Annotated in this window: 46 protein-coding genes, 2 tRNA genes and 1 pseudogene (2 of these 49 cut by a window edge); 17 read left to right on the top strand and 32 right to left on the bottom strand. The window is 64.7% G+C overall.

Going from position 1 to position 57,411, the window contains the following annotated elements; translation table 11 throughout:
* On the top strand, positions 1-2,853 hold the 3' portion of the coding sequence (locus AC07S4_RS13995; protein WP_494987235.1) for a sensor histidine kinase. The gene continues 87 nt to the left of window position 1, outside the view; 2,853 of the gene's 2,940 nt are visible here — the last part of the coding sequence; the start codon falls outside the window, past its left edge; its stop codon occupies positions 2,851-2,853.
* 82 nt (positions 2,854-2,935) lie between these two features.
* Positions 2,936-3,265: a DUF2322 family protein gene (locus AC07S4_RS13990; RefSeq protein ID WP_494987234.1), complete on the top strand. Its 330-nt coding sequence runs from the start codon at positions 2,936-2,938 to the stop codon at positions 3,263-3,265.
* Between the two features lie 156 nt (positions 3,266-3,421).
* Here AC07S4_RS13990 and AC07S4_RS13985 read toward each other — a convergent pair whose 3' ends face one another.
* Entirely contained in the window at positions 3,422-4,429 is a 1,008-nt protein-coding gene (locus AC07S4_RS13985; RefSeq protein ID WP_494987233.1) for a hypothetical protein, read from the bottom strand.
* Positions 4,430-4,839: 410 nt separating this feature from the next.
* Here AC07S4_RS13985 and AC07S4_RS13980 point away from each other — a divergent pair, with 410 nt between their 5' ends.
* Positions 4,840-5,160, top strand: a complete 321-nt coding sequence (locus AC07S4_RS13980) for a DUF6678 family protein (RefSeq protein WP_494987232.1) — start codon at positions 4,840-4,842, stop codon at positions 5,158-5,160.
* Positions 5,161-5,524: 364 nt separating this feature from the next.
* The gene (locus AC07S4_RS13975; RefSeq protein WP_494987231.1) at positions 5,525-5,863 is read left to right on the top strand and encodes a DUF6572 domain-containing protein; all 339 of its coding nucleotides are present in this window, start codon (positions 5,525-5,527) and stop codon (positions 5,861-5,863) included.
* Between the two features lie 46 nt (positions 5,864-5,909).
* On the opposite strand, the gene AC07S4_RS13970 is transcribed toward AC07S4_RS13975, so the two are convergent.
* Entirely contained in the window at positions 5,910-6,536 is a 627-nt protein-coding gene (locus AC07S4_RS13970) for a tyrosine-type recombinase/integrase (protein WP_494987230.1), read from the bottom strand.
* 107 nt (positions 6,537-6,643) lie between these two features.
* Here AC07S4_RS13970 and AC07S4_RS13965 point away from each other — a divergent pair, with 107 nt between their 5' ends.
* Positions 6,644-7,198: a hypothetical protein gene (locus AC07S4_RS13965; protein WP_494987229.1), complete on the top strand. Its 555-nt coding sequence runs from the start codon at positions 6,644-6,646 to the stop codon at positions 7,196-7,198.
* A gap of 22 nt (positions 7,199-7,220) precedes the next feature.
* Here the strand turns inward: AC07S4_RS13965 and AC07S4_RS13960 are convergent.
* The 3 genes and pseudogenes from AC07S4_RS13960 to AC07S4_RS13950 all read right to left on the bottom strand — a co-directional run.
* Positions 7,221-7,796 (bottom strand): annotated as a pseudogene (locus AC07S4_RS13960) (IS30 family transposase); the annotation flags it as partial.
* Between the two features lie 417 nt (positions 7,797-8,213).
* Positions 8,214-8,289, bottom strand: a tRNA-Asn gene (locus AC07S4_RS13955).
* A 63-nt stretch (positions 8,290-8,352) separates the two neighbouring features.
* Positions 8,353-9,084, bottom strand: coding sequence for a hypothetical protein (locus tag AC07S4_RS13950; protein WP_494987228.1), 732 nt, complete (start codon positions 9,082-9,084; stop codon positions 8,353-8,355).
* Between the two features lie 158 nt (positions 9,085-9,242).
* Between AC07S4_RS13950 and AC07S4_RS13945 the strand changes: the two genes are divergently transcribed.
* The 3 genes from AC07S4_RS13945 to AC07S4_RS13935 are packed head-to-tail and all read left to right on the top strand — an operon-like array spanning position 9,243 to position 11,921.
* Positions 9,243-10,568 (top strand): sensor histidine kinase, encoded by a 1,326-nt coding sequence (locus AC07S4_RS13945; protein ID WP_494987227.1) that lies wholly within the window; start codon positions 9,243-9,245, stop codon positions 10,566-10,568.
* Entirely contained in the window at positions 10,565-11,194 is a 630-nt protein-coding gene (locus AC07S4_RS13940) for a response regulator (protein WP_494987226.1), read from the top strand. The genes AC07S4_RS13945 and AC07S4_RS13940 overlap by 4 nt, the downstream gene beginning before the upstream one ends.
* Before the next feature lies 1 nt (position 11,195).
* Positions 11,196-11,921, top strand: a complete 726-nt coding sequence (locus AC07S4_RS13935) for a MipA/OmpV family protein (protein ID WP_494987225.1) — start codon at positions 11,196-11,198, stop codon at positions 11,919-11,921.
* Positions 11,922-11,924: 3 nt separating this feature from the next.
* Here AC07S4_RS13935 and AC07S4_RS13930 read toward each other — a convergent pair whose 3' ends face one another.
* Positions 11,925-12,494, bottom strand: a complete 570-nt coding sequence (locus AC07S4_RS13930) for an outer membrane beta-barrel protein (protein WP_494987224.1) — start codon at positions 12,492-12,494, stop codon at positions 11,925-11,927.
* A 289-nt stretch (positions 12,495-12,783) separates the two neighbouring features.
* Here AC07S4_RS13930 and AC07S4_RS13925 point away from each other — a divergent pair, with 289 nt between their 5' ends.
* Entirely contained in the window at positions 12,784-13,938 is a 1,155-nt protein-coding gene (locus tag AC07S4_RS13925) for a diguanylate cyclase domain-containing protein (RefSeq protein ID WP_494987223.1), read from the top strand.
* A 17-nt stretch (positions 13,939-13,955) separates the two neighbouring features.
* On the opposite strand, the gene AC07S4_RS13920 is transcribed toward AC07S4_RS13925, so the two are convergent.
* Positions 13,956-14,852 carry a LysR family transcriptional regulator gene (locus AC07S4_RS13920; protein ID WP_494987222.1) on the bottom strand — a complete coding sequence of 299 codons (897 nt, stop codon included), beginning with the start codon at positions 14,850-14,852 and terminating at the stop codon, positions 13,956-13,958.
* Positions 14,853-14,963: 111 nt separating this feature from the next.
* On the opposite strand from AC07S4_RS13920, the gene AC07S4_RS13915 reads away from it, so the two are divergent.
* The gene (locus AC07S4_RS13915; protein WP_494987221.1) at positions 14,964-16,187 is read left to right on the top strand and encodes an MFS transporter; all 1,224 of its coding nucleotides are present in this window, start codon (positions 14,964-14,966) and stop codon (positions 16,185-16,187) included.
* 46 nt (positions 16,188-16,233) lie between these two features.
* On the opposite strand, the gene AC07S4_RS13910 is transcribed toward AC07S4_RS13915, so the two are convergent.
* Both AC07S4_RS13910 and AC07S4_RS13905 read right to left on the bottom strand, forming a co-directional pair.
* Positions 16,234-16,309, bottom strand: a tRNA-Asn gene (locus AC07S4_RS13910).
* 42 nt (positions 16,310-16,351) lie between these two features.
* The gene (locus AC07S4_RS13905) at positions 16,352-17,554 is read right to left on the bottom strand and encodes an amino acid aminotransferase (protein WP_494987220.1); all 1,203 of its coding nucleotides are present in this window, start codon (positions 17,552-17,554) and stop codon (positions 16,352-16,354) included.
* 110 nt (positions 17,555-17,664) lie between these two features.
* On the opposite strand from AC07S4_RS13905, the gene uvrB reads away from it, so the two are divergent.
* Complete coding sequence (gene uvrB, locus AC07S4_RS13900) at positions 17,665-19,737, top strand: excinuclease ABC subunit UvrB (protein WP_494987219.1); 2,073 nt, start codon at positions 17,665-17,667, stop codon at positions 19,735-19,737.
* Positions 19,738-19,748: 11 nt separating this feature from the next.
* On the opposite strand, the gene AC07S4_RS13895 is transcribed toward uvrB, so the two are convergent.
* Positions 19,749-21,440 (bottom strand): rhamnogalacturonan lyase B N-terminal domain-containing protein, encoded by a 1,692-nt coding sequence (locus tag AC07S4_RS13895; RefSeq protein ID WP_494987218.1) that lies wholly within the window; start codon positions 21,438-21,440, stop codon positions 19,749-19,751.
* A gap of 128 nt (positions 21,441-21,568) precedes the next feature.
* A complete protein-coding gene (locus tag AC07S4_RS13890; RefSeq protein WP_494987217.1) occupies positions 21,569-22,504 on the bottom strand; it encodes a LysR family transcriptional regulator in 936 nt (311 codons plus the stop codon).
* Positions 22,505-22,621: 117 nt separating this feature from the next.
* On the opposite strand from AC07S4_RS13890, the gene AC07S4_RS13885 reads away from it, so the two are divergent.
* Complete coding sequence (locus tag AC07S4_RS13885; RefSeq protein ID WP_494987216.1) at positions 22,622-23,377, top strand: SDR family NAD(P)-dependent oxidoreductase; 756 nt, start codon at positions 22,622-22,624, stop codon at positions 23,375-23,377.
* Positions 23,378-23,383: 6 nt separating this feature from the next.
* On the opposite strand, the gene AC07S4_RS13880 is transcribed toward AC07S4_RS13885, so the two are convergent.
* Positions 23,384-23,980: a MarC family protein gene (locus AC07S4_RS13880; protein ID WP_161075157.1), complete on the bottom strand. Its 597-nt coding sequence runs from the start codon at positions 23,978-23,980 to the stop codon at positions 23,384-23,386.
* Between the two features lie 78 nt (positions 23,981-24,058).
* Between AC07S4_RS13880 and czcI the strand changes: the two genes are divergently transcribed.
* From czcI to AC07S4_RS13860, 4 genes are all read left to right on the top strand, one after another.
* Positions 24,059-24,448, top strand: a complete 390-nt coding sequence (czcI, locus tag AC07S4_RS13875) for a cation efflux protein, CzcI family (protein WP_494987215.1) — start codon at positions 24,059-24,061, stop codon at positions 24,446-24,448.
* A gap of 93 nt (positions 24,449-24,541) precedes the next feature.
* Positions 24,542-25,774, top strand: a complete 1,233-nt coding sequence (locus tag AC07S4_RS13870; protein ID WP_494987214.1) for a TolC family protein — start codon at positions 24,542-24,544, stop codon at positions 25,772-25,774.
* 6 nt (positions 25,775-25,780) lie between these two features.
* Positions 25,781-27,007, top strand: a complete 1,227-nt coding sequence (locus tag AC07S4_RS13865; protein ID WP_494987213.1) for an efflux RND transporter periplasmic adaptor subunit — start codon at positions 25,781-25,783, stop codon at positions 27,005-27,007.
* An 18-nt stretch (positions 27,008-27,025) separates the two neighbouring features.
* The gene (locus AC07S4_RS13860; RefSeq protein ID WP_494987212.1) at positions 27,026-30,193 is read left to right on the top strand and encodes an efflux RND transporter permease subunit; all 3,168 of its coding nucleotides are present in this window, start codon (positions 27,026-27,028) and stop codon (positions 30,191-30,193) included.
* Positions 30,194-30,258: 65 nt separating this feature from the next.
* On the opposite strand, the gene AC07S4_RS13855 is transcribed toward AC07S4_RS13860, so the two are convergent.
* The 16 genes from AC07S4_RS13855 to ndk form a co-directional block, all read right to left on the bottom strand.
* A complete protein-coding gene (locus AC07S4_RS13855; protein ID WP_494987211.1) occupies positions 30,259-30,804 on the bottom strand; it encodes a phosphoribosyltransferase in 546 nt (181 codons plus the stop codon).
* 14 nt (positions 30,805-30,818) lie between these two features.
* A complete protein-coding gene (locus AC07S4_RS13850) occupies positions 30,819-32,132 on the bottom strand; it encodes an adenylosuccinate synthase (RefSeq protein WP_494987210.1) in 1,314 nt (437 codons plus the stop codon).
* Between the two features lie 4 nt (positions 32,133-32,136).
* A complete protein-coding gene (locus AC07S4_RS13845) occupies positions 32,137-33,306 on the bottom strand; it encodes an ATP phosphoribosyltransferase regulatory subunit (protein ID WP_494987209.1) in 1,170 nt (389 codons plus the stop codon).
* A gap of 203 nt (positions 33,307-33,509) precedes the next feature.
* Positions 33,510-34,391: a protease modulator HflC gene (gene hflC, locus AC07S4_RS13840; protein WP_494987208.1), complete on the bottom strand. Its 882-nt coding sequence runs from the start codon at positions 34,389-34,391 to the stop codon at positions 33,510-33,512.
* A complete protein-coding gene (hflK, locus tag AC07S4_RS13835) occupies positions 34,391-35,686 on the bottom strand; it encodes an FtsH protease activity modulator HflK (protein WP_494987207.1) in 1,296 nt (431 codons plus the stop codon). Before hflK ends, hflC begins: the two co-directional genes overlap by 1 nt.
* 1 nt (position 35,687) lies before the next feature.
* Complete coding sequence (gene hflX / locus AC07S4_RS13830) at positions 35,688-36,869, bottom strand: GTPase HflX (RefSeq protein ID WP_494987206.1); 1,182 nt, start codon at positions 36,867-36,869, stop codon at positions 35,688-35,690.
* Between the two features lie 44 nt (positions 36,870-36,913).
* Positions 36,914-37,150: an RNA chaperone Hfq gene (hfq, locus tag AC07S4_RS13825; RefSeq protein WP_008450615.1), complete on the bottom strand. Its 237-nt coding sequence runs from the start codon at positions 37,148-37,150 to the stop codon at positions 36,914-36,916.
* A 187-nt stretch (positions 37,151-37,337) separates the two neighbouring features.
* A complete protein-coding gene (gene der / locus AC07S4_RS13820; protein WP_494987205.1) occupies positions 37,338-38,681 on the bottom strand; it encodes a ribosome biogenesis GTPase Der in 1,344 nt (447 codons plus the stop codon).
* A gap of 4 nt (positions 38,682-38,685) precedes the next feature.
* Positions 38,686-39,843 (bottom strand): outer membrane protein assembly factor BamB, encoded by a 1,158-nt coding sequence (gene bamB / locus AC07S4_RS13815; protein WP_494987204.1) that lies wholly within the window; start codon positions 39,841-39,843, stop codon positions 38,686-38,688.
* A gap of 84 nt (positions 39,844-39,927) precedes the next feature.
* Positions 39,928-40,584: a YfgM family protein gene (locus AC07S4_RS13810; RefSeq protein ID WP_494987203.1), complete on the bottom strand. Its 657-nt coding sequence runs from the start codon at positions 40,582-40,584 to the stop codon at positions 39,928-39,930.
* A 33-nt stretch (positions 40,585-40,617) separates the two neighbouring features.
* The gene (gene hisS, locus AC07S4_RS13805; RefSeq protein ID WP_494987202.1) at positions 40,618-41,976 is read right to left on the bottom strand and encodes a histidine--tRNA ligase; all 1,359 of its coding nucleotides are present in this window, start codon (positions 41,974-41,976) and stop codon (positions 40,618-40,620) included.
* Positions 41,969-43,228 carry a flavodoxin-dependent (E)-4-hydroxy-3-methylbut-2-enyl-diphosphate synthase gene (ispG, locus tag AC07S4_RS13800; protein WP_494987201.1) on the bottom strand — a complete coding sequence of 420 codons (1,260 nt, stop codon included), beginning with the start codon at positions 43,226-43,228 and terminating at the stop codon, positions 41,969-41,971. Before ispG ends, hisS begins: the two co-directional genes overlap by 8 nt.
* Before the next feature lie 28 nt (positions 43,229-43,256).
* A complete protein-coding gene (locus AC07S4_RS13795; RefSeq protein ID WP_494987200.1) occupies positions 43,257-44,300 on the bottom strand; it encodes a helix-turn-helix domain-containing protein in 1,044 nt (347 codons plus the stop codon).
* 13 nt (positions 44,301-44,313) lie between these two features.
* Positions 44,314-45,138, bottom strand: coding sequence for a type IV pilus biogenesis/stability protein PilW (gene pilW, locus AC07S4_RS13790; RefSeq protein ID WP_494987199.1), 825 nt, complete (start codon positions 45,136-45,138; stop codon positions 44,314-44,316).
* The gene (rlmN, locus tag AC07S4_RS13785; RefSeq protein WP_494987198.1) at positions 45,138-46,325 is read right to left on the bottom strand and encodes a dual-specificity RNA methyltransferase RlmN; all 1,188 of its coding nucleotides are present in this window, start codon (positions 46,323-46,325) and stop codon (positions 45,138-45,140) included. The genes pilW and rlmN overlap by 1 nt, the downstream gene beginning before the upstream one ends.
* A 75-nt stretch (positions 46,326-46,400) precedes the next feature.
* The gene (gene ndk / locus AC07S4_RS13780) at positions 46,401-46,808 is read right to left on the bottom strand and encodes a nucleoside-diphosphate kinase (RefSeq protein ID WP_090314593.1); all 408 of its coding nucleotides are present in this window, start codon (positions 46,806-46,808) and stop codon (positions 46,401-46,403) included.
* A 206-nt stretch (positions 46,809-47,014) separates the two neighbouring features.
* Here ndk and AC07S4_RS13775 point away from each other — a divergent pair, with 206 nt between their 5' ends.
* Complete coding sequence (locus AC07S4_RS13775; RefSeq protein WP_494987197.1) at positions 47,015-47,704, top strand: Bax inhibitor-1/YccA family protein; 690 nt, start codon at positions 47,015-47,017, stop codon at positions 47,702-47,704.
* A 69-nt stretch (positions 47,705-47,773) separates the two neighbouring features.
* On the opposite strand, the gene pbpC is transcribed toward AC07S4_RS13775, so the two are convergent.
* The 4 genes from pbpC to rpoS form a co-directional block, all read right to left on the bottom strand.
* Positions 47,774-49,870, bottom strand: a complete 2,097-nt coding sequence (gene pbpC / locus AC07S4_RS13770) for a penicillin-binding protein 1C (RefSeq protein WP_494987196.1) — start codon at positions 49,868-49,870, stop codon at positions 47,774-47,776.
* Positions 49,871-49,899: 29 nt separating this feature from the next.
* Positions 49,900-55,545, bottom strand: a complete 5,646-nt coding sequence (locus AC07S4_RS13765) for an alpha-2-macroglobulin family protein (protein WP_494987195.1) — start codon at positions 55,543-55,545, stop codon at positions 49,900-49,902.
* Between the two features lie 96 nt (positions 55,546-55,641).
* A complete protein-coding gene (rlmD, locus tag AC07S4_RS13760; protein WP_494987194.1) occupies positions 55,642-57,075 on the bottom strand; it encodes a 23S rRNA (uracil(1939)-C(5))-methyltransferase RlmD in 1,434 nt (477 codons plus the stop codon).
* A gap of 133 nt (positions 57,076-57,208) precedes the next feature.
* On the bottom strand, positions 57,209-57,411 hold the final stretch of the coding sequence (rpoS, locus tag AC07S4_RS13755) for an RNA polymerase sigma factor RpoS (protein WP_161075549.1). 826 nt of this gene lie beyond the right edge of the window; only the last 203 of its 1,029 coding nucleotides appear in the window; the start codon falls outside the window, past its right edge — the gene reads right to left on this strand; the stop codon is at positions 57,209-57,211.

Here is a 57,411-nt window from a genome sequence, read left to right as displayed (position 1 = left end):
GCGAGCTACCGTCATGACAAATGGCCGGCCGCCGACGGCGGCGTGCGCCACGCCGGCGCGCTGGCGCAAACGCCGGACGGCTGGCTGTGGCAGGGCTCGTCCTTCGGCCTGTACCGCTACGACGGCGTGCACTTTCAGCCCTTCCAGCCGCGCAATGGCGGACGCCTGCTCAAAACCAATGTCAGCGCGCTGCAGCCCGCTCCCAATGGCGACCTGTGGATAGGCTACGGCGGCGGCGGCATCAGCCTGCTGCGCAACGGCGAGCTGACCCATATCCTGTCCAGCCCGGAGGCGCGGGCCGTGTTCTGCATGGAACTCGATAGCGAAGGCACGCTGTGGGCGGCCACCGGCCAAGGCGGCCTGCTGCGCTACCGGAACGGCAAGCTGGAACGCATGGACGCCAGCATGGGTTATCCGGACCGCACCGCCTACTACGCGCTGCACGACAGCTCGGGACGCCTGTGGGTGGCGTCCGGCACCGGTCTGTATTTGCTCAACCGCAGCAAGCAGCTGTTCGAACGCATCCGCGATGTGGGCTTTGACACCATGATGCTGGAGTCGGCCGACGCCCGCGTTTGGCTGGTGCAGGCCAAGCAAGTCATCCTGCTGGCCGGCCCCCAAGGCGTCACCGCTCGCGTGCAGCGCACCTACGCCAAGAGCTCCTACCAGAGCGTATTCGACGACGACGGCAATTTCTGGACCGGCAACTGCCCCGCCGGCCTGTGCCGCCTGCGTCCGCGCGACTGGCAAGCCAGCGCCGAGTTCAGCGGACTCTCGGCCACGGAGCGCTTCAGCGAGCAGTGGGAAATGACCAGCTTGCAGGTCTACGCCACCATGGTGGACCGGGAAGGCAGCCTGTGGATCAGCACCACCGGCGGCATGGAGCGGCTGCGCCTGAACAAGGTCAACACGCTGGACGGCATCAAGGACGGCTTCTCCAGCATGGCCGAGGACAGCGACGGCTCGGTCTGGCTGGCGACCAGTGCGCTCGACCATTCCGCCAAACTGTGGCGCGTCGTCGACGGCAAGGCCGTGCAGCAGCCCAATCCCTATGCGCATACACGGGTCGCCACCGGCATGGACGGCTCCCTGCTGCTGGCGGGACGCCAGGCGCTGGAGCGGCGCGGGCGCAACGGCGTAAGCGCCCATCCGCTGCCGCCGAATACCGTCGTTGAAAACGCCTGGGTGTCCAGGCTGGGCGAAGACAGGCACGGCGTCTGGCTCGGCACCACCACCCAGGTCGCGCTGAAATATGCCGGCGGTCAGTGGCATACCGAGCCGCTGGGGCCGGGCGGCTTCCCGGTCACGATGAGCCGGGCGCCGGATGGCGAGATGTGGTTTACGACGAAGAGCGCCACCTTGCAGGTCGGCAGCGGCCCGCAGGCCAGGATCTACGGCGCGCAGCACGGCCTGGATACGGGGCGCATGCAATTCATCAACACCAATGAGGAAGTCCTGCTTAGCACCGACCGCGTGCTGCAACTGCTGCAGGGCGCGAAATTCCATACCCTGTCATTCGCCGACGCCGGCGCAATCAGCGTTTCCGGCCTGCTCGCCGACGAGCGCGGCGACCGCTGGTTCAATACCCAGCAAGGCCTGCGCCGCGTACGCGCCGCCGACTGGCGCAAGACCATGGCCGCGCCCACGGCGCCGCTGCCCGCCACGCTGTTCGACCGGCTGGACGGTTACGTCGGCGACGCCGTCAGCGGCGCCCGCCGTCCCGACGCGCTGCGCACCCGCGACGGCCGGCTGTGGTTCTCCACCGGCGAGGGCGTGGCGTGGCTGGACCCACTCAAGCTGCCGGTCAACCGCGTGCCGCCGCCATCGGAAATCACTATGCTGTCGAGCGGCGGCTACGACTACCAGCCCGCCGACGTCCGCAGCTTTCCGGCGGGCACTGAAGCGCTGGCCATCCACTACGCGGCGATGAGTTACGTGATACCGGAACGCGTCACCTTCCGCTACCGCCTTTCGGGCGTGGACCGGGACTGGCAGCAAGCCGGCCCCCGCCGCACCGCGTACTACAACAACCTGCCCCCCGGCAGCTACCGCTTCGAAGTGCAGGCCACCAATGAAGACGGCGTACAAGGCCCGCCCGCCCCGCCGCTGGTGTTCGACATCGCCTACCGCTTCGACCAGACCTGGTGGTTCAAGGCTGCAGCGGGCGCGCTGGCGGCGGGCGCGCTGTACCTGATGTACCGCTGGCACTTGCAGCGCGCCACGGCCCGCATCGAAGAGCGGGTGCACGCGCAACTGGAGGAGCGCGAACGTATCGCGCGCACGCTGCACGACACCTTCTTGCAGGGCGTGTATGGCCTGGTGCTGCGCATCCAGGCGGTGGCGGCGCAGCTGCCGGAGGGCATGGCGCGCAGCGCGCTGGAAAACGCCATGCAGCGCGCGGACCAGCTGCTGGTCGAAGGCCGCGAGCAGGTGCGCGGCCTGCGCAACGCCACCCCGCCCAGCCGCTCCCTGGACGCCGCGCTGCGGATGGAGGCGCAAGCCATCGAGTCCGAGTACGGCATCAGAGTGACGGCTTCGCTGGAGCTGCCGCCGGTCAGCGCCGAGGTGGCGGACGAACTCTACGCCATCTGCCGGCAGGCGCTGGCCAACGCGGCCCGGCATTCGGAAGGCAGCCTGGTCGAACTGACGGCGCAGCACACCGGCGGCAAGCTAAGGCTATCCGTGAAGGACAACGGCAAAGGCATGCCGGACCACGTCGGCCAGGGCCTGGCGCCGGGGCACTACGGCATCGTGGGCATGCGCGAACGTGCCGCCGCCATCGGCGCCGAACTGGCGATTGCAAGCGGGCCGGAAGGCACGGAGATTACGCTGTCGCTGCCTGTGCCGGAATAGTGGGAGCTGCGGACTAACCCCAGCCAAACGCCACATGTGACAAAATAACGCTTTAATCACATGAGCACTTGCAAGAGCCCCTATGCAACTACCAAACTTCAGCGATAAATTTTCCGACAACCTCGCCCTGCTTCCGTCGAAGGATACGGTTGCAGCAATCGAACTTGCCGACCAGTCCGGCGCTCCAGTGGCAACGATCGAAAATAAACCAGGCCAAGCGGGATCGCTCCGGGTTTATGGCTGGCTGAGCGACACACTCGGCGCAATTACCCCCGAAGCAGCGGAACTCGGCCTGAAGATTTATGCCGAGCACACTCAGGATGCCCGCGCCAACCCTGGGAAACATCCCAACATTGACCGCCTGTTCAACATTAAAACGGCAGATCAAACCCTGCAGGTGAAAAGCCTGTAAGCTTGCCCCCCAAATGCAAAAAAGCCCAACCACCAAGGCTGGGCTTTTTTGTATCCTGGATTCTCGACTTGGGCTCGAACCAAATCCTGCGGACTCACAGAAGAAATAAAACAGCATCCTGGACACCCGCTGCGTCTCAGCCGCTTTCCATGAAGATTATTTGTGAGTCATGCCCCAGGTCCCACCACTTCCATCGGGCAGCAGCCAGCTCCCGCTCATCGCACCAGGCGAGACTGCCCCACCCTTGAAAGTTTGAACCGAGTTACCGTCCGCACTCAAGACGAAACTCACGTTGCCATTTGCATCGACGGCCCCGGATACCGTCTGGCCTCCACAGGACCCTTGCAATTGCCCCGGTAGCGTTACATAAAAAAGGCAAACTCCTCCTTGGCTGTTACCAACGTAAGTACCTTTCCACTGGCCGGCAAAACGCTCGACGCCCAGTTTCCTACGATTGGAGGTGGCATGGGAATAGGCGATCAATTCAGTGCTAACTGTGGCGGTGGAACTGTTCTTCGGCGCGACAAGAGCTGTCTCTACATCAGCGCTATCGCATTTGACGTCAACGCCAGAATTGGGGTCGGCCCAACAGGTTTCTTCAATAACCAGAATCCTGGTGGGGCTTGTGACAGTCTTCTTGATGGCGTATTTGATGGTTGAGAAAGTGCCGGCAGCGGTGGTCACTGTTTCTTGCCCCAACACTTTGCCCGTCAATGAGACCTGTTCCGAAGCCTGCGACAGTGTGCAAACGGAGGTACTTACGTACTTGGTCTCCCACGTGGCATCAAGACGCACTGTGGAGGGAAGACCGGGGGCGACAGCGGGCACAAAGCTAGTAGGGCAGCTAGCAGCAGAGGAGGAGTGCGTTAACTTACCGTTGGCATCGTATATGCGTGCGACACTGGAGCCGTACAAATTGTCATTTGTTGTGATAGTTGAGTAGGAAGTACTATTTTGTTCACTGACGAATTCAGTTGAGTAAGTCGTGGCGGGTTCTTCCCGGCCATCCGCATACTTGACAATTTGCACTGTTTTTTGAGTGTAAAAATCGCCAGCTGTGCTGGGCATACGGTTAAATTCAATGGGTGCTGGCGGCGTGACAGGGGGTGTCACTGGGGCCTGGGACACCGGCGAGCCGTTGCCGCCGCCACCGCAAGCACTCATGATGAGGCCTACGATGCCCGTTGAGATAATTCTTGACCACATTTGCACATTCCCTTTTGGTGTTTAAAAGATACAAATATTGCAGAATAGCATCTTTTATGGGCGTAAAATGCGCGAATTGTCACCGTCCCACAAAAACAGCAAGGGCGTGGCGGTTGAGTATGCCGGGAAATAAAATGCAAAAAGCCCAACCGCGAAGGCTGGGCTTTTCTGTATTCTGGCTCCCCGACTTGGACTCGAACCAGGGACTGCGGATTAACAGTCTGGTATCTGCACGAGCAGAGCTAGGAGCTGATGCGGCTTTGCCAGAAGTGAGAATTCGTGAGTTTTGCAGATGAGCAAGCTGCTATCCTGAAGACCGTCGGCCGAGTTCGGCCAGAACCGGACCTAGTCATAGAAAGAACAGCCGTATGCTGTCATTGATGAACGACACGAAGTGGGAGAAGTTGAGGCTGGCCATGTATGAGCTTGGGCCACTCTCACCCAAATGGCGTACATTTGACGTGGAAAATGGACACCTCTCAGATTGGGATGGCGAATGGTTTTACCATTTCCGGAATGGCGGATATAAATACATTAAATGGGTAGAAATCGCTATCGAATCTCCCGCGCAACGGCAGGCGGTATTGACTGAGCTAGCCAAGGTCCACGTTCCAGGAGCGTCCACGGAAACCGGGTTTCGAGTTCTTGGGTACGCCGAACTGGGCGTCGAGGTCGATTACTTGGCTTGACGTATAACGGCCATAAGCCGACAGTGGTTATTTGCTGATTTATTAGACTATGGAAGAACAGTGTTCCTTGATGCCTGGTTGAAACTCAGTATTTTTGGGCCGTTTATTTTGCTTGCTGTCCTGCTTGGCGGAAGCTTGTACGCAGTCGCGTTGTTTCGCGCTGTTACGAGTTGTCGCAGGCTATTGCGTGAGGGCGAATTGGAAGAGTTTTGGCTCACGGCGATTCTGGTGGGATTATTGATTGCGCCAGTTGTGGCACTAATTTTAAGATGGAACGCCTTAGGGTAAGGTGACGGCAGCCGGCCCTTAGCGGATGTAACCAAAGACGACACATCGTCGCCGAACACCACGAGGGATATGACGGATGGGGCTTGAGAATGTAAGCGTAGTGGACGCTGTTGGCACTGAAACGGCCTCGGACTGCGTTGTCCTGTCAATTATCGATTCATGGGACTGGTCCGATGAGCATGGCCATCTACTCGCGCTACAAAGCAAGCTGAACGCCTACTTCGGTTTTGTCGAGAACGGTCAAATGCACGAGGCGTATCCGGCCGCAGAAGGAAAGTCTCTGCGGATTGACCTCATCAGCCGTTATCCGTTGCCGACGACCGCTGTAGATTTTCTGAACAATGCGAAGGTCGTAGCAGAGGCACTGGCTATTTCCTTGCGATGGAATACGCTACCTGCGGGGCCTTCGAACTAGTTCCTCAACGTCCGCGATGGGGCGACTGCTGGCGTCGCCCTTGTTCTTAAGCATCTGTCTGCTCGGCCATTTCGAGTGCGTCATCGACCTCGATGCCCAGATATCGTACGGTACTCTCGAGGCGCGTATGGCCCAGCAATAGCTGCACCGCACGCAAATTTTTTGTGCGCCGGTAGATGAGTGTTGGCTTTGTCCGGCGCATCGTGTGCGTGCTGTATGCCGTCGGGTCTAAGCCTATTTCGTCGAACCATTGGTGAACAATACGCGCGTACTGCCTAGTCGAAATATGCGGCGATTCTGAGATTCGACTGGGAAAAAGAAAGTCACTGTGGCGCAGCGCTGCGGCCGCTATCCAGTCCTCCAAGCTTTTCCTGGTTCCTGCCGTGAGTTCGAATTGGACGGGTTGCTTGGTTTTCTGCTGCATCACGCTGGCCCGCGCTGCCACATGGCTTCCATGGCATACATCGTTGACGCGCAGCTGGACCAAGTCGCAGCCACGCAATTTGCTGTCGATGGCCAAGTTGAAGAGTGCCAAGTCCCGGGACCTGCCGAAGATTTCCAAGCGAACGCGAATTGCCCAGATTTCGCTTATACGCAGCGGCGCTTTTTGCCCGACCAACTTGCCCTTGTTCCACGGCGTAGTTTGGCCAAAACCTTTCACTTGATTGTTCATGATAGACCTCCTGGATGGGAGCTCTACTATGCGCCTTGCCTGCTTTGGCGCGAGGCCGCAGGGGATGTGATAATTGGTGAGTTTTTCATCTGAGCAAGATGGTATCCTTGCTCATCGGCGGAATGGGGGCACAATCAACCATTCTACCCCACTTCCAACTGGCTATTTTTACATTGCAAGCTATGAAGCGCATCCTCTTACTTGTCGGCGGCGCTATATCCTTGGCTACCGCACATGCGCAACCTCTTGAGAGGTGGTTGCTGCCGGACCCAGATGAGATGGTCAAGGCATCCAACGTCCTATGCATCGACCAAGCTAAGTCGACTCTGGTCGCTGGTGCACTCCGTGCACGAGGCAGAAGCAAAGCAGAAGTATTGGCGTTGTTGCCTGATGCACCCAAGACCCTGTCGCTACGCGTAGTGAGTGCCATGCAAGAAAGTATCGAGGACACGTTCGATTTTCCTGACCTTTCCCCCTATACCCAGTATTCGTTCCGCTCTGAGGTGTGCTTTCGCGAAACGTTAGGTGGTGTGAGGATGCCACGCCTAGCAACCGTGCGGCCGCAGGTGGAGAAGTGCCAACAGATTCATGGACCGGACAAGAGCACAGCTTTGTTCCAATGCATCCGCGCCGTAGTTCTCAGCGCTGAGCCGCAACTATGAACGACTGTGTACGGCTGCGGATTCAATCGGTGGTCGCAACACACCTTTCAAATTGTTGAGCCGGCGTTCGGTAGTGTAGCGTCTTCCTGGGACGTTCGTTCAGCCTTCTAGCCACCTCATCGAGATTGTCCTGCGAGTAGGTGGAAAGGTCCAGACCCTTCGGAAAATACTGGCGTAATAGCCCGTTTGTATTTTCATTCGAGCCTCGCTGCCACGGGTTCTGCGGATCGCAAAAGTAGACCTGGACATCGGTGGCCAAGGTGAAACGCTTGTGCCCGGCCATCTCTTTCCCTCGATCCCAGGTCAGCGATTTGTAAAGCTCGTGCGGTAACCTGCGGGCATTGTCGATCAGTGCGTTGACCACTGTCTCAGTGTCCTTGCCGGCGACTTTTACGAGCATGACATAACGCGTCTGACGCTCGACCAGCGTAGCAATCTGGCTGTTGTGGCTGCCAAACAGCAGATCACCTTCCCAATGCCCTGGCACGGCTCGATCCGCTGCCGTTGCCGGCCGCTCGCTGATCGATACCGCGTCTTTGATCCGGCAGCGCCATTGAGTTATGCCAGCGCGGTCTTGATGCGATTGGTGATGCCTACTGGAGCAAGAATATTGAAGATGATAGCGACTTGAAACTGACGGCTGCACATACTCTTCGAAGAGAAGGAAAATTGGAGAATGCAGCTTCAATGTACTGCGGAATTTTGGCTATGCGACTTCGCCTTTATAATAAAAAGATAAAGTAGCGGCTGGGAATCCTGAAGGTCCGCAACGGGGCGTCAGCAGCCCATCGTGGGGATCGACATCTCTTGGACAGCATGCAGTGATGCACGCCAAACTCAGGCATTCGTCGCGTCGCTTGCCCGCATCCGTCGCCAAGTACCACGCGGATACTCGCCCTCTCTCTTGGGCAGACATCGCTCCCGAGTCTCTCAGCAACCCAGCAGCCCAATAAGCGCCACTGAAACGCAAAAAGCCCAACCGTTTAAGGCTGGGCTTTCTGGTGCTACTGAATTCTGGCTCCCCGACCTGGACTCGAACCAGGGACCTGCGGATTAACAGTCCGTCGCTCTACCGACTGAGCTATCAGGGAATTGAGGCCCGAATTATATACGCGGGATTTCGAATTGACCAGTGCAAGGCCAAAAATTTACGCTCACTCGTACTCGGTCCCCACCGCCAGCGGCTTGCTGCGGACCAGGAAGTCGCCTTGCGCGGGCCAGTCGGCAAAGCGGTAGAGGACGATCTGGTAATCGCCCATGGTCGGATTCTCGAACGGATAGCCGCGCACTGCGGCGAGCGGCGTGAGCTTGCCGTCGGCGTCGCGGAACTGCACGTCGGGCGCCGCCGCGCCGCGCGGGTAGACGAATTTCACGCCGGCGCATTTCTTCCCTATCAGCCGCAGCCGGTAGCCCGATTCGCGCTGCGCGCTGATCAGCTGCTCGCAGGCGGTGCGCAGGTCCGCTGCGCTGTAGACGCCGTCATCCCGCTCGCGGATCGAATAGCGCCCGTTGAAGCTGTAGTTGCCCTTCTGCCTGTTCAGGCGCAGGACGGCGTCTTCGTCGTAGGCCTGCTTCAGCATCGGCAAGGTGGCGCGGCCAAGCGCGTCGACCGGAATGTCCACATTCACGGTTTCGCCGGCCAGTTGCAGCTGCAGGCCCTCCATTGGCAGGTCCGGCTGCCGGGGGCGGATCTGCATATGCGCCTGGATCAGGGGCCGCGCCTTCAGGTATGGCTCGAAGAAACGCGCGGCCTTGTAGGCGTGGCGGTAGCTGTGCCACTCGGCGTCGCGCTGGGCCGGAACCACCACCTTGGGGATGGCCTCATCCGCCTGCGCCAGCGTTGGCCCTGTCAGCAGTGCCAGTGCCCACCATCGTGTCCAGTTCAAAGCGCGCCTTTGCAAATTGTTATCACGGCAGCGATTCTACGACACCACCCGCGCAGCGGCATATGCCGAAAGTCAGGCCGCATGACTTTCGGCACTTTGACGCCCCGCCCCGCTCACGTAGAATGGCGGCGCTAAACATTGTCAAATTTACAGGCCAAATGAACAACAACAGCCTTCGCCCATTGCGCGCGCCCAGCCGCTATCCCGCCGCAGCCATCCTCGCCAGCCTGATACTGGGCTTGCTGGAGCTGGCTCCGCATTGGGTTGCGGACCCGGCCCGCGCGGAGCTTTACAACGCCGTGGGCCGGTTGGCGCGCTACGTTGCGAGCCTGACGACGCCCGCGCCGTCGCTGCTGCGCGCGGGATCGGACCGGGCCGAGATGGCCTACCGGCTGTTCCTAGGCGGCGAGGCGCTGCTGATAGGCGCGTTTATCGCGCTGCTGTGGTGGCGCATCCGTCCATCGCCAGGCCGCACGCCGCTGGCTGGCGCGCTGCTGCTCGGCGCGCAACTGGTGCTGGCCGTCATGCTCAACTCGCTGGCCTTCCACCTCATCCTTTCCATGGAACTGGCGGCGCTGCTTACGCTCCGGCGCGCACTGGTGTGGCTGGCGGTGCAGGTGCTGCTCGGCGCGGGCATGGACTTGTGGGTGCTCACCAGCGCCAGCCTGCACTTGAACGACCAGCGCATCCACACCACGCTGGCCGTGCTGACTTCGGAGCGCTTCGTGCAGGTGCTCGGTTTCGCCTTTGTCTATCTGATGCGGCAGGAGCAGCGCATGCGCGTACAACTGGCTGCGTCGAACGCGCAGTTGCGCGCAACGCAGTCGCTGCTGGCCGACACGGTGCGCTCCGCCGAACGCATGCGCATCGCGCGCGACCTGCACGACGCGGTAGGGCACCATCTGACCGCGCTCAATCTGCATCTCGACCTGGCGGTGCGCCAGGCCGACGTCAAGCCCTCTGCACCGCTGTCCACCGCGCGCGAGCTGGCGAAGTCGCTGCTGTCGGAGGTGCGCGGCGTGGTCAGCGCGGAGCGGCAGCAGAGCGATATCAACGTGCGGCAGGCCTTGCGGCTGCTGTGCAGCGGCATTCCCTCGCCCGCCATTGAACTGACGATGGACAGCGGCGTGGACGCCTGCCCCGCCGCCGCAGCCCATACGCTGCTGTGCTGCGTGCAGGAGGCCATCACCAACACCATGCGCCACGCGCAGGCCGCCCTGCTGACGATAGACATCCGCTACCAGGACGGCGGCGTGCACGCGCGCATTGCCGACGACGGCCAAGGCAGCAAGGGCGCGCCCGAGGGCAACGGCCTGGCCGGCATGCGCGAGCGTCTGGCCGAACACGGCGGCTCGCTCAGCACCGGCAGCGGCCCGGGCGCGAACACTGGCGCGGGCTCAGGCTCCGGCGCCGGCAGGCGCTCACCGGCCAGCCCCGGCCACTGGCTCGAATTCTCGCTGCCCTTCGCCGGAGCGCGCGCATGATCCGCGTGGTGCTGGTGGACGACCAGATGCTGGTGCGCAGCGGCATACGCGGCCTGCTCGAGCTCACGCCGGACATCCGCGTGGTGGCCGAAGCGGCGGACGGCGCGGAAGCCGTCGGCGTGCTCGCCCAGGCCCAGACGGACGTTCTGCTGCTGGACGTGCGCATGCCGAACTGCAGCGGCATCGAGCTGCTGCGGCGCGAACAGGGCCGGCTGCCGCCCACCATCCTGCTCACCACCTTCGACGACGACGACGCGCTGTTCGACGGCATGCGCGCCGGCGCGCGCGGCTTCCTGCTCAAGGACATATCGCTGGAGCGGCTGGCCGACGGCATCCGCAGCGTGGCGGCAGGCGCCACGCTGTTCCGCCCCGCGCTCACCGAACGCACCCGCGCCGCCTACGAAAAAACCGCCGCCTCGCCCATGGACATTTGCACGCCGCTCACCAGCCGCGAAACGGAAATCCTGGCGCTCATGGCGGCGGGTTTCAACAATGCAGAAATCGGCCAGGCGCTCGGCCCCAGCGAGGGCACCATCAAGAACCACGTTTCAAGCATCCTGTCCAAGCTGGGCGTGCGCGACCGCGTGCGCGCCGTGCTGCGCGGCCTGGAACTGGGCCATATCTGAGATGGCGAAGCACTATCTGCTGGCAGCCCTGCTCTCCAGCGCCATGCACGCCGCGCTGGCCCAGCAGGACATGACGCTGCTGCCGGACGGCTCGGTCGATGTGGCGGTGGGCGCCGTCGCAGGCAACGCGCCCGCGCGCGCAGGCAGCAAGCAGCGCACAAGCTATTTGGTGCCGCAGTTTTCGGCGGAATGGAGCAACGGGGTGTTTGTGGAGGGACTGGCGCTGGGCATGCATATGTCCGCCGATCCGCTGCTGCGCTACGGCCCGCTGATTGCGCTGGACCTGGGCGCGCAGCGCGCCGACGGCGGCAGGTCCGGACTTCGTCCTGTGCTGGGCGCGTTCATTAACTACACGCTCCTGCACGGACTCCTGCTGCACGCGCACGCCTTTGCGCCGGCCGGCAGGGAAGGCAGCGGCGTGCTGCTCGACATGAAAGCGTCCACGCAAACGGCGCTGGCGCCGCATCACTTCCTGGCCGCCGGGGTAGGCGCCAGCATAGCGGACGGCGCCTATATGCAGTCGGATTTCGGCACGGCGCGTTACCGCCCATCCGGCGGCCTGCGCGACATGTATGCGGAGGCGCGCTGGCAGTGGCAGGTGAGCCGCAAGTACACGCTGTCCGCCGGCGTGCGCGCCAGCCGCCTGCTGGGCGGCGCCGCCGCCAGCCCTCGCACCGAGCAGCGCACCGGCGTCGCCACTTCACTGGCGCTGCAATACGGCTACTGAAGCCTAGAAGCCCACCTTCACGCCTAGCTGCAAGGTATTCTGGCTGACATTGATGCCTTCCTTGCGGGTGCGGCCTATGCTCTCGACTTCCAGCGTCAGGGCGGCTTCCCTGGTCACGTTGTAAGCGATGCCCACTGCCAGCAGCGGCTTGGTGGCGGACACGCTGTCGGACGTGCCGGCGGCGGCGGCCTTGTAGCGCGTGCGCGCCAGGCCCGCCTTGGCGAACACCGACCAGTCGTCATTGAAACTGTGGGTGGCGCGGGCGGCCAGCGAAAAGCTGCGCAGCTCGAAGCTTGGGTCGGACGCCAGGCCCAGCTTGGCCTTGTCGAAAAGAGCTTTGGCGCCTTGCGAATAGGCCGCTTCCAGCGCCAGGTTGTTTGCCACCACAAAACCGCCGTAGAACTTGAAGATGGCGCCGGGATCGGCCGTGGCGGATTTGCCGTTGAGGGGATTGCGGAAGGTCAGTTCGCCGCCGTTCGCCACCGTGGCGCCTGCGTAGTAATCCTGGGCGTGAGCAGCGGAGCTAGCCAGCACGGCGGCGGCCAGCAGAGTCGATATCAGTAGTTTGTTCATACGGTTCCTTGGAATGAGTGCTGATCCCGACCCGGGCGATGGGCCGAATCAGTACAGCGATTCTAAGAACGCACCCGCCACGGCGCATGTGCCATCCGGCACGGCTGGAAAGCATGACTTCCGGCACGGGTATGGTGGCGAAATAGCAACATCGAACCTGGCTTGCATGCCGCCACCCGCCATCCCGCTGGAAATCGGACTTGATACGCCCCACTCATCCATACGCGGGAGTAATATTTAGACATGCCGCCAGGGAGCAAGGCCGGCGTTTCACTAAGGAGACGCGACGATGTCGTCTGAGACCGTCCATACATTCGGGGGCACCGCGTACTTCATCTTCATGCTCCTGTTCCTGTGGATGAGCACGATTCCCAGGACCAACTCGGGAGCCGGCTGGTGGGCGCTGTCGATCTGCTGCGCCCTGCTCGCCCGGCTGAGCATGTTCTTTTTCCTTCCCATCGCAGGCCAGCCGATGGCGCTGCCGCTCTACGTGGTCTTCATCTCGCTGGAAAAACCGCTGCTGCTGACCGGCCTGATCCGCTTCCTGAACCTGGACACCGACACCCGCTGGTTCTGGCTGGCCTCGCTGGCCTCCGGGGTCTGGCTGCTGGCCGCCCTGGCCGCCGATTTCCCGCCCTTCGCGCGCGCCATGGTGTTTTGCGCCGTCAACGCGGCGCTGCTGCTCTACATGGGCTGGATCGCCCTCAAGAAAAGCGCGGGCTTCCCGCGCTGGCCGCTCGCGGTGACGGCCACTGCAAGTTTCGCCCTCACGGCCCACTGGCTGTCGGGGCCGGTTCTGATAGAACTCTTTCCAAGCTGGGCCAGCAACGGCTTCGTACTGGGGACCATACTCGTGCTGGTGCAGTACTTCTCGCTGATGGCGGCGGTGCTGGCGCTCTTCGAGACGCGGCTGGTCGACGCCGAATCCAAGGCGCTCGAACTGGCCTTCCACGATCCGCTCACCGGCCTGAACAACCAGCGCTACATGAAGACGCTGTTCGACCAGGCGCTGGTGCTGGCCACCCGGCCCCACCACGTGGTGGCGGTGTTCTACATCGACCTCGACAACTTCAAGCCCATCAACGACACGGCGGGCCATGCGGTAGGCGACGAAGTGCTGAAAACGGTCGCCGCCAGGCTCAAGAGCAGCACCCGTAGCACGGACATCTGCGCCCGGGTCGGCGGCGACGAGTTTGTCGTCATCGCCACCCAGCTGGACGAGGAGGCGCAGGCGGGCGAAGTGGCGAAGAAACTGCTGGCGCGGCTGACGGAATGCATACCGGTGAATGGCAAGGAATACGCGCTGGGGGCCAGCATCGGCGTCGCCTTGTATCCGCAGCACGGCAGGAACCTGTCCGAGCTGGTGCAGCGCGCCGACAAGGCCATGTATCAGGTCAAGCGCAACGGCAAGAGCGGCTGCGAGATCTTCGGACAACAGGCCTGATGCGACGGTGCGCTCTATTAACGTTCTGAATACCTGACCGCGTCCACAAATGCGGAAAAGGCCGGGGATGCGTGGCGCCTGTGCGGGTAGTACAGGTGAAAGCCCTGGAAATACGGACACCAGTCGGCCAGCACTTCCTTCAGCCGCCCGTCGGCCAGGTAAGGCGCAGCGAGCGCTTCGGGAACGTAGGCCAAGCCGATGCCATCCACAGCGCTGTTAAGCACATGGACGATGCTGTTGAAGACGAGTTGCCCGTCGCACTTGACGCTAAACGCTTGCCCACCCTTCTCAAACTCCCATGCATAGATGGCGCCGGACGGCCTGTGCCGTATGTTGACACAAGCGTGATTGGTCAGCTCATGCGGCGTCGCGGGTGGCGGACACCGCTCAAAATAGGCTGGAGCCCCCACCACGGCCAGGCGCCAGTCCGGACTGATGCGCACCGCAATCATGTCTTTGCTGATCGCTTCGCCGAGCCGGATGCCGGCATCGAAGCGCTCCTCGACAATATTGGCGAACCCATAGTCGACAAAGAGCTCCAGTGTGATGTCCGGATAGCTTTTCAGGAAGGACGCAAGCACGGGCCTCAGATAGAGCTCGATTGCATCATCAGTACAGGTGATGCGGATCGTTCCAGCGGGTCGTTCCCGCAACTCTCCGAGCGCTTCCACCTCTGCGTTTATCTGATCGAAAAGTGGCGCGATGGAACGCATCAGCTTCTCGCCCGCCTCGGTCGGCGCAACATTTCTGGTCGTGCGCGACAGTAGCCGCACGCCCAGCCTTTCCTCCAGCGCCCTGATCGTATGGCTCAGGGCGGACGGCGTAACGTCCAGGCGGGCAGCGGCCCTGGTGAAGCTCCGCTCCCGCGCCACCGCAAGAAAAGCCTGCAAATCGTTTACCTTCATTTGCGCCATTGCTGAATTTTCCTCATAACTACATCAAGATTATATCGGCTTATCAATGCTATGCGCGCGGGCGAAAATGCAGGCCTCGGTAACCACAACGCGGCAGGCAAAGGAAAACCCATGACAAATCAGGTACTAGACGCACGCAACGGCAACGGGCGCGTTGCTCCCGGCGCTGCGGATCCCCCGGCTTTCTGGAGCGGCGTTTTTTCGATGACGCTGTGCGTCTTCGCGCTGATCGCGTCGGAATTCATGCCGGTCAGCTTGCTGACGCCGCTGGCGGCGGACCTGCGCGTCAGCGAGGGCATGGCGGGCTACGGCATCGCCATATCCGGCGCCTTCGCAGTGCTGACCAGTCTTTCCATTTCATCGATCGCGGGCGCAATGAACCGCAAGACATTGCTGTTGCTGCTGACCGGGCTGATGGGCGTCTCCGGACTGATCACCGGCCTGTCGTCGAACTACGCGATGTTCATGCTGGGCCGCGCGCTGATCGGCGTGGTGATCGGCGGATTCTGGTCAATGTCGGCGGCGGTGGCGATGCGCCTGGTGCCGCCGCAAAGCGTGCCCAGGGCGCTGGCCATCTTCAACGGCGGCAACGCCCTGGCGACGGTGGTAGCCGCCCCGCTGGGCAGCTATCTCGGCGCCGTCATCGGCTGGCGCGGAACGTTTCTTTGCCTGGTGCCACTCACCTTGATTGCCATGGCGTGGCAATGGGCCAGCTTGCCGTCCATGCCGGCCGCGCCTCGGGCAGCAGGCTCCGCCCATGTCTTTCGCCTGCTGAAAAAGCCCTTGATAGCTCTGGGCATGTTTGCGGTCGGCACATTCTTCATGGGGCAGTTCATGCTGTTCACCTATCTCCGCCCCTTCCTTGAGAGCGTCACCGGCGTCGGCGTGCGCATGCTTTCCATCATCCTGCTGGTGCTCGGCATCGCCGGCTTTGCCGGCACGGTGCTGATCGGCGGATGGCTCAAAGCCGGCCTGTACCGGCAACTGATTGCCATCCCGCTCATCATGGCCGCCATAGCACTGGCCCTGATTGCATTCGGCACCTCGCTGCCTTCGGTCTTTGTACTGCTGGGCTGCTGGGGACTGGTGGCGACGGCCGCCCCAGTCGGATGGTGGGCATGGCTGGCCAAATCGCTGCCGCAGGACGCGGAGGCGGGCGGCGGCCTGATGGTGGCTGCGGTCCAGCTCTCCATCGCCGTGGGCTCGACCGTCGGCGGCATGCTGTTCGATGGCAGCGGCCATCAAGCCACGTTCATGGCGAGCGCAGCCCTGCTGCTGATCGCCGCTCTCCTCGCCGCCCAGACCGCTCGAATTGACCGGGCGCAAACGCCCTGAGCAATGCAAAAAGCCCAACCGGTTAAGGCTGGGCTTTTCTGTATTCTGGCTCCCCGACCTGGACTCGAACCAGGGACCTGCGGATTAACAGTCCGTCGCTCTACCAACTGAGCTATCAGGGATCTATCGAGCCAAGTTTTTGCTCAGCTCGAAGAAACAAGATTTTAGAGTACTTTGGCGATGGCGTCAACCACCTTGTCGATATTGGTCGAGTTCAGCGCGGCCACGCAGATGCGGCCGGTGTCCACGGCGTAGATCGATTCGGCGCGCAGCGCTTCCACTTGCGCTTTGGTCAAGCCCGAGTAGGAGAACATGCCCACCTGCTCGCGCACGAATTCGAAGTCGTGCGCCGGGGCTTTCTCTTTCAGCTTCTTGACGAAAGCATCACGCATTTCCTTGATGCGCACGCGCATGCCGGCCAGCTCGTCTTCCCACAGCTGGCGCAGTTCCGGCGTGGCCAGCACGGTGGCCACCACTTTGCCGCCGTGCACCGGCGGGTTGGAGTAGTTGGTGCGCACCACGCGCTTCAGCTGCGACATCAGGCGCGCGGCTTCGTCGGCCGATGCGGCCACCACGCTCAGCGCGCCCACGCGCTCGCCGTACAGCGAGAAGGACTTGGAGAAGGAGTTCGACACCAGCAGCGGCACGCCGGTGGCGGCGAAGCGGCGCACCACGGCGCCGTCTTCGGCGATGCCCGAGCCGAAGCCCTGGTAGGCCATGTCCAGGAAAGGCACCAGGCCGTTGGCCGCGACCACGGCGATGATCTCGTCCCACTGGGCCGAGCTCAGGTCGGCGCCGGTCGGGTTGTGGCAGCAGGCGTGCAGCAGCACGATGGAGCCGGCCGGCATGGCCTTCAGGTCGGCCAGCATGCCGGCGAAGTTCACGCCGTGGGTGCCCGCGTCGTAGTAGGTGTAGTTGTTGACCTTGAAACCGGCGCTTTCGAACAGCGCGCGGTGGTTTTCCCAGCTCGGATCGCTGATGTACACTTGCGCGCCCGGCGCGAAGCGCTGCAGGAAGTCGGCGCCGATTTTCAGCGCGCCGGTGCCGCCGATGGCTTGCACGGTCACTGCACGTTTCTCTTGAATTACGGCGCTGTCGGCGCCAAATACCAGCTCTTGCACCGCCTTGTCGTAAGCGGCCAGGCCTTCGATCGGCAGATAGGTGCGCGGCGTGGGCTGGGCGATCAATGCCGCTTCAGCTTTCTGCACGCAAGACAGCAGCGGAACCTTGCCATTGTTGTCATAATAGACGCCCACGCCAAGATTGATCTTGGCTGGGTTGGTGTCGGCGTTGAAGGCCTCGGTAATGCCGAGGATAGGGTCGCGCGGGGCCATCTCGATGGCGCTGAAAACGGAAGGGTTCGTCATGATAAGATTGGATTCGATTAGAAGCGGTTCGCAGCGGATACGTGTCAGCGCCCGAACAAAATCCGGTTTTAAGCGCCAACAATCGCATATTCTATCAAAGGTCTGACCTCATGGCTGATTCGCAACCTAATAATTCTGCTGCCCCCACCGTCGTCACCTTCCCGGATTCGCCCTTCAAGCTGCACCAGCCCTTCCCTCCGGCGGGCGACCAGCCGACCGCGATCGACGCTTTGTGCGAGGGCATAGACGACGGTTTGTTCTTCCAGACCCTGCTCGGCGTGACCGGTTCCGGCAAGACCTACACCATGGCCAATGTGATCGCCCGCCAGGGCCGGCCCGCCATCGTGTTCGCACCCAACAAAACGCTGGCCGCGCAGCTCTACAGCGAATTCCGCGAGTTCTTCCCCGAGAACGCGGTCGAGTACTTCGTGTCCTACTACGACTACTACCAGCCGGAAGCCTACGTGCCGCAGCGCGACCTGTTCATTGAAAAGGACTCGTCCATCAATGAGCACATCGAGCAGATGCGCCTGTCCTGCACCAAGTCGCTGATGGAGCGGCGCGACGTGGTGATCGTGGCCACCGTGTCGGCCATCTACGGTATCGGTAATCCCAGCGAATACCACCAGATGATTTTGACGCTGCGCCAGAAGGACAAGCTGGCCCAGCGCGACATCATCGCGCGCCTGATCCAGATGCAGTACACGCGCAACGAAGTGGACTTCGGGCGCGGCACCTTCCGCGTGCGCGGCGACACCATCGACATCTTCCCGGCCGAGCACGCCGAGCTGGCGGTGCGCCTGGAGCTGTGGGACGACGAGGTGGAATCGATCCAGCTGTTCGACCCGCTCACCGGCCGCGTCAAGCAGAAGATCCCGCGCTTCACGGTCTATCCGGGCTCGCACTACGTCACCCCGCGCTCCACCGTGCTGCGCGCCATCGAGACCATCAAGGACGAGCTGCGCGAGCGGCTGGAGTTCTTCCGCAAGGAGACCAAGCTGATCGAGGAGCAGCGCCTGGAACAGCGCACCCGCTTCGACCTGGAGATGATGGCCGAAATCGGCTTCACCAAGGGCATCGAGAACTACTCGCGCCACCTGAGCGGCGCCAAGGCCGGCGAACCGCCGCCGACGCTGATCGACTACCTGCCCACGGACGCGCTGATGTTCCTGGACGAGTCGCACGTGCTGATCGGCCAGCTGTCGGCCATGTACAACGGCGACCGCTCGCGCAAGACCAACCTGGTGGACTACGGCTTCCGCCTGCCGTCCGCGCTGGACAACCGGCCGCTGAAGTTCGAGGAGTTCGAATCGAAGATGCGGCAGACTGTGTTCGTCTCGGCCACGCCGGCCGACTACGAGAACAAGCGCGCCGACCAGGTGGTGGAACAGGTGGTGCGCCCGACAGGCCTGGTGGACCCGCTGGTGATTGTGCGCCCCGCCCGCACGCAGGTGGACGATTTGATGTCCGAAATCCAGGACCGCATCGCCAAGAACGAGCGCGTGCTGGTGACCACGCTGACCAAGCGCATGTCCGAGCAGCTCACCGAATACCTGAGCGACCACGGCATCAAGGTGCGCTACCTGCACAGCGACATTGAAACGGTGGAGCGCGTGGAGATCCTGCGCGACCTGCGCATCGGCACCTTTGACGTGCTGGTGGGGATCAACCTGCTGCGCGAGGGCCTGGACTTGCCGGAGGTGTCGCTGGTGGCGATTCTGGACGCGGACAAGGAAGGCTTCCTGCGTTCCGAGCGTTCGCTGATCCAGACCATAGGCCGCGCGGCGCGCAACCTGAACGGCGTGGCGCTGCTGTACGCGGACCGCATGACCGACTCGATGGAACGCGCCATCGGCGAGACCGAGCGCCGCCGCGCCAAGCAGATCGCCTTCAACACCGCCAACGGCATTGTGCCGCGCGGGGTGCACAAGGCCATCAAGGACATGATAGACGGCGTCTACAGCCCGCAGGACGCGCGCGAACAGCTGGAAGTGGCGCAGGAAGCGGCCAAGTACGAGGCCATGAGCGAGAAGCAGGTCAGCAAGGAAATCAAGCGCCTGGAGAAGCTCATGCTGGACCACGCCAAGAACCTGGAGTTCGAAAAAGCCGCGCAGGTGCGCGACCAGCTGCATGTGCTCAAACAGCAGCTGTTCGGCGCACCGGGCGCGGACAACGTCGCGTAAGCCGGCAGGCCTTACGGCGTCTTGATCAGATCCACGGCGTCAAACGCATAGCCCGGGCTCAAATAGGTGGTGCCCGAACTACCGCTAGCCGGCGCCAGCGTCAGGATATTCTGCCCCACCACTAGGTTGGCCACCGGCACGGTAAAGGTGAACATCGCGTTGTTGCCCCGGTAGGTGCCTATCGTCAGGCTGCGGCTGTCCGGCTGCGTCGAGGCGGTGGGCACGGCCGAGGTCCAGCCATTGACCGTCACCTGCGGCCGCGCGTTCGCATACGCGGCCGTAATGCCCACCCTCAGCTGATACGTGGAGCCGGCCACCACCTGCGCCGCCGTCAGGTTGAAGCGCACGTTCACCGCGCCGTTCACACCCTTCCACTGGTACGCCGGGAAGCCCGTCGCGGCGGACGAGGTGCCGACGATGTAATCGGCCGGCGTCCAGTAAGCCATGCGCGTATCCGACGGATGCATGGCGTTCACCTTGTCGCCGTTCAGGAACTCCTTGGGCGAGCCGTCCCATTTGCCGATGCGCCACAGCGCCGTCTTCGCAGCGGGATCGCCCGTCACCGCGAAGCTGCTCACGTTCGTGGTGCTGCCCGCGCTCACCGTCACGCTGCGGCTATCCACCGCCAGTTCGTTCTTGTACACCGTCATGGTGTAGGTGCCCGGCTTCATGCCGGTCTTGGTCATCTGCCCGCTGCTGGCGTTGGCCGCGCCCCAGTACTGCGCGGTACTGTTGGAGAAGGCCACCGTGTATGGGTAGCTGCTGTCCAGGCCCGTCATGCCCGCCACCGTTACGCCGCCACGGCCGCTGGCCGCCACGTAGCCGGTCAGGCCCATGTTGGCGACCCAGCTCATGTCCGGAATGGCCGGCGTGCTGCCGCCCGTGAACAGCAGCGCATACGGACCGTGGAAGCCCATGCGGTAAGCCTCGGTCTGGTTGTGGCCGGAGTTCATGTAGTTGTACAGCTCCGTGTCGCCGCTGGTGGTGCTGCTGCTCTGGTTCTGGATGTCGCGGAAGAAGGGGCCGCCCGAGGCGCCCTCGCGGTTGTCGTACACCATGTACACGCCCACGCCGGAACCGGTGATGCCGCGCAGCGTGTAGTCCAGCGTGCGCTGGTTGCCGTAGTACTTGGAGCGCGTTTCGCCGTTGGCAAAGCCGAAGACGTCGGTGCTTTCCACCGTGGTGGTGGTGCCGTTCAGATTGGACTCGGCCGGCACGCCGGTGAGGATGGAGGACTTCATGCGCGTGATCCAGCGGAACTCGCCCACCGACGGCTCGGCCGTGATGTTGGTGCCCATGTAGATGTGGGACACATTGCGGCGCGCCATGTAGTAGTGGGTCAGGTTCCCGGTCGTCACCGTCACCTTGATGGTGTCCGTGTCAGGCTGGGTGGCGCTCACGCTGACCGCCGTTACGCCCGTGTACAAGCCGCTGAAGCCGCTGGCGATGTGCGAACCCTTGGTCTGGCCTTGCAGCTCCACGCCGTTGTACACCAGGCTGGAGATGTCGCCCACGCCAGCCTGGGAGGTGGCGGTGCGCAGCACCTTGAACACCAGGCCCGCGCCGGTGTCGATGGTGTAGTCGCCTGTGTTGGTGGTGAGGCCGAATGCGGCCAGTGCTTGCAGCGGTGCGGCGGACAGCGCAAACAGCGCGCAGCCGGCCAGCATGGTCTTGAGTTTCAGATGGTGTTTGAGTTGATGCATTGCGTCTCCGTTTTTATAGTTTGGGATGTGCCGCCCGCCCCTTGCTCAAACTTTAGGCGGCACACCAGCTTAAAATGGAACGCCTGTGCTCATTGCTCGACTTCCTGATTATTTGTAACTATAAAGTTTTAACGAACTCTTTGCCCTGGACGAATCGCCAAACCCGGCGTCGCCGCGAACACGGCGGCGACAAATTCAATGAAGACCGAGGCGCGGTGCGGCAGCAGCCGCTCTGCTGAATAGACCGCGTTCAGCGGCGTCAGGGGCGCGGCGTGCCCGCCCAGCACTCGCTGCAATGGCTGCAATGGCTGCGCTGGCGCGGCTGCGCCGTCCAGGTGCTCCAGCACCATCCACGCCGGGAGATACGCAATGCCCATGCCGTCGAGCGCGGCGCGCCGTATCCCTTCCAGGCTGTTGATGCGCAGGCGCCCGCGCACATGCACCTCCCCGTCCTTGAACGGCCAGCCGCTGCCCGCCAGCAGGGTGTACACGATGCATTCGTGGCGCAGCAATTCGTCCGGATGCTGCGGCGTGCCGTGCCGCGCCAGATAGGCCGGGCTGGCCACGCAGATGCGCTCGGACATGCCCACGCGCCGCGCACGCAGCGCGCTGTCCTTGAGCACCCCGCCCCGGATCGCCACGTCCACGCCTTCCGCCACCAGGTCCACATAGCCGTCGCCGAGGCGCAAATCCAGTTCCACGTCCGGATAGCGCGCCATGAACTCCGGCAGCGCGCCGATGATTTTCTCGATGCCCAGCCCGGCCGGGCAGGCCACGCGCAGCAATCCATGCGGGTTCTGCCCGCCGCGCGCATCGGACTCGGCGCGCGCAATCACGTCCAGCGCTTCGCGGGCCTGGGCGTAGTAGCGCTGTCCTTCCGGCGTGGCCACCAGCTGCCGCGTGGAGCGGTGCAGCAGCCGCGTGCCGAGATCCTGCTCCAGCGAGGCTATGTGGCGGCTCACGTTGGGCTGCCCTATGCCCAGCTCCCGCGCCACGGCGGAAAAGCTGCCGGTTTCCACCGCGCGCACAAAGCAGTGCATCCACAACAATTTATTCATCTTCATCGCAGCTCCCATCCAGCCCATGCAGTCAAAGCATAAATCATATGCCAGTGGCCTGTCTTATCGCCGGCGCGCCTGACCGGCAAACTACACCCATCGAACTCAATTAAAGGAAGCATCATGACGAAGAAACTTGAAGGAAAAGTCGCCGTTGTAACGGGTGGCAGCACCGGCATCGGACTGGCCATGGCCAAGCGTTTTGTCAGCGAAGGCGCGCAGGTCTACATCACCGGCCGCCGCCAGGCGGAGCTGGACGCGGCGGCGGCGGCCATCGGCGGCGGCGCCATCGCTGCCCGCGTTGATTCGTCGGATATGGCACAGCTGCAGGCGCTGTTCGACCGCATCCAGGCGGACCACGGCAAGCTTGACGTCCTGGTGGCCAACGCCGGCGGCGGCTCCCTGCTGCCGCTGGGCCAGATCACCGAAGCGCAGTTCGACGACACTTTCGCGCGCAACGTGAAAGGCACGCTGTTCACGGTGCAGACCGCGCTGCCGCTGCTGGGCAAAGGCTCGTCCGTGATCCTCACCGGCTCCACCGCAGCCAGCGGCGGCACCGAGGCTTTCAGCGTGTACGCCGCCTCCAAGGCCGCCGTGCGCTCTTTCGCCCGCAACTGGATTGTGGACCTGAAAGACCGAGGCATCCGCGTCAACACGCTCAGCCCGGGTCCGATCAAGACGCCCGGCCTGGTGGAGCTGGTAGGCACGGACGCCGCGCAGCAGCAAGGCTTCCTCGACCACCTGGCGTCGACGATACCGATGGGCCGCGTGGGCGACCCGGACGAAGTGGCCAAGGCCGCCGTATTCCTGGCCAGCGACGACGCCAGCTTCGTCACCGGCGTGGAGCTGTTCGTCGACGGCGGCATGCGCCAGATCTGAGCCGGCTTACAGGGTCTTGACGAACTCGCGGATGCCGCCCAACAGCATCTCGATCGACATCGCGGCCAGGATCAAGCCCATGAGGCGCTCGAACGCCGTCATCACCTGCGGGCCGAGCACTTTCTGCAAGCGCTCGGCGCCCAGGAACACGGCCAGCCACACCACCACCACCGCCGCCAGCGCGGCAACATGGATCAGCACTTCGCCCGTGCTGTCGCGCGAGAACAGCAGCACGGTGGCCAGCGCAGAGGGGCCGGCCAGCGCGGGGATGGCGAGCGGCACGATGAATGGTTCGCCACCTTCGTTGCGGCCCAACACGCCGTCCGGATGCGGGAAGATCATGCGGATGGCGATCAGCAGCAGGATCACGCTGCCGGCAATGCGCAGCGACGCTTCCGACAATTGCAGCGCCTGCAGGAAGTGGCGGCCGAAGAACATAAAGATAAGCAGCACCACAAAGGCGATCATGCATTCGCGGATCACGATGCGCGGCCGGCGCGAGGGCGGCACGGGATTGAGCGCGGTGGCGAACAGCGGCACGTTGCCGAACGGGTCGGTCACCAGCAACAGCAGGATAAAGGTCTGGAAAAAATTCTGGGTCATTCGGGGCTTTCTGGAGTGGCTAGCCCGGAGTCTACTACACGGCCAGGGCGCGGCGGAGAATGCTGCTAGAATTGACACATGCGTAAATTGTTCCTGATCCTGCTGCTTGCCATTTTGCCGCTCCAGTATGCCTGGTCTGCGGCTGCGGCCTATTGCGGGCATGAACAGGAACAGAGCCAGCAAAAGCGTTCGCACTTCGGCCACCACTCGCACCAGCACAACGCGCAGGCCGAACCACAGCACGACGGCAACGACAGCAACGGCGGCAACGACGGCAAGCTGCCCGGCAAAGCCAAGGTGCATGCCGACTGCGCGGTCTGCCACCACGCGGTGCAGGCCTCGCTGCTGTCCGGCGCGGCGCCGCCGCCGGATGCCGCAGGCGCATTCTATCCGCCCTCCTCCGTACTCCGCTTCACTTCCCACATAGCCGAAGGGCCGAAAAAGCCCGACTGGCTCCGCGCTGCCTAGCGCGGCGGGACTCTTTCCATTCACTGAAGTCCCGTCGAATTTCTTTTCCCGATTTTGGAGAATTCGATGGTCAAATTCCTTTGGCCGCTAGCCATGGCGACGCTCGTCGCGTCCATGCATGCGGCCGCACAAACACCGGAGCCGCAAACGGCTCTCACCTTGCGGGCCGCGCTGGCGCTGGCCATGCAAGCCCACCCCGGCCTCGCGGCGGCCCGCCATGAAGCCGAGGCGCAGGACGGCGTGGTCATGCAGGCGTCCGCGCGGCCCAACCCCACGCTGTCGTTCGAGCGCGTGGGACGCAGCGGCATCGCAGGCGCTGAAGGCGACGGCGAAAAAACCTGGCAGCTAAACCAGCCGCTGGAACTGGGCGGCAAGCGCGCGGCGCGCGTGGCCGCTGCCGAGCGTGGCCGCGACGTGGCCGGCGCGGCGCTGGAGGCGCAACGCCTGGAGCTGCACGCGGACGTCGTGACAGCTTTCTATGAAGTGCTGGTGGCGCAGGAGCGCCTGCGCCTGGCGCAAGACGGCAGCGAGCTGGCGCAGCGCGCCACGCAAGCGGCCAGCAAGCGGGTTATCGCGGGCAAGGTGTCACCCGTCGATGAGACCAAGGCCAAACTGGCGGAAGCCAATGTGCGGCTGGAGCAGTCCAGCGCGGCGTCGGCGCTGGCCTCGGCGCGCTCGCGTCTCGCGGCGCACTGGCTGCAGCCCGCAGCGGCGGACTTCGGGCCGGCGGAAGGCGATATCGGCATGCTGCCGGAGCCGCCGTCCGCAGCGGCGATGGCAAGCTGGCGCGCGCAATCGCCGGCGCTGATACCGGCGCGGTTGGAAGTGGAACGGCGCAAGGCCGTCTCCAGGCTGGAACTGGCGAACCGCGCGCCGGACCTGACCGTGAGCCTGGGCAGCAAGCGCATGGCCGATCCCTCGCGCAGCCAGACGGTGGTGGGCCTGTCCCTGCCGCTGCCGCTGTTCGACCGCAACCAGGGCAATGTGCTGGCCGCACAGCGGCAGGCCGACAAGGCGGGCGCCGAACTGGCCACAGCGGCCATGCGGCTGGAGTCCGAGCTGGCGCAGTCGGTGCAGGAGCTGCGCGCGGCGCGGCAGGCGCTGGAGATGCTGCGCAATGACATCCTGCCCGCAGCGCAGCAGGCCAGCGAGGCCGCCCGCAAAGGCTTCGAATACGGCAAGCACAACTTCATCGACGTGCTCGACGCGCAGCGCACGCTGCTGCAGGCGCGCGCGCAATACCTGTCCGCGCTGTCGGACGGGCACCGCGCCACTGCCGCCATCGAACGCATCCTCGGCCATACCGCGCCGAACAACGAACACTGAACCGCCATGAAATTCACCAACAACCCAAGCAAAAAACAAACCATCGCCATCGCGGCCATCGTGCTGTGCGGCGCCGCGCTTGCCGCATTCATACTGCGTCCCGGCGCGCAGCCAGCCGCGCCGCAGGAGGCGGTACATAGCGAAAAACAAGGCGAAGCAGCCCACGCGGAGCACGCGGACGAAGCGCCGCAAGCCGCCTTCAGCGACGCGCAAATCAAGACCGCCGCCATCACCCTGGCGGTCGCTGGACCGGCGCCGATCGCGCCTTCCATCGCGCTGGCGGGAGAAATCCGCTACGACGGCGACCGCACCGCGCACGTGGTGCCGCGCCTGGCGGGCATGGTGGAGCGCGTGAACGCGGAGCTGGGCCAGCAGGTGAAAAAGGGGCAGGTGCTGGCGGTGCTGTCCAGCCGTGAACTGTCCGACCTGCGCAGCGAGCTGCTGTCGGCCCGCCAGCGCCAGTCGCTGGCGCAAACGCTGCTGGCGCGCGAACGCAAGCTGTGGGAGGAGCGCATCTCGGCCGAGCAGGATTATCTGCAAGCGCAGCAGCATGCCAATGAGGCCGGCATCGCCGCGCGCAATGCGCAGCAAAAGCTGGACGCGCTGGGCGCGAGCGCCCTGCCCGGCTCCGGCCCCCTGAACAGCTACGAAGTGCGCGCGCCGTTTGACGGCACCGTGCTGGAAAAGCATATCGCCGCCGGCGAAGCGGTGAAGGAGGACGCCAACATCTTCACCCTGTCCGACCTGTCCAGCGTGTGGGCGGAGTTCGCCGTCACGGCGCCCCATCTCGACACGGTGCGCGTGGGCCAGCCCGCCTCGGTGCAATCGGTTTCTTCCGGCGCCAGCGCCATCGGCACGGTGGCCTACGTGGGCGCGCTGCTGGGCGAGCAGACGCGCGCCGCCACCGCGCGCATACGGCTGAAGAATCCCGGCGCCGCCTGGCGTCCCGGCCTGTTCGTCAACGTCAGCGTGTTCCCGCCTGCGGCCAACGGCTCGACGGCGGCGGTGGCCGTGGCGGTGCGCGGCAGCGCGGTGCATACGCTGGACGGCAAGGCCACGGTATTCGTGCGCACGCCGTCCGGCTTCGCGGCGCGCACGGTCGCGCTGGGCCGCAGCGACGGCAAGCTGGTGGAGGTGCTGTCCGGCCTCGCGGCGGGCACGCAGTACGCGGCGGACGGCAGCTTCGCCATCAAGGCCGAACTGGGCAAGTCCGGCAATGAACACGCCCACTGACGCGAAAGGCCGACCATCATGTTTGAACGATTGATACGCGCGTCCATCGCGCAGCGCTGGCTGGTGATGCTGCTGGTGCTGGGCATGGCCATCCTTGGCGTCTACAACTACCAGCGCCTGCCCGTCGACGCGGTCCCCGACATCACCAACGTGCAGGTGCAGATCAACACCGCCGCCCCCGGCTACTCGCCGCTGGAAACCGAACAGCGCATCTCGCTGCCGCTGGAGACGGCGATGGCGGGCCTGCCGCAGCTGGACCAGACCCGCTCCCTGTCGCGCTACGGCCTGTCGCAGATCACCGTCACCTTCAAGGACGGCACCGACATCTACTTCGCTCGCCAGTTGGTGAACGAGCGCTTGCAGGAAACGCGCGCGCGGCTGCCCAAGGACGTCTTCCCGGCGCTCGGCCCCGTGTCGACCGGGCTGGGAGAAATCTACCTGTGGACGGTGGAGACCAGGGAAGGCGCGAAGAAGCCGGATGGCACGCCCTACACGCCGACCGACCTGCGCGACATCCAGGACTGGATCATCAAGCCGCAGTTGCGCACCGTGCCCGGCGTGACCGAGATCAATTCCATCGGCGGCTATGTGCGCGAGTACCAGGTGGCGCCGCATCCGGACAAACTGGCCTCATACGGCCTGGGCGTGCGCGACGTGGTGGCCGCGCTGGAGCGCAACAACGGCAGCACCGGCGCCGGCTACATCGAGCGCAACGGCGAGCAGCTGCTGGTGCGCGTGCCCGGCCAGCTCGCCACGCGCGACGATATCGCCAACGTGGTGCTCACCAGCGCGGACGGCATACCGGTGCGCGTGCGCGACATCGGCGAGGTGCTGGAGGGCCGCGAGCTGCGCACCGGCGCCGCCACTGAGAACGGCCGCGAGGTGGTGCTGGGCACGGTGTTCATGCTGATAGGCCAGAACAGCCGTACCGTGTCGCGCGCGGTGGATGCGCGCATGGAGCAGATCAACCGCAGCCTGCCCGCAGGCGTACACGCCGTCACCGTGTACGACCGCACCACGCTGGTGGACAAGGCCATCGCCACGGTGCGCACCAATCTGCTGGAAGGCGCGGTGCTGGTGGTTGCGGTGCTGTTCGCCTTCCTGGGCAACCTGCGCGCCGCGCTGATCACGGCCATGGTGATCCCGCTGTCCATGCTGTTCACCTTCACCGGCATGGTGTCGTACAAGGTGAGCGCCAACCTGCTCAGCCTGGGCGCGCTGGACTTCGGCATTATTGTCGATGGCGCGGTGGTCATCGTGGAGAACTGCGTGCGGCGGCTGGCGCACGCGCAGGCCGCGCTGGGGCGGCCGCTCACGCGCAGCGAACGCATGGACGAGGTGTTCGCCGCCGCGCGCGAGGCGCGCCGTCCGCTGCTGTTCGGGCAGCTCATCATCATGGCCGTGTACGTGCCCATCTTCGCTTTCAGCGGCGTGGAGGGGCGCATGTTCCATCCCATGGCGCTGACGGTGGTGATTGCGCTGTTCGGCGCCATGGTGCTGTCCATGACCTTTGTGCCGGCCGCCGTGGCGCTGTTCATCGGCGAGCGCGTGAGCGAGAAGGAGAACGCCGTCATGCGCGCGGCGGCGCGCTGGTATGCGCCGGTGCTGGACCTGTCCCTGGCCAACAAGCCGGTGGTGCTGGCCTTCGCGGCGGTGGCGGTTCTGCTGTCCGCGCTGCTGGCCTCGCGCATGGGCAGCGAGTTCGTGCCCAGCCTGGACGAAGGCGACATCGCGCTGCAGACGCTGCGCATTCCCGGCACCAGCCTGACGCAATCGGTGACGATGCAGCAGCAGCTGGAGCGCAAGCTGCTGCAGGAATTTCCCGAGATCGAGCGCGTGTTCGCGCGCATCGGCACGGCGGAAGTGGCGTCCGATCCCATGCCGCCAAACAGCGCGGACGGCTTCATCATGTTCAAGCCGCGCGACCAGTGGCCCAAGCCGCGCAAGACGCGCGAGCAATTGGAGGCGGCCATCCGCGCCAGCGTGGAGCAGCTGCCCGGCAACAGCTACGAGTTCTCGCAGCCCATCCAGCTGCGCTTCAACGAGCTGATTTCCGGCGTGCGCAGCGACGTGGCGGTGAAGGTGTTCGGCGACGATATGGCGGTGCTGAACGAGACTGCGGAACGGATTTCGGCGGTGCTGGAAAAGGTTGCGGGCGCGAGCGAGGTGAAGGTCGAGCAGACCAGCGGCCTGCCGGTGCTCACGGTGAATATCGACCGCGCAAGGCTGGCGCGGTACGGACTCAATTCGGCCGAGGTGCAGGAGACCGTGGCGGCGGCCGTGGGCGGGCAGCAGGCGGGCGATGTGTTCCAGGGCGACCGGCGCTTCGATATCGTGGTGCGCCTGCCCGAGCAGATGCGCGGCGACCTGGATGCGATACGGCGCCTGCCGATTGCGCTCCCTGCACAGGCGCGCGGCGCGGCGGGCGGCAACACTGCCGGCGCGGGCGGCTTCATTCCGCTGGGCGAAGTCGCCACGCTGGAGGTGGCGCCGGGGCCGAACCAGGTCAGCCGGGAACAGGGCAAGCGGCGCGTGGTGGTCAGCGCGAACGTGCGCGGACGCGACATCGGCTCGTTCGTGGCGGAGGCCGAGAAAGCCATACAGCAGCAGGTGAAGCTGCCGCCGGCCTACTGGATCACTTGGGGCGGACAGTTCGAGCAGCTGCAGTCTGCCGTGGACCGTTTGAAGCTGGTGGTGCCGGCCGCGCTGCTGGTGGTGCTGGCGCTGCTGTTCGCCATGTTCGGCAACCTGAAGGACGGCCTGCTGGTGTTCAGCGGCATACCGTTCGCGCTCACCGGCGGCATCGCGGCGCTGGCACTGCGCGGACTGCCGCTGTCGATATCGGCGGCGGTGGGGTTTATTGCGCTGTCCGGCGTGGCCGTGCTTAACGGGCTGGTGCTGATTTCGTTCATCCGCAGCTTGCGCGAGCAAGGCAGGCCTCTGGACGAGGCGATACGGGAAGGCGCGCTGGGCAGGCTCAGGCCGGTGCTGATGACGGCGCTGGTGGCCGCGCTGGGCTTCGTGCCGATGGCGCTGGCCGCCGGCACCGGGGCCGAGGTGCAGCGGCCGCTGGCCACGGTGGTGATCGGCGGCATTCTGTCGTCCACCGTGCTGACCATGCTGGTGCTGCCGATGCTGTACCGGCTCGCACATGGCGGGTTTGGCGGGTTACGCGCTACGCGCTAACCCGCCGATACGCGGCGCAAAAAAAAAGCGGCCCGGAGGCCGCTTTGTGCGATGCGCGCGCGAACTTACTTCGACGCTTCGCCTTTCTTGATCCACGCCGACAGCTGGTGCGGGCGGATGCCGTCGTAGTCTTCGAACGGCTGGTGGATCCATGGGTTGTGCGGCAGTTCTTCCATCTGGTAGTCCGGACGGAACGCCGAGCTGCCCTTGGTCCAGATCACGGCCGATTTCACCTCGGTCACGCCTTCGAAGTTTTCCTTCAAATGCTGCATGACTTTGATCAGCGTGACGCCCGAATCGGCCAGGTCGTCGACCAGCAGGATGCGGCCGGACAGCGGGCCCTTGGTCATCGTCATGTACTTGGCGATGTCCAGGTCACCCTGCACGGTGCCCTTGTCGGCACGGTAGGAACTGGTCGACAGGATGGCCAGCGGCACGTCGAAAATACGCGAGAATACGTCGCCGGGACGCACGCCGCCGCGCGCCAGGCACAGGACCATGTCGAACTTCCAGCCCGATTCATGCACCTTGAGCGCCAGGCGCTCGATCAGGCGGTGGTATTCATCCCAGGACACCCACAGGTGCTTGTCGTCGGATTGAGGGGTGCTCATTTATTCTATCCTTCTTACTCGTACGGATGGCGCAGTACGATGGTCTCTTCGCGGTCAGGACCGGTCGATACCATATCCACTGGCACGCCAACCAGTTCTTCGATGCGCTTGATGTAAGCGCGCGCGTTTGCAGGCAGCGCGGCCAGCGATTTAGCGCCGACAGTGCTTTCGCTCCAGCCTGGCATCTCTTCATAGATGGGCTGGCAGCGGCCTGCGTCCTCTGCGCCGACCGGGAAGATGTCCACGGTGCGGCCGTCCAGCGTGTAGCTGGTGCAGATTTTGATGGTTTCCAGGCCGTCCATGACGTCCAGCTTGGTGATGCACATGCCGGACACGCCGTTGATCTGGACCGAGCGGCGCAGCAGCGCGGCGTCGAACCAGCCGCAGCGGCGGGCGCGGCCCGTCACGGTGCCGAACTCGTGGCCGACCGACGACAGGTGGTGGCCAACGCCGGCATCGGTAGGCAGTTCCGAAGGGAACGGGCCGGAGCCGACGCGGGTGGTGTAGGCCTTGGTGATGCCCAGGATGTAGTGCAGCATGCCAGGACCGACGCCGGCGCCGGCGGCGGCGTTACCGGCCACGCAGTTCGACGAGGTGACGAACGGGTAGGTGCCGTGGTCCACGTCCAGCAGCGAGCCTTGCGCGCCTTCGAACAGCAGGTTGCCGCCGGCCTTGTGCGCGGCGTACAGGGCGCTCGACACGTCGGCCACCATCGGGCGCAGGCGCGGCACGTAGGCCAGCGCGTCGTCCAGGGTCTTCTGGTAGTCGATCTTCGGTGCTTTCAGATAGTTTTCCAGCACGAAGTTGTGGTAGTCCAGGTTCTCTTTCAGCTTCTCTGCGAAACGCTCTTCGTTCAGCAGGTCGGCGATACGGATGGCGCGGCGCGCTACCTTGTCTTCGTAGGCAGGGCCGATGCCCTTGCCGGTGGTGCCGATCTTGGCGGCGCCACGGGCCGCTTCACGGGCCGCGTCGAGGGCGCTGTGGTACGGCAGGATGACCGGGCAAGCCTCGGAGATCTTCAGGCGCGAAGCGACTTCCACGCCGACCGCTTCCAGCTTGTCGATTTCGCGCAGCACGTCCGGCACCGACACCACCACACCGTTGCCGATGTAGCAGGCCACGCCTGGACGCATGATGCCCGACGGGATCAGCTGCAGCGCGGTCTTCACGCCGCCGATGACCAGCGTGTGGCCGGCGTTGTGGCCGCCCTGGAAACGCACCACGCCCTGGGCGTGATCAGTCAGCCAATCAACGATTTTACCTTTGCCTTCATCGCCCCATTGGGTGCCGATGACAACCACGTTCTTTGCCATATTTTTTTTCGACATCGTACTAACCTAAGTTTTTAAGAATCCAGTTGCTACCACTATCGTCGAGCACCAGCGCGCGGTCGCACTCGAACTCGTCCTGTTCATTGCTGTGACCCGGCAAACTCTGGATCACCACTTCGCCGGCCTTGCGCAGTTCGGCGATTTTATCCTTCAATTCAGGCGCATTGCCCCACGGCGCGCGGATCGAGTGCTTGCGCTCGGCCGTGGGCAGCAGGCGCGCCAGTTCGCGCAAATCCATCGAGAAGCCGGTGGCGGGACGGGCCCGGCCAAACGCTTCGCCAACGTGGTCGTAACGGCCGCCGCGCAGCACCGCGTTCGGCAGGCCGGGCACGTAGATGGCGAACATGGCGCCGCTCTCGTACTGGTAGCCGCGCAGATCGGCCAGGTCGACCGCCACTTCGCGGCCGATGGCGGCATTGTCCGCCGTCGCGGCCAGCGCGGCCAGTTCGGCCAGCGCCTTGGCGATGCCCGGCAGGTCCGGCAGCACCTCGCGGGCGCGCTTGAGCACGTCCACGTCGCCGTACAGGTTCGGCAGGGCCAGCAGCGCGGAGCGTACCAGCGGGCTGTAATTGGCGGTCTGGGCTTCCAGGCCCGGCACGTCCTTGGCGCGCAGCAGCAGGTACAGCGCCGCTTCGTCCTTGGCCGCGTTGGCGTCCTCGGCCAGGATGGCGCGCAGCACGCCCACGTGCGACAGGTCCAGGCGCACGTCGGTGAAGCCGGCCAGCGCCAGGGAGGCCAAGGCCAGTTCCTGGATCTCGGCGTCCGCTTCCAGGCCGGCGTGGCCGTAGATTTCGGCGCCGATCTGCAGCGGCTCGCGGGTGGTGTGCAGGCCCGAAGGACGGGTATGCAGCACGCTGCCGGCGTAGCACAGGCGGGTGACGGTGGCGCGGTTGAGCAGGTGGGCGTCGATACGGGCCACTTGCGTGGTCATGTCGGCGCGCAGGCCCAGCATGCGGCCGGAAATCTGGTCCACCAGCTTGAAGGTGCGCAGCTCGGTGTCCTGGCCTGCGCCGGTCATCAGGGACTCGACGTATTCCAGCAGCGGCGGCATCACGAGTTCGTAGCCGTACAGCCGGAAGTTATCCAGCATCAGGCGGCGCAATTCTTCAATCTTGCGCGCTTCGGACGGCAGTACGTCCGCAATATGTTCGGGCAATAGCCAATTCGGCATGGGGAAAACCGGCAACGGTGTTGTTGAGATATCGATCATGCGCCCACAGGACGCACACGGCAATCGGAGGGCCGAACCGCATATTTTACGCGAAAATGCAGATCGATGGAAATAAAAGCTCGCCAATTGGCGGCTTGACAATCTTAAAGCAATGAAAAGGGGCCGGCCCTGTTACGGGTCCGGCCCCTGCGCACGCTGCGGGATTACTTCTTGCCGTCGCCGCCCGCGCCCTTGAAGTACTTGAAGAACTCCGAGTTCGGGTCCAGCACCAGCACGTCGCTGCGATTCTTGAACGATTCGCGGTAGGCGCTCAGGCTGCGGTAGAACTTGTAGAACTCCGGATTGCGGCCAAAGGCGTCGGCGTAGATCTGGCTGGCCTTGGCGTCGCCCTCGCCCTTGATGGTCTCGGCGGCGCGGTAGGCTTCGGCCAAGATCACGGTGCGCTGGCGGTCGGCGTCGGCGCGGATCTTCTCCGAGTCGGCGGTGCCGGTGGAACGCAGTTCGTTGGCCACGCGCACGCGCTCGGCCTTCATGCGCTCGTACACGGAGTTGTTGATCTGCTCCACGTAGTCCACGCGCTTCAGGCGCACGTCGATGATCTCGACGCCGATCTGCTTGGCTTCCACGATGACCTTGGTGCGGATCGCTTCCATGACCTTGCCGCGCTGGCCGGAAATCACTTCGCGCACGGTGCGCTTGGTGATCTCGTCGTTCAGCGCCGCTTTCACGATCTGCGACATGCGGTCGCGCGCGCGGCTCTCGTCGCCGCCAAAGGAGACGAAGTACAAGCGCGGCTCGACGATGCGCCATTTGACGAAGGCGTCCACCAGGATGTTCATCTTCTCGGCCGTGATGAAACGGTCGGCGTCCGGCGAATCGATGGTCATGATGCGCTTGTCCAGGTAGAGCACGTTCTGGAACGGCGGCGGCAGCTTGAAGTGCAGGCCGGGCTCGCTGATCACCTGCTTGACTTCACCCAGCGCGAACACGATGGCGTACTTGCGCTGGTCGACCACGAACACGGTGGAGGACAACAGCATCAGGGCGACGAAGCCGCTGATCAGGATGGTAACTATGCGATTCATTAACGGCTCTCCCGATCACGTGAGGACTCGCGCGAACGGCTGTCGCGCGAGCGGCTGACTTCCGGCGGCGGCAGGCCGTCCGACGGCAGCATCACGGCGGTGGGCGGCGGCGGCGTGGCGTTCGCTTTCGCGGCGGCGTCGCTGGCGGCGGCCTGGGCGATGAGTTTATCCAGCGGCAGATACAGCAGGTTGTTGCCTGCGCGCGAATCGATCATCACCTTGCTGGTGCTGGAGAAGATCTGCTGCATGGTGTCGAGGTACATGCGGTCGCGGGTCACGCCCGGCGCCTTGGCGTACTCGGATTGCACCGACTTGAAGCGCGCGGCGTTACCTTCGGCGTTCTCCACCACTTGCGAGCGGTAGGCTTCGGCGTCCTGGGTCAGGCGCGACGCGGCGCCGCGCGACTCGGGGATCACCTTGTTGGCGTAGGCCTGGCCTTCGTTCTTCAGGCGTTCGCGGTCCTGGCCGGCCTTGACGGCGTCGTCGAAGGCGGCTTGCACCTGCTCCGGCGGCTGCACGCCCTGCATGGTCACGTTGGTGATCTGCGCGCCGGTGGCGTAGCGGTCCAGGATCTGCTGCATCAGCTGCTGGGTTTCGAACGCCACTTTCTCGCGGCCCTCGTACAGCACGAAGTCCATCTTGCTCTTGCCGACGATTTCGCGGATCGCGGTCTCGGCCACCTGCATCACGGTTTCTTCCGGATTGGTGTTGCTGGTGATCCAGGCGACCGGGTTCTTCAGCGTGTACTGCACGGCGAACTGGATGTCGATAATGTTTTCGTCGTCGGTCAGCATCAGCGACTCGCGCGGCTGCTTGTTCTTGACGTTGTTGCGGTAGCCCACTTCCACCGTGCGCACCTGCGACACGTTGACGGTGACGTCGCTCTGGAAGGGATAAGGCCAGCGCCAGTTCAGGCCGGCAGGCGTGACGTGCGAGACCTTGCCGAAGGTGAACACCACCCCGGTCTGGCCTTCCTGCACGATGAAGGCGCCGCTGGCCAGCCACACCAGCGCGGCGATCGCACCGACCGCGCCTATGGTGAAGCCGGCGCCGCGCATGTCGCCGCCACTGCCGCCGCCACCGCCGCTGCCGCCGTTGTTATTCCGTTTCTGGCCGAACAAGCCGTTCAGGCGCTGATTGAAATCGCGCCACAGCTGGTCCAGGTCCGGCGGACCTTCACCGGGTTTCTTGCCTTCTTGGGCCTGCTTGTTGCCGTCCTTCTTGTCCGCCCCCCAGCGAGGGTCGTTCAGGTTCAGCTTCAAGCCTATTCTTTTTTTTAAGGAGGAGAAAGGCATGCTAATGAGATCCAACTTGGGTGGAAGTGGAATGGCCTTCGGAGCCGGAATCGCCGTCTACATCCAGCAGATCCTCGTCTTCCTCGGGCGCCTGGTACAGATAAGCCTTGCCGGGTGCGGCCTTGGCCGCTTCGGTGATGGCACTGCGCAGCAGGTCCAGGCCTGCGCCGGTGCGTGCACTGGTGAAAACGCGAGAAATTTTATCATATTCATCACGCTCGACCGCCGGCTCCAGGCCGGCCGCGTCGATCTTGTTCCACACCAGGATCTGCGGAATATGGTCGGCGCCGATTTCGCGCAGCACCAGGTTCACCTGCTCGATCTGCTCCATGCGCACCGGACTGGCGGCGTCCACCACGTGCAGCAGCAGGTCGGCGTGGATGGTTTCCTCCAGCGTGGCGCGGAATGCCGCCACCAGCTGGTGCGGCAGTTCCCGCACGAAACCAACCGTATCCGAAATCACCACATTGCCCACTTCCTCGCCCATGTAGACACGGCGCGAGGTGGTGTCCAGCGTGGCGAACAGCTGGTCGGCCACGTAGACGCCGGCCTTGGTCATGGCGTTGAACAGCGTGGACTTGCCGGCGTTGGTATAGCCGACCAGGGACACGGAAAACGTCTGGCTGCGGCCGCGCGAACGGCGCTGGGTCTCGTGCTGCTTGCGCAGCTTGGCCAGGCGCGCGCGCAGCGCCTTGACGCGCTCGCCGATCAGGCGGCGGTCGGTCTCGAGCTGGGTTTCACCGGGACCGCGCAGGCCGATACCGCCCTTTTGCCGTTCCAGGTGGGTCCAGCCGCGTATCAGCCGCGTGGCCAGGTGCTGCAGCTGCGCCAGCTCCACCTGCAGCTTGCCCTCGTGGCTCTGCGCGCGCTGCGCGAAGATGTCGAGGATCAGGCTGGTACGGTCGAGCACGCGCACCTGCAGGCGCTTTTCCAGGTTGCGCTGCTGCGCGGGAGACAGGGCGTGATTGAAGATGACGATCTCAAGCTTGAGATCCTGGACGGCCAAGCCGATCTCGTCGGCCTTGCCGCTGCCGACGAAATATGCCGCGTCCGGACTGGAGCGTTTGCCGGTAATCGTGGTGACCGGGTCTGCTCCCGCCGAACGGGCAAGCAGCATCAGTTCCTCGACGCTGGCGGCAAAATCGCCCTGACCGAAGTCTACCCCGACTAAAGCTGCGCGCATGCGACCGCCAGGCAAGGTGGGAGGCGAAGATTAAAGCTCAATGATTATTCCGCTTCGGATTCGATGTTCAGGTTCACGGCGCGGGCCGGCACCACGGTCGAAATGGCGTGCTTGTACACCATCTGGGTCACGGTATTGCGCAGCAATACCACGTATTGGTCGAACGATTCGATATGGCCCTGCAGCTTGATACCGTTGACCAGGTAGATCGAGACAGGAACGTGTTCCTTGCGCAATGCGTTCAGGAATGGGTCTTGTAACAGTTGCCCTTTGTTGCTCATAACAGCTCCGTTTTATGTTGTTGTGTAAGAATTGGAGGCGACTCGCTGTATTTCAAGTGCCCGGCATCATACTCTGCCTGGAGAATGATGCTGCCAAGCTACTGTAACCTGTTTTTGACATTCGTGCAGTGCGTAGCGTGCAGGAATGTCAATCTTTAAGCTGCTTATCAGTTTTTAAGCCAGCTGCTTATTTTACGCGCTTGTCGAACGGGTTTTTACCGGTGCGCAGTTCGATGCGCAGCGGCGTGCCGACCAGGTTGAAGGTATCGCGGAAATGCTTTTCCAGATAACGCTTGTACGGGTCGGACACGGCGTCCAGCGAATTGCCGTGGATAACGATGACCGGCGGGTTCATGCCGCCCTGGTGCGCATAGCGCATCTTCGGACGGATGGAGCCCTTGCGCTTCGGTTCCTGCTTCTCCACCGCTTCCTGCAGCGCGCGGGTCAGCTTGGGGGTCGACAGGTCGGCCATGGCGGCGGCGTAAGCCTGGTCCACCGACTTCATCAGCGGGCCGATGCCGGAGGCCTTCAGCGCCGAAATGAAGTGCATCTTGGCGAAGCCCAGGAAGTCCAGCTTGCGGTCCAGGTCGATCTTGATCTCGTCGCGGTCGTCCGACTGCAGGCCGTCCCACTTGTTGACGGCCACCACCAGCGCGCGGCCCGACTCCAGCACGAAGCCGGCGATGTGGGCGTCCTGCTCGGAGATGTCCTGCTGGGCGTCCAGCATCAGGATCACGACGTTGGCTTCCGAAATCGACTGCAGGGTCTTGACCACCGAGAATTTCTCGATGGCTTCGAACACGCGGCCGCGGCGGCGGATGCCGGCCGTGTCGATCAGCGTGTACTGCTTGCCGTCGCGCTCGAAGGGAATCTCGATCGAGTCGCGCGTGGTGCCCGGCATGTCGAAGGCGATCACGCGCTCTTCGCCCAGCAGGGTGTTGATCAGCGTGGACTTGCCCACGTTGGGGCGGCCCACCAGCGCGATCTTCACGCCGCGCTCGGCCGGGGCCAGCTCCTCGGCGTCTTCCGGACGCTGCTCGAACGCCTTGTCCAGCGCCTCTTCCACCAGGTCGTGCACGCCGTCGCCGTGGGCGGCGGAGATCACATACGGATCGCCCATGCCCAGCTCGTAGAAGTCGGACACCACGGCGGTGTAGCGCATGCCTTCGGACTTGTTCACCACCAGCAGCACCGGACGGCCGGATTTGCGCAGGAAGTCGGTGATGGTCTTGTCATGCGGCGTCAGGCCCTGGCGGCCGTCGACCAGGAACACCACGATGTCCGCTTCCGCGACGGCCTGCTTGGTCTGCAGCGCCATCTGGAACATGATGCCTTCCTTGGCGACCGGCTCGAAACCGCCGGTGTCGATGACCAGGAAGGGGCGTTCGCCCAGACGGCCTTCGCCATAGTGGCGATCGCGCGTCAGGCCTGGCAAGTCCGCCACCAGCGCGTCGCGCGAGCGGGTCAGACGATTGAATAAGGTCGATTTCCCGACATTGGGTCGACCTACGAGTGCTATAACCGGCTTCATTGTATTACTCGACCGCTAACGCGGTCACTGTCCCTGATTGGGTTTGGAAAATCAAATTCGAGCCAGCGATGACGGGCGACGACTGGATCGCCGTGCCGTCGGTGCTGACCCGGGCTATTAGTGCGCCATCTTCGCGCGACAGGAAGTGAATGTGGCCCTGGAAGTCGCCCACGGCCACACTGCGGCCGAAAGATGCGGGCGTGGACAGGCGGCGGAAGGCCAGCTTGTCGCTTTTCCAGGCACTCTGGCCGCCTTCGCGGGAGAAGGCCGCCACGGCGCCCTTCTCGTCGGCGGTGAACACGAAACGCTGGTCCACCGCCACGCCGACGTCGGAAGACACTTCCTTGGTCCAGCGCGCCTGGCCGCCGGCCAGGTCAAAGCAGCCCACGCGGCCCTGGTAGGTCACCGCGCAGATATCTTTCTCGAACACCACCGGGGTGCCGGCCACGTCGGCCACGCGCTCCAGTTCGGTGGCGCCTTTCGGCTCGCCCACCGACACTTCGAAGCGCGGCACGCCGGTCGCCAGGGTCAGCGCCAGCAGCTTGCCGCCGGGCTGGCCGACGTAGACGTTGGCGCCGCTGATGACCATGCCCGGCGCATTGCGCAGGGTCAGGGCCGGGGTGGTGCGCAGCACGGACCAGCGCTTGGCGCCGGTCTTGGCTTCGAAGGCCGTGATGCGGTTGTCCACCGAGCGCACGATGACGACGTCGTCCGCCGCCACCGGCGAGGACAGCACTTCGCTCGAGGCCTGGGCCTTCCACAGCTGCTTGCCGCTGCCGTCGAAGGCGATGATGTTGCCCTTCAGGCCGCCCACCACCACCACTTCGCCGTTCGGGCTCACGCCCACGCCGGCGGTCAGGTCGCTGCCGGCCTTGACGCGCCACAGCTGCTTGCCGCTGGCCGCGTCCAGGCGCGCCAGGGCGCCGTCCGCGTCGGCCACGAACACGCTGCCGGCGGCGGCGGCGGGGCTGAAGTTGTACGCGCCGGACTTGCCGATCGAGTATTTCCAGGCGGTCTTCACCGCCATGCTGCTTTTCAGTTCCACCAGCGCGGCGGGCTTGTCCTTGGGCTCGCTGGCGAAAGGATTGATCTTGTCCAAGGTGCTGCAACCTGCGGCCAGGGCCAGCAGGCTTACGCCAACTACTTTACCGGTAATACGCATAAATATCCTTAAGCATGCATTGCGACGGCGCGGCGGGTTACGGCGCTGCGCGCCTGACCCGCCCTACGCTCCGATTTTTCGTTCTTAAGCTGCGGCCTTGGGTTCGGCTGGCACGGTGCCGCCGATGGCTTCGAGCTTGAGCTGGATCAGCTGGCGGCCCGGGGTTTTCTTATCGGTAGCGGTCAGCGCGGCCAGGTAGGCGGTGCGCGCTTCGGCCAGCTTGTTCTGCGCGGCCAGCACGTCGCCCTTGCGGTCGGCCACGGCGCCTTCGAACTGCTTGGGCACCGCCACGGCCAGCACTTTCAGCGCTTCGTCGTAGGCTTTTTCGTCCAGCAGCACGCCGGCCAGGCGCACGCGCGCGATGGCTTTGTATTCGTCGTTGCCGTGCTCAATGGCCCAGTTCAGCTGGGTCTTCGCGGTTTTCAGGTCATTCGCCTCGAAGGCTTGCTTGGCCGACGCCAGCGCGGTCATGGCCGCGTAGGAGGTGCTGGCGAACTTGGTCTCCATGTCGGCGGTGGCGCGCTGCACCTTGGCCGCGTCCTTGGCCGCGATGGCGGTCTGCAGTTCGTCGTACAGCGCCGAGGCCGATGCGGCCTGGTCGCGCTGGTAGTAGTTCCAGCCATTCCAGCCGGAATAGGCCGCCAGGCCCGCGATCAGTACCCACGACGTCAGGTTGCCGTATTTGGCCCACCAGGCTTTGAAGTTAGCTAGCTGTTCTTGTTCTTCGAGATCGTATGCCATGAAATTACTCTGTGCTCTGGTTAAGGGTTGATATTAATGCTTGCAGTTTTCGTCATGCACGTGGAAATGGTGGTGCTCCTCACCATCGCCCGTGATGTGGTCCACAATGTAGTCCACCACGCTGTCAAACGCGACGGTGGCTTGCTGATGCTCGCCTTCTTCGCCGCGCATGGCCTTCACATTGGCCGTGGCGTTCGCCACTTCGGATTCGCCGATGATGACGGCGAAGGAAGCGCCGCTGCCGTCGGCCTTCTTCATCTGGCTCTTGAAGGAGCCGGCGCCGCTCAGGGCGGCGCAGTGCAGCACCACGTCCAGGCCGGCGTCGCGCAGGCGCTCGGCCAGCACGAAAGCCTGCAGCTGGGCTTCTTCGCCCTGGTGCACCATGTACACGTCGCACTGGTTCGGGTCGGCGGGCTCGCCGGCCGATTTCATCAGCTCCACCAGGCGCTCGATGCCCATGGCGAAGCCCACCGCCGGGGTAGGCTTGCCGCCGAAGGTTTCGAACAGCGGGTCGTAGCGGCCGCCGGCGCAGACCGTGCCTTGCGTGCCCAGCTCGTCCGTCACCCATTCAAACACGGTGCGGTTGTAGTAGTCCAGGCCGCGCACCAGGCGGGTGTTGATGGTGAACGGGATGTTGTTGTGGTTCAGGATCTTCTGCACGCCGTTGAAGTGCGCCAGCGAGCCTTCGCCCAGGTAGTCCAGCAGCTTGGGCGCGTTGTTCACCAGCTCCTGCATGGCCGGGTTCTTGGTGTCCAGGATGCGCAGCGGGTTGGTGTGCAGGCGGCGCTGGGCTTCGGCGTCCAGCAGTTCGCTGTGCGATTCCAGGTAGGCGATCAGGTCCACGCGGTGCTTGGCTCGCTCGTCGGCGTCACCGATGGAGTTCAGTTCCAGGCGGATGTTTTCCAGGCCCAGGTCGTCCCACAGGCGGCGGCACAGCATGATCATTTCGGCGTCCACGTCCGGGCCGGTGAAGCCCACGGCCTCGCAGCCGAACTGGTGGAACTGGCGGTAGCGGCCACGCTGCGGCTTCTCGTGGCGGAACATCTGGCCTTTGTACCACAGGCGTTTCGGGCCTTCGTACACCAGGTTGTTCTCGATCACGGAGCGCACCACGCCGGCCGTGCCTTCGGGGCGCAGGGTCAGCGCGTCGCCGTTCATCGAGTCGGTGAAGGAGTACATTTCCTTTTCCACGATGTCGGTGACGGCGCCGATGGCGCGCGCGAACAGGCTGGTGTTCTCGACGATGGGGGTGCGGATCTGCTGGAAGCCGTAGCTCTGCACCACGGACTGCGCGGTGTTCTCGAACAGCTCCCACAGGTGCGCGTCCTGCGGCAGCAGGTCGTTCATGCCCTTGATGGCGGTAATCTTTTCAGCTTTTTTATTATCAGACATATGCTTTGCCGTAGTTCTTTTTAACGTAATCCAGCACGATGGCCTGGAATTCCTGGACGATATTGTCGCCGCGCAAGGTGGCGAATTTCTGGCCGTCGACAAACACCGGCGCGGCAGGCGATTCGCCGGTGCCGGGCAGGCTGATGCCGATGTTGGCGTGCTTGGACTCGCCGGGTCCGTTGACGATGCAGCCCATGACGGCCACGTTCATCGCTTCCACGCCCGGATAGCTCTGCTTCCATTCCGGCATGGAGTCGCGCAGATAGGTCTGGATGTCGTCCGCCAGCTCCTGGAAGGTGGTGGACGTGGTGCGGCCGCAGCCCGGGCACGCGATCACCATGGGGGTGAATTTGCGCAAGCCCATGGTTTGCAGTATCTCCTGTCCCACCACCACTTCCTTGGTGCGGTCGCCGCCCGGTTCCGGGGTCAGCGAAATGCGGATGGTGTCGCCTATGCCTTCCTGCAGCAGCACCGAGAGCGCGGCGGTCGAGGCCACGATGCCCTTGCTGCCCATGCCCGCTTCGGTCAGGCCCAGGTGCAGCGGATAGTCGCAGCGCTTGCCCAGCTCGCGGTACACGGCGATCAGGTCCTGCACGCCGGAGACCTTGCAGGACAGGATGATCTTGTCGCGGCCCATGCCCAGCTCTTCCGCGCGCACCGCGTTTTCAATCGCGGACGTGATCAGCGCTTCGTACATGACGGCCTGCGCGCTCCACGGATTCGCGCGCGCGGCGTTCTCGTCCATGATGCGCGCCAGCAGCGCCTGGTCCAGGCTGCCCCAGTTGACGCCGATGCGCACCGGCTTGTCGTGCTTGATGGCCACTTCGATCATCTGCGCGAATTGCGTGTCGCGCTTGGCGCCCTTGCCCACGTTGCCGGGGTTGATGCGGTACTTGGACAGCGCCTGGGCGCAGTCCGGGTAGTCGGTCAGCAGGGTGTGGCCGTTGTAGTGGAAGTCGCCCACCAGCGGCACGTCGATGCCCATCTTGTCCAGCTGGTCGCGGATGTAGGGCACGGCGGCGGCCGCTTCCGGGCGGTCCACCGTCAGGCGCACCAGCTCGGAACCGGCGCGCGCCAGTTCCTTGATCTGGATGGCGGTGCCCACGGCGTCGGCCGTGTCGGTATTGGTCATCGACTGCACCACCACGGGCGCGTCGCCGCCGACCCAGATCTTGCGGTCGCCATGGGCCACCAGCACGCTGCGGCTGCCACGGCGCGCTTGCGGGCCGGAGGGGATTGCGGTGTTCGGCATCGTATCGTCCATCTTGATTGCTTGATACTTATTTAATATTCACGCGTGCAATTGTACCGCCTGGCACTTCTGGCAGCGCCAATGGCTGGCCGCGCAGGGTCGCCTGCACGTGGCCGGGCTTGCCAACGATGAGCAGCGCCGCGTCGTTGATCTCGAACTGTTCCGTGCTGCCGCCCTTGACCAGGCGCGCAATCAGGGACGGCTTGCCGGGACGGCGGATTTCCACCCACGAATCGTCGGTGAACTTCAGCACCAGCGTGGCCGGGCCGGCTGCGGCGGCCGGCGCCGGAGCGGCGGCTGCGGGAACTACGGCGGGAGCGGCTGCGGCCGGCGCAGGGGCGGCGGCTGGCGCAGGAGTCACAGGCGCGGGCTGGACCGGGACCGGCGCAGGAGCGGCGGCCGCAGGCGCAGGAGCGGCCGCAGGGGCAACGCCGGCCGGCGTTGCCGCCGGGCTGGCAGCCGAGGCAGCGGCGCCCGGCGTGGCGTCCGCCGGCGGCAAGGATACGAGCGGCACGTTGGGCGAAATCAGCGGTGCGGTGTCGGCGCCCGGCTTGGCCACCGTTTCCAGCGGCGCCACGGCGGGCGCGCTGGCGGCAGGCGCTTCTTCCCTGGCGCTGTGCGGCAGGTTCGGTATCATGCCGGCCTGGTAGGCGCCGGCCACGGCCACCACTACGGCCACCACGGCCGCGCCTATCACCCAGCCCGCAGGCTTGGACGAGCGCTGCGTGAGCGACGGGAAGCGCGACTCCGAGAACGTGGCAGAAATTTTTTCGCGGCGCACAGGCGGCGCGGTTTCCTGGCTGGTCGCCGGATTCACTTCTATCATGGCCACCAGCGGCGCAGCATCGAGCTTCAGCACCTTGGCGTAGGCGCGCACAAAGCCGCGCGTGACGGCCATGTTCGGCAGGGCCGCATAGTCACCCGCTTCCAGCGCCACCACCTGGCGCGGCGCCAGCTTCAGCTGGTCCGCAATCTGGTCCACGGTCAATCCCAGCGCCTCGCGCTGGGCCTTCAGCTGCGCACCGGGCGTGCCGCTCTGCTTCTCAGGCTGTTCCGCCCACTCTGAATTCATAGGTATACCTGTCTCACTCATCAAACGCCCCACGTTGATAGGCAGCATATTCCGGCGAGCCGGTATGGTGGCGGCGCAATTGCGTCACCCAAGCCGATTCCGCGCCCGTGTCGCCGAGTTTATGCTGCACCCTGATTGCAAGCCACAGCACGTCTGCCGACAAGCTGTCCATTTTGGCTAGCTTGCCCAGCCGGGTAATGAAAAAACCGGCGCGCACATAGTCGCGCCGCTCGTAGTAGATCCGCGCCAGGTTGGCGTTGGTCGCCGGCACGTCCGGCGCAATCTTCAATGCCGGCAGCAGATACTTCTCTGCCGTGCTGTTATCTTTCAGCTTCAGCGCGCAATTGCCCGCGTTATTGTAGGCATCCGCCGGCGACTGGTAAGTACGCACAGCCAGCGCGGCGTCGAAATACTTGAACGATTCGGCCACGCGGCCGTGGCGGCACAGGAAGGAACCGTAATTGTTGTTCACTTCCGGATTGTTCGGCGCCATTTTCAGGGCGCGCACGAAGTTGTCCTCGGCCAGCTCCCGTTCGTCCATCGCCATATAGATCACGGCGCGCATGGCGTAGGCGTCCACCTTCTCGGGCTCGGCCGCCAGGGCCTTCTTGATTTCGTCCAGCGCCACCGCGTACTGGCCTTGCTGGTAGTAGCCTATGGCCAGCTGCATGCGGATCTCGGCGCGCTTTTGCGCCGCCGTCTGGTCCGACGCGGTGGCCAGCTCGGCCTTGCCGCTCTGCCCCGGCGCAGGCGCCGAAGTCGACGCGCAGCCGCACAGCAGCCCGGCCAGGCCGAGGGCGGCGAGGCGCAGCAGGCAGCGGTGGGCTAGTACGGTCATCAGGAACGGATCTCCACGATCTTGCCGAAGTCGGCGCCGAATTTCTTCTGGTATTCTGCCATTTTACCCATGCGCTCCTGCACGCGGGTACGGTCTTGCACTTCGCCGGCCAGCTGGCCGCAGGCGGCATCGATGTCGTCGCCGCGCGTTTTGCGGATGGTGGTGACGATGCCGGCGTCCATCAGGATCTGGGCGAACTGCTTGATGCGCTCGTTTTTCGAGCGGAACAGGCCCGATTCCGGGAAGGGGTTGAACGGTATCAGGTTGAATTTGCAGTTGACGCCGAATTCGCGGTGCTTGACCAGGGCCACCAGCTCGCGCGCGTTGTCGTCGCTGTCGTTGAAGCCGTCCAGCATGCAGTATTCAAAGGTGATGAAGTCGCGCGGGGCGAATTCCAGGTAGCGCTTGCACGCGGCCATCAGTTCGGCCAGCGGGTATTTCTTATTCAGCGGCACCAGGCCGTCGCGCAGCGGGTCGTTCGAGGCGTGCAGCGACACGGCCAGCGCCACCGGCACCACCTGGGACAGCTTGTCCATCATCGGCACCACGCCGGAGGTGGACAGGGTCACGCGGCGGCGCGACAGGCCGTAGGCGTTGTCGTCCAGCATGAGTTTCAGCGCGGTGGCGGTCGGGTCGAAGTTGAGCAGCGGCTCGCCCATGCCCATCATCACCACGTTGGTGATCTGGCGCTCGCCTTTCGGGCCGGGCTCGATGCCCTTGGTGCGGCGCAGTTCGAATTCGGCCATCCACAGCTGGCCGATGATTTCGCCCACGGTCAGGTTGCGCGAGAAGCCCTGCTTGCCGGTGGAGCAGAAGCGGCAGTTCACGGCGCAGCCGGCCTGGGTGGAGATGCACAGCGTGCCGCGGTTTTCTTCCGGAATGAACACGGTTTCGACGGCATTGCCGTTGCCGACGTCGACCAGCCATTTGCGGGTGCCGTCGGTGGAGGTATGGTCGCTGATGATGGCCGGCGCCGTGATGTGGGCGCGGGTTTTCAGCTTGTCGCGCAGCGACTTGGCCAGGTCGGTCATCGAATCGAAGTCCGACGCGCCGAACTGGTGGATCCAGCGCTGCAGTTGCTTGGCACGGAACGGCTTCTCACCCAACTCCGCACAGTAGGCGATCAGTTGCTCCGGATCGAAATCCAGAAGGTTGGTCAGAGCGGCGGCGTTCACGGGCGTATTCATTTCAGGGTTCAAAACAATTCTAAAAAACACCGTTTCCACCCGCCGGGGCGAGGCGGAAACGGGGTATTGCGAAAATTACTTACCGAAGAAGTAAGCGATTTCTACGGCGGCGGCTTCGACAGCGTCGGAACCGTGGACAGCATTGGCGTCGATCGAATCGGCGAAATCAGCACGGATGGTGCCTTTTTCAGCCTTCTTAGGATCGGTAGCGCCCATCAGTTCGCGGTTTTTCAGGACTGCGTTCTCGCCTTCCAGTGCCTGGATCATGACAGGACCGGAGACCATGAAGTCAACCAGATCCTTGAAGAAGCCGCGCTCTTTGTGCGCAGCGTAGAAACCTTCAGCCTCTTCACGCGACAGCTGCTTCATTTGCGCAGCAACGATCTTCAAGCCAGCGCCTTCGAAACGGCTGTAGATTTGGCCGATAACGTTTTTTGCAACTGCGTCTGGTTTGATGATCGACAGGGTGCGTTCGATTGCCATTTGAAAAACTCCAATAAAAAGAAAGGTTTAAAACAAAATTGATGACTCAATCAACCTTCGATTTTACCATAGAACCCCATGCCCAACCCAGATTCACTGCCAGGCCCGATTTTAAGCCCCTTCTAAGCCGGTTTTTGCGCCTTTTGGGCGGAGCGTGCTATGCTTTTAGCAAGCGGTGCTCCGCACCTATCCTTTGGAGGCAATTCATGATCAACATGCAGAAAACCTACGACCTGTCCGGCAGTAGCGCCAACACCATGGCGGTGCGCCACAACGTGCTGCGCAACACCTACTGGCTGCTGGCCCTGTCGATGATCCCGACCGTGCTGGGCGCCTTCGCCGGCGTGCTGATGCAGGTTCCGGTGCCGCGCGGCTTTATCGGCTTCATCGTCTTCATGGCGATCGCCTACGGCTTTATCTGGGGCATCGAAAAGAACAAGAACAGCGGACTGGGCGTGGGCCTGCTGCTGGGCTTCACCTTCTTCATGGGCCTGATGCTGACACCGCTGCTGACGCGGACCCTGGGCTTCTCCAACGGCGGCTCGCTGATCATGCTGGCATTCGGCGGCACGGCGGCCGTGTTTGCCACGCTGGCCAGTATCGCCACCGTGTCCAAGCGCGACTTCTCGGCCATGGGCAAATGGCTGTTCGCCGGCGTGATCGTAATGATCGTGGCCAGCCTGGCCAACATCTACTTCCAGATGCCGGCGCTGCACATAGCGATCTCGGTGATGGTGATCGGCATTTTCTCGGCCTACATCCTGTACGACGTGCAGCAGATCGTGAACGGCGGCGAAACCAACTACGTGAGCGCCACCTTGGCCCTGTACCTGGACGTGTACAACATCTTCACCAGCCTGCTGAGCCTGCTGGGTCTGGGCGGCTCGCGCGACTAAGCGCCAGCCCCCCTCCCCTCAAAAAGCCGGCCTCGCGCCGGCTTTTTTACGCCTGCGCGAGTCCGGCAATTAGGGTTCGCGGGCCGCGCCGCGCACGGTGAAGCGGGTGGTGGCAACCGGGCTGCCGGCCGCATCGAGCAGCGCCAGCTCATGCCGGCCAGGCTCCGGACGCCAGGCGTAGCTGGCGGCGGGGCCGAGGGTGGCGCCGTCCAGCTGCCAGCGCAGGCCCTGCCCCGCCTGGGCCTGGAAGAATACGCGCTGGCTGGCGTCGGGGATATCCGGGTCGATGGCGATGATGCTGGCGTCGGCCGGGTACAGGATGCGCGGGGCGCGGCGGGCGTCCTGCAGCAGCGCCACTTCGGCGCTCTCCGTGCCGGCGATAAACCACTCCGCGCGCGGCGGCTCGAATGCCGGCTGCCAGGCCACGTCGCGCCGCAGCACGCCGGGCGGCGCGGCCGGGGCGCGGCTGGGGACGTGCTGGTGCAGATAGTCCATCACGTCGCGCCAGACCGGCGCGGCGCCGGTGACGCCGGACACGTCCCACATAGAGCCGCCGTCGAAATTGCCGACCCACACGCCCACCGTGTAGCGCTCGCTGTAGCCCACGCACCAGTTGTCGCGCATGTCCTTGCTGGTGCCGGTCTTGACCGCCGCCCAGAAAGTGGTGGCCAGCTCGTTTTTCAGCCCGAAGGTGACGCTGCGGGCGGCCCGGTCGGACAGGATGTCGCCAACGATGAAGGCGGCCCGCGCATCCAGCACGCGGTGCTTGCGCTCCGGCGCGCGCGGCAGCAGGCTGGCCGTGCCCTGCAGGCCGCCGCTGGCCAGGGTGCGGTAGGCGTTGGCCAGCTCCAGCAAGCTGACGTCGGCCGAGCCCAGCGCCAGCGAATAACCGTAGTAATCGGCCGCTTCGGTCAGGCTGTCCAGTCCCAGGCTGCGCAGGCGCTCGTGGAAGCGGTCCAGGCCCACCATCATCAGGGTACGCACGGCGGGCACGTTGAGCGATCCGGCCAGGCTGGTGCGGGCGCTGACGTAGCCTTTGAATTCCTTGTCGTAGTTCTGCGGTATGTAGAGGCCGGAGGCGGTGGAGATGTCGACCGCCGTATCGTCCAGCAGCGAGGCGGCGGTGAGCTGCTTGCGCTCCAGCGCCAGCCCGTACAGGAAGGGCTTCAGGGTGGAGCCGGCCTGGCGCAGCGCGGCAACGCCGTCGACCTCGCTGCCGCCCGCGTTGCCGACATAGGCCAGGATGTCGCCGCTGGCATTGTCCAGCACCACCAGCGCGCCGTCCTTTACGTTGCGCTCGCGCAGGGACATGATCTGCTGGCGCAAGGCCGCTTGCGCAAAGCGCTGTAAGGCCGCGTCCAGCGTGCTGCGCACTTGCTGCGACGGCGCCGTCAGCAGCTTCTGCGCCACTTGCGGCGCGGGCGCCAGCGCCGCCATGGCGGCCGAGCGCGCGAAGGCGCTGGCTGCGGCGCTTTCTATGGCGGAGCATGGGGTGTGGGCGTTCAGCTCCCCCGCCAGCGCGCAAGCGCGCCGCGCTACCAGCTTGGGCGCCGCCGACGGCGCGCGCAGCAGGCTGGCCAGGATGGCCGATTCGGCCACGTTCAGCCCGGACGGCGCCTTGCCGAACAGGCCGCGCGCGGCTGCGCCTATGCCTTGCAGCTCGCCCCGGAAAGTGACCAGGTTCAGATAGGCTTCCATGATCTGCGGCTTGGTCCAGGCCTGGTCCAGTTCCTGCGCAGCCCTGGCCTGGTCCCATTTCTGCCTCCAGCTGCGGCCCGCAGCCACGGGCTGCAGGGCCGGGTCCAGCTGCGCCGCCAATTGCATGGTGATGGTGGACGCGCCGCGCGGGCGGCGGCGGAACAGGTTGTCCCAGGCGGCCTTGCCCAGCGCTTCCAGGTCAACGCCGTCGTGCTGCATGAAGCGCTGGTCTTCGGCCTGCATGACAGCAGCACCGACGGCGGGAGAAATGTCGTCCAGCCTTACCCACGGCAGCCGCCGCGCGGCAAGGTCCACCCGCAGCGACTGGATCGCCACGCCGTTGCGGTCCAGCAGGGTTGAGTCTGAGGCGCGGTAGGCGGCCTGCACCTCGGCCGGCGTGGGGGTGGCGAAGGCGGGAGCGGCGGCCAGCAATAGCAACGCGCCACGCAGGCTGCTGCGGGCGCGCATCCCAATCCGCATCGCACTCCGCATCACAGTCATTTCACACTCACGGCGGCGTTGGGGAACTCGGCGAACGCCTCCGGGCTGTACATGGCTTCGACACGCGTGGGCGGCAGCTGGAACTGGCCGGCGTTGTTCAGGCGCACCGTGTACTCGACGCTCCATTTGCCTTTCGGGACGTACTCGTAATACGAACGGAAGGCTTCGAAGGTGCGCTCCTGGAACGCAGGCCATACCCAGCCCTTGCTCTTTTCGCCCGCCGTCATCAGCTGCGAGTCCTTGCCCAGTCCCGTGCCCAGCACGGAGGCGCTGGCGGGGATGGGGTCGTCCACCACCACCCACGTCATGTCGGCCTGCGCTTCCAGGTCCAGGCGCACGCGGTAGACGTCGCCGCGCGTCCACACGCCCTTCACCGCCTGCTCCACCGGCGTGATGGTCTTGACGATCCTGTAGCCGGACGAAATCGGCGCCTTCAGCGGAATCGCGGCCAGGCTCTGCACGGTCACCCAGGGCTTGCCGCTGCCGGCGTGCTTGAGCGAGAGCTCGGCAGCGCCGCGCGGCCAGGGCAGCAGCGCGCTGCCGCTGGCAGTGCCCGCGTCCAGCGCCACCCTCTTGCTGGCGCCGCCGATGGCCGCCGTGCTGCTGCCCCGCACCGGCTCGCGCTCGAATTTGTCCGAGAATTTGTCCAGCGCCAGCACGCCCCAGGCGTTGGCCACCGTGGTGTTCCAGCGCCCCTGGTGCTGGCGGCCCAGCGCGCCGCGCGCCAGGCGGCCCATGTCCGCCTTCCATGCCGGGTTGTCCGCCATGGCCAGCAGCAGGCGGTTGGCGTTCACGTCGCCCGACACCATCAGCCACCACCAGTTGTCATTGCGCTCGGTGGAGAAGCCCATGGTGGTGCCTTGCAGGTTGAGGCGCGCGCGCAGGATCTGCTGCGCCTGCGCCAGCCGCTTGTCGCGCTCGGGCAGATTGGCCACGCGCTGGTGGATCAGGTACCAGTCGATGACGGCCGAGGTGGGCCACAGGTTCGGCTCGGGGCTGAATGATTCCAGCTCGGCGGCTGTCACGCGGTCCACGCGCGACAGCGCTTCCAGCGCAGCCACCTTGCGCACCGCCAGGTCCGCCGTGGCGAGCGGCGAACCGCGCGTAATGCGGCCTTGCACGAAGTTCAGCAGGGCGTCCTCCATACGCGCTTTCAGTTCGGCCGGAATGGCGAAGCCGGCTTCCTGCACTGCCGACAGCACATAGGCGGTGAGCGAGTCGCTGCCCTGCTCCATCACCGGGAAGTATTTCAGCAGGCCGTCGCTGTCCAGATAGGCGGGCAGCTGCGCGGCCAGCTTCTGCCAGCGCTCGCGGTCGCGCAGGGCGATGGCGCGCGAAGTGTTCTGCTCGAAGCAGGTGTAGGGATAGGCCTGCATGTAGTCGCGCACGCCGGGCAGCTCGCTGCCCAGGCGCGCGGCAAACAGCGTCTGCACGCCGCCCCGTCCCGGCAGCGCGTCGACGGGCATTTGCACCTGCATGGCTTGCGGCTTGTCGAGCTGGAGCAGCGTGGCCTGCAGCGTGCGCACCGGCACGGCGGCCTTCACTGCCTGCTTCACGCGCAGGCGGTCCGAGGACGCGGCCTCCGCGCCCGCAACGCTGGCCGATACGTCCCATGCCAGTTCGCTGGCGCCCGCAGGCGCCTGGTAGTCCCAGCCCACTTCCTGCGCCATGCCGGCGGCAATGGCGACGCTCTGGCGCGGCAGCGCCTTGCCTGACACTTGCGCGTCCAGCGCCACGGTCAGGTCGCGCGCGGTGGCGTTGCGCAGCGTGAAGCCGGCGCGGAACTTGTCGCCTTCGCGCACCATGGCGGGCAGGCCGGAGAGCAGCATCACGTCCTGCGAGCTGCGGATTTCCGTGCGGCCGGTGCCGAACAGGTCCGCGTTCGCGGTGGCGATGGCGACGATGCGGAACGCGGTCAGCGAATCGTTGACCGGCACCTGCACGCTGGCCTCGCCGTTGGCGTCGAGCTTGACGCGGCCTTTCCAGAACAGCAGCGTATCGAACAGCTCGCGTCCGCCGCCTTTGCCGCCGCCGCCGCCGTGCGGCACCGCCTTGCGGCCGAAGTGGCGCTTGCCGACCACCTGCATCTGCGCCGTCGCGGTTTCCACTTGCAGGCCGCGCTGCTGCATCATCGTCTCCAGCAGGTCCCAGCTGGCATTCGGCATCAGCTCCAGCAGGCCGACGTCCACCGCCGCCAGCGCCACCTCGGCGCCCGCCGGTACAGGCGAGCCGTCGGCCCGCGTGACCTTGACCGAGACTTGCGCCCGCTCGCGCACCTTGTACACCTGGCGGTCGGTCTTCACCGCCACCTTCAGCTCATGCGCGGCCCAGCCCACGCGCAGCTGCGCCAGTCCCATCTTGTAGGCCGGCTTGCCCAGGTCGACCAGCGCGGTAGGCTGCACGCCCGCCACGCGGCCGCGCACCACCAGCGCGGACACGAACATATTCGGCGCGTAGTTCGGCTTGACGGGAATGCTGAACACGGGCGAGGAGCCGGACAGCTCCCGCACATAGGTATCGAGTATCCCTTCGCGCTCCACCGTCACCAGCGCGGTCGCCGAGCGGAAGGGCATGCGCAGCTGGAAGGTGGCCGTCTCGCCCGGCTCGTAGCGCTTACGCTCGGGCAGCAGGTCGATGCGGTCGTCGTCGCTGGCCTTGAACCACCAGTTGTCGCCGTCCGCCACCCAGGTTTCGCGGTTGGTGACGGCCACGCGCTGCTCGCCGTCCTGCGTCTTCGCACGCAGGATCAGGTTGCCCGACTCCGGCGCGGCCACTTCGCACACCAGCAGGCCGTGGGCGTCGGTGGCGCCTGCGCAAGCCTTGCCGAGCGCCTTGATCTCGCTGTTGTTCTCGTAGGCGTAGAAGCCGCCTATCAGGCGCCGCCGGTGCGAGTAGTTCAGGCGCTGGAAGAAGTCCACCTCCACCGGCGCGCCTGCCACGGGCTTGCCTTGCGTGTCCAGCACGGCCACCTGGAACTTGAGCGCGGCCTTGCTCAGCACCCAGCTGTCCGGCTTGATGCCGATGACCACACTCGACGGCCACAGCGGCACGCTGGTGGACGAGGACAGCGTTTCGCCGTTGGCGTCCTGGTAGGACATCTCCGCGAACAGCGACGCGGGCTGCTCCAGCCTGGGCAGCTTGTCCACCACCACGCGCGCGCCGCCGGCGCGGTCCAGCGTGATGCTTTGCGTTTTCACCGGCGCGCTGGCGTCGCCCGCAGCTTCGCCCTCCCCCGGCATGCCTTCGTATTCGCCCTCGTCCTCTTCCAGCTGCGCGCCTTCCTTGACCTTGCCCGGCTTGACATCGCCCATGGCGAAGGAGAAATCATCGTAGTCTTCGAAGGAGACGCTGCGTCCCTGCTGCGTGGTGCGCAGCTTGACCTGCGCGCCCGCCGCGCCGCCGCCGGACAGATAGCTGAGCTGCACGTACAGCGCCAGCTGCTCCGCCTGCACCACCGGCGCGGACGGGCCTTGCAGCAGCGCCTTCATGGTCGGCACGCGGAACTGCTCAACGCGGAAGCTGCCGCCCGAGCGGCCTTCGAACATCACGTCATACGTGCCCTGCTTCGCATCGGCCGGTATGGTCCACGCGCTTTCCGCCACGCCGCCGGCGCTCCACGCCAGCGGCAGTTCGTATTTCTGCTCGCTGCCCTGGTGCGTGATGATCACCTTGCCATCGCTGGCCTGCGGCGTGCCGTAGGCGAAGCCGCCCGCGTTGCGGCGGCGCAGGAAGTGCTTCATGTGCACCGTTTCACCGGCGCGCAGCAAGGTGCGGTCGAACACCGTGGCGGCGACGGTCTTGTCCGCGCCCAGGTATTCGGTGGGCACGTTGAAGCGCCAGCTCTCTATGCCCTCGGACCAGTTGGAGAGCGTGAACGTCATGTCGCCGCCGCTGCGGGCGCTGACGAAATAGCCTTCGTTGTATGGACAGCCTTCGTGCTGGATGTCCTCGCGTATGCTGGCCACGCCCATGGCGTCCGTGCGGCCTTGCCACAGCAGCTTGCCGGTACAGGCGCGCACCGCCACTTGCGCGTTGGGCACAGGCTGGCCCTTGTCCAGCGTGGTGACCCACACCAACGAGGATTCGGCGCCATGCTTGAAGTGCGCCACCATATTCGTCACCAGCGCCGCCGCGCTCACATAGGCCTGGCCAGGTTTGCCCTGCAGCGCCAGCGCCAGCTTGGGACTGGCCAGCTCCACCACGTAAAAGCCCGGCTTGCGCAGCGAGATGCCGATCACTTCAAACGCCTTGCCGCCGCCCGGCTTGGGCAGGTTGAAGCGCTCCGTCTTCGGCTGCGGCTTGCCTTTCGGCTCGGTGAACACGGACTCGTTCAGTTGCCAAAGCTCGCCCGGCACCCAGCCGCGGTCGCGGGTCTTGCCGCTGAGGCGGCGCAGCCAGGAGATCACTTGCAGGTCCTGCTGCGCATCCGGGCCGTCGAGGCGCAGCATGGCGCCCTCGGCGCCCCGGGCGCCATCGCCGGCCTTCGCTTTACGCGCGGCCAGGGTTGGCTCCACGTTGCGCACCGTGACGGGCAGCAGCTTGTCGCCGCGCGCCTCGATGATGCCGAAGCGCGCCGGGAATTTCACCAGCGGCGGCATGTCGCCGGTCTGCACGGCCAGCGGGAAGCGGGCCTGGTTCAGCAGGCTGCGGCCCGCGTCGTCCTTGAGCGCGTCCGGCAGCACCAGGCGCAGCCTGGCTTGCTCGGGGAAAGGTCCGGGAATGTTCACGCCGTTGACATACTCGGCCTGCGCCTCCTCCTTGGAGAACTGCGGCTTCCAGCTCTTGCCGCCCGGCCCGGACAGGACGATGGCGCGTGCGTCCGCCATGCGCACCGGCGCGCTGAAATTCACACGCACCGGCTGGAACGGTATGCAACGGCCCTTGGCGGACGGACGTTCGCACTGGAAGCTGGCGGTGAAGTCAGGCCGCGTCTTGAAGCTCAGCACCTGGTCGTGCTCATTGGCCAGGCCGCCGGGCGTGGCGATGGCGGCGCTCCACACCAGCGTCACCTTGGCGTCCTGCGGCAAGCTGCGCTTGCACTGCACCACGCTGACCGGCATCTGCCGCCGGCCGTCCTTGCGCGCATCCAGCACCTGCTGGCGTTCTTTGCCTTCGATCAGGCGCAGCGGGATTTTTTCGTTGATGCCTTCGGCGGTGCAGTAAGCGTGCTGCGCGATGTCCTCCGCCCGCGCTGCGGCGTCGAGCACGAGCACGAAGACCTGGTTCTCGTCGATATAGCCGGCGCCGCTGCGCGGCATGGAGAGCAGCACGGAGGGGCCGCCGGTGCTGAAGCTGTAGCTGCGCTCACCGCCCAGCGGCTTGCCCGCCACGTCGTTCAGCGCGGGCTTGAGGGTGAAGCGGCACGCCACGCCGGCCGGCAGGTCGCGCTCGAAGTCGTAGACCCAGCTGCCGCCGTCGACCCAGCGGCCCTGCCCCGCCGGCGCCTTGGCGCCGCCGCAGTCGGCGTCGAAGGGATCGCCCAGGCGCAGGTCGCCCAGGGGGACCATTTGCGCCGTGAAGCGCGCCTTGACCTGCCGCACGCCTTTCACCACGCCTTGCGGCGAAAAGGCTTCCACCGCTGTCTGCGCCTGCGCGGCGAAGGACAGCAGGCACAGTAAAGCTAAAGTCGGCACGGCGCGCATATGGACTCCCAGGCTGGATGCAGCTGCCAGTGTTGCAAATCCACTAACGCATGTCAACCATGCCAAGGACCCGGACGCCCCGGGAACGGCGCCAGCTTAGGCTGCGGCGCCCAGCGGGCTGACCGCGTCTTCCGGCGCCACGGCGGCCGGGATGTCGCGGCCGTCGGCCAGCTGGGTGACCAGCGCGTCGATGTCCAGGTCGAACACCGCCATCGATTCCACGTGCGAGGTGTGCGGGAACATGTTCACCACGCCGGCCTTGTTCAGCACATAGCCGCACAGGTGCACCAGCACGCCGGAGTCGCGCGCCAGCGTGGACGGGCTGCAGGACACGTACACGATGCGCTTCGGCAGCAGCTCGGGATGGGTCTTCTTCAGCTCCGCCAGCGCCAGCGACAGCGCCATGGCGCCGTCGCGCGGCGGGTCGATCAGCATGCGGTCGAATTTGCCGAGGGCGATCAGGTCTTCCTTGCTCACCTCGAACAGGTTGCGCGTCATGAAGCTGGTCTTTTCCGACACGCCGTTCACCACCGCGTTCGACAGCGCGCGCTCGGTCAGCGCGGTGCTGCCTTCAATGCCCACCACTTCGCGCGCCTGCGTGGCCAGCGGCAGCGTGAAGTTGCCCAGGCCGCAGAACAGGTCGGCCACGCGGTCCTGGGGCTGCACTTCCAGCAGGCGCAAGGCCTTGGACACCAGCACGCGGTTGATGTGGTGGTTCACCTGCGTGAAGTCGACCGGCTTGAACGGCATGCGCACATTGAACTCGGGCAGCAGGTAGTGCAGCTGCTTGTCCAGCGGGTAGAACGGGTAGGCGGTGTCCGGGCCCTTGGGCTGCAGCCACCACTGGATGTTGTACTGGTCGGCGAAGGCTTTCACCTTGCTCTCGTCGTCCGCCGTCAGCGCTTCCATATTGCGCAGCACCAGCACGGTCAGGTCTTCGCCGATGGCCAGTTCGATCTGCGGCACCTTGTCGAAGATGCTCAGCGAACCGATCAGGGCGCGCAGCGGCATCATCATGTCCGACACGTGCGGCGGCAGGATCTGGCAGCTCTGGATGTCGGCCACGTAGGACGATTTCTTTTCATGGAAGCCCACCAGCACCGTGTTCTTCTTGGCCACGAAGCGCACCGACAGGCGCGCGCGGTAGCGGTAGCCCCAGGTCGGGCCGTACATCGGGCGCATCACGTTGCCGGCTTTGACTTTGGACAGGTGCCAGAGGTTGTCCTCCAGCGTGCGCTGCTTGATGGCCACCTGCGCGCTCGGCTCGAGGTGCTGCATGGAGCAGCCGCCGCAATAGTCGAAGTGCACGCACTTGGGCTTGATGCGCATGGACGACTCCTTGCGGATCTCGACCAGGGTGGCCGCTTCCCAGTTCTTCTTTTTCTTGAACGTTGCAAAGGTGACGCGCTCGCCCGGCAGCGCGCCCTCCACGAAGACGACCTTGCCCGGCGTACCGTCTTCGTTTTCGATGTGGCCGACGCCGCGGGCGTCCATGTCAAGCGATTTGATGTCGATGATAGTGTCTTGCATAACGTTCAAGATGATAGGGAGGCTAAAGCAAGCCGCAGGGGGCTTTCGGAAGGGCGATATGATAGCAGATGCGCGCCCGCAGGTCGCGGCCTGAGGCTGAGGGGGCGGGCGGCGGGGGACCGGCCGGCGGTGTTTACAGCAGGGAGTCCCGCACCACGCCGCGCGCGGCCATGGCGCGCTTGAGTTTGACCAGCGCTTCCTGCTGGATCTGGCGCACCCGCTCGCGCGTGACGCCCATTTCCTCGGCCAGCGTTTCCAGCGTGGCCGGATCGTCGTTATCCAGCCCGAAGCGGCGCATGATGACGATGCGCTGCTTGTCCGGCAGCTTGGTGAGCC

The organism is Pseudoduganella sp. GW821-FHT05F09 (assembly GCF_059419605.1).
This window is presented reverse-complemented; position numbering and strand designations above follow the sequence as displayed.

Bases quoted from the DNA above. Each gene is read 5' to 3' on its own strand.
- bamB (WP_494987204.1), bottom strand. From the start codon at position 39,843: ATGCGTATTACCGGTAAAGTAGTTGGCGTAAGCCTGCTGGCCCTGGCC.
- AC07S4_RS13925 (WP_494987223.1), top strand. From the start codon at position 12,784: ATGTCGTCTGAGACCGTCCATACATTCGGGGGCACCGCGTACTTCATC.
- AC07S4_RS13975 (WP_494987231.1), top strand. From the start codon at position 5,525: ATGGGGCTTGAGAATGTAAGCGTAGTGGACGCTGTTGGCACTGAAACG.
- AC07S4_RS13970 (WP_494987230.1), bottom strand. From the start codon at position 6,536: ATGAACAATCAAGTGAAAGGTTTTGGCCAAACTACGCCGTGGAACAAG.
- AC07S4_RS13880 (WP_161075157.1), bottom strand. From the start codon at position 23,980: ATGACCCAGAATTTTTTCCAGACCTTTATCCTGCTGTTGCTGGTGACC.
- AC07S4_RS13810 (WP_494987203.1), bottom strand. From the start codon at position 40,584: ATGGCATACGATCTCGAAGAACAAGAACAGCTAGCTAACTTCAAAGCC.
- AC07S4_RS13775 (WP_494987197.1), top strand. From the start codon at position 47,015: ATGATCAACATGCAGAAAACCTACGACCTGTCCGGCAGTAGCGCCAAC.
- AC07S4_RS13905 (WP_494987220.1), bottom strand. From the start codon at position 17,554: ATGACGAACCCTTCCGTTTTCAGCGCCATCGAGATGGCCCCGCGCGAC.
- hflC (WP_494987208.1), bottom strand. From the start codon at position 34,391: ATGAATCGCATAGTTACCATCCTGATCAGCGGCTTCGTCGCCCTGATG.
- AC07S4_RS13930 (WP_494987224.1), bottom strand. From the start codon at position 12,494: ATGAACAAACTACTGATATCGACTCTGCTGGCCGCCGCCGTGCTGGCT.
- AC07S4_RS13980 (WP_494987232.1), top strand. From the start codon at position 4,840: ATGCTGTCATTGATGAACGACACGAAGTGGGAGAAGTTGAGGCTGGCC.
- czcI (WP_494987215.1), top strand. From the start codon at position 24,059: ATGCGTAAATTGTTCCTGATCCTGCTGCTTGCCATTTTGCCGCTCCAG.
- ispG (WP_494987201.1), bottom strand. From the start codon at position 43,228: ATGCCGAACACCGCAATCCCCTCCGGCCCGCAAGCGCGCCGTGGCAGC.
- AC07S4_RS13990 (WP_494987234.1), top strand. From the start codon at position 2,936: ATGCAACTACCAAACTTCAGCGATAAATTTTCCGACAACCTCGCCCTG.
- pilW (WP_494987199.1), bottom strand. From the start codon at position 45,138: ATGACCGTACTAGCCCACCGCTGCCTGCTGCGCCTCGCCGCCCTCGGC.
- der (WP_494987205.1), bottom strand. From the start codon at position 38,681: ATGAAGCCGGTTATAGCACTCGTAGGTCGACCCAATGTCGGGAAATCG.
- AC07S4_RS13945 (WP_494987227.1), top strand. From the start codon at position 9,243: ATGAACAACAACAGCCTTCGCCCATTGCGCGCGCCCAGCCGCTATCCC.
- AC07S4_RS13865 (WP_494987213.1), top strand. From the start codon at position 25,781: ATGAAATTCACCAACAACCCAAGCAAAAAACAAACCATCGCCATCGCG.
- AC07S4_RS13890 (WP_494987217.1), bottom strand. From the start codon at position 22,504: ATGAAGATGAATAAATTGTTGTGGATGCACTGCTTTGTGCGCGCGGTG.
- AC07S4_RS13920 (WP_494987222.1), bottom strand. From the start codon at position 14,852: ATGGCGCAAATGAAGGTAAACGATTTGCAGGCTTTTCTTGCGGTGGCG.
- hisS (WP_494987202.1), bottom strand. From the start codon at position 41,976: ATGTCTGATAATAAAAAAGCTGAAAAGATTACCGCCATCAAGGGCATG.
- pbpC (WP_494987196.1), bottom strand. From the start codon at position 49,870: ATGCGCGCCCGCAGCAGCCTGCGTGGCGCGTTGCTATTGCTGGCCGCC.
- AC07S4_RS13855 (WP_494987211.1), bottom strand. From the start codon at position 30,804: ATGAGCACCCCTCAATCCGACGACAAGCACCTGTGGGTGTCCTGGGAT.
- AC07S4_RS13860 (WP_494987212.1), top strand. From the start codon at position 27,026: ATGTTTGAACGATTGATACGCGCGTCCATCGCGCAGCGCTGGCTGGTG.
- uvrB (WP_494987219.1), top strand. From the start codon at position 17,665: ATGGCTGATTCGCAACCTAATAATTCTGCTGCCCCCACCGTCGTCACC.
- ndk (WP_090314593.1), bottom strand. From the start codon at position 46,808: ATGGCAATCGAACGCACCCTGTCGATCATCAAACCAGACGCAGTTGCA.
- AC07S4_RS13795 (WP_494987200.1), bottom strand. From the start codon at position 44,300: ATGAATTCAGAGTGGGCGGAACAGCCTGAGAAGCAGAGCGGCACGCCC.
- AC07S4_RS13940 (WP_494987226.1), top strand. From the start codon at position 10,565: ATGATCCGCGTGGTGCTGGTGGACGACCAGATGCTGGTGCGCAGCGGC.
- rlmD (WP_494987194.1), bottom strand. From the start codon at position 57,075: ATGCAAGACACTATCATCGACATCAAATCGCTTGACATGGACGCCCGC.
- AC07S4_RS13845 (WP_494987209.1), bottom strand. From the start codon at position 33,306: ATGCCGAATTGGCTATTGCCCGAACATATTGCGGACGTACTGCCGTCC.
- hflK (WP_494987207.1), bottom strand. From the start codon at position 35,686: ATGCCTTTCTCCTCCTTAAAAAAAAGAATAGGCTTGAAGCTGAACCTG.
- AC07S4_RS13885 (WP_494987216.1), top strand. From the start codon at position 22,622: ATGACGAAGAAACTTGAAGGAAAAGTCGCCGTTGTAACGGGTGGCAGC.
- AC07S4_RS13915 (WP_494987221.1), top strand. From the start codon at position 14,964: ATGACAAATCAGGTACTAGACGCACGCAACGGCAACGGGCGCGTTGCT.
- AC07S4_RS13985 (WP_494987233.1), bottom strand. From the start codon at position 4,429: ATGAGTGCTTGCGGTGGCGGCGGCAACGGCTCGCCGGTGTCCCAGGCC.
- AC07S4_RS13765 (WP_494987195.1), bottom strand. From the start codon at position 55,545: ATGCGCGCCGTGCCGACTTTAGCTTTACTGTGCCTGCTGTCCTTCGCC.
- hfq (WP_008450615.1), bottom strand. From the start codon at position 37,150: ATGAGCAACAAAGGGCAACTGTTACAAGACCCATTCCTGAACGCATTG.
- AC07S4_RS13850 (WP_494987210.1), bottom strand. From the start codon at position 32,132: ATGTCGAAAAAAAATATGGCAAAGAACGTGGTTGTCATCGGCACCCAA.
- hflX (WP_494987206.1), bottom strand. From the start codon at position 36,869: ATGCGCGCAGCTTTAGTCGGGGTAGACTTCGGTCAGGGCGATTTTGCC.
- AC07S4_RS13895 (WP_494987218.1), bottom strand. From the start codon at position 21,440: ATGCATCAACTCAAACACCATCTGAAACTCAAGACCATGCTGGCCGGC.
- AC07S4_RS13870 (WP_494987214.1), top strand. From the start codon at position 24,542: ATGGCGACGCTCGTCGCGTCCATGCATGCGGCCGCACAAACACCGGAG.
- rlmN (WP_494987198.1), bottom strand. From the start codon at position 46,325: ATGAATACGCCCGTGAACGCCGCCGCTCTGACCAACCTTCTGGATTTC.
- AC07S4_RS13935 (WP_494987225.1), top strand. From the start codon at position 11,196: ATGGCGAAGCACTATCTGCTGGCAGCCCTGCTCTCCAGCGCCATGCAC.